Below are 41,152 nucleotides of genomic sequence, written 5' to 3' on the forward strand. Positions count from 1 at the left end.
GGTTCACTCCGCTCGGCGCGCCGTTCCAGGCGATGGCGGGCAAGTGGATCGGGGCGCGGTCGTCCGGTCGTCGTCCGGTCGTCCGGCTCATGAGCCCGGGCCGACCCGGAACCAGTCGAATTCCGCCGCTTCCGTCGGGCCGCCCGTGCCGGAGGTCTCCGGCCGTGTGGCGAAGAGCCCGACCGTCGCCCCGATCCACTTGCCCGCCGTCGCCTGGAACGGCGCGCCGAGCGGAGTGAACCCGTGACCGTCCACGTCGGCCGCGAACTGGCACACCGCCCCGGGGCTCACGCTCACCCGGAGCCGCACCGCCGCGCGCCCTCTGCCCAGCGGCACCGGCGTGGCGGCTTCCGCCTCGGCGGCGTCCTTGGCCGCGGTGCGATACGCCAGCACGATCCGGTCGCCGTCGTGGCGCAGACCCGCCCAGGCGTAGCTCTCGCCCAGCATGACGAGTCCGGCCCGGGCCTCGGCGTTCCTGGCGGACAGCGTCATCGAGGTCGTCGCGACGAAAGATTCGGCGGGCAGCCGCTGGCCCAGCACATTGGGCAGCAGCCGCAGATCATGGGTGACCGGGCTCGGTCGGCAGACCAGGGCGAGCCGGCTGGGGAACCGGCGCAGCGACCACCAGGCCGGATCGGCGTTGGCCTGCCAGCTCCACTGCTTCCCCAGCTCCGCCGAGGTGAACTCGTCGCCGGTGGCCGGTGCGGTGACCCTGGTCCGGGCACAGGCCCGCGGCTTGGTGTGCACCGCCACCGGGGTGCCCCGGCCACTGCCGTCGTCGGCGCCCATCACCGGCCACCCGTCGGCGCGCCACCGCATCGGCTGCAGATGCACCACCCGGCCGTAGGGCCCACGGTCCTGGAAGTGCAGGAACCAGTCCTCGCCGCCCGCGGTACTCACCCAGGCCCCCTGGTGCGGTCCGTTGACGGGGGTGTCGCCCTGGGCCAGCACGATGCGGTCCTCGTAGGGGCCGTCAATGGCGCGGGAGCGGAACGCCGACTGCCAGCCGTTGGTGACCCCGCCGGCCGGGGCGAAGATCCAGTACCAGCCGTCCCGCTTGTAGAGCTTCGGCCCCTCCAGCGTGGTGTAGCCGGGCAGATCGTCGCCGTTGATCACGATCCGGCCCTCGTCGAGCAGGTCCCTCCCGTCCGGGCTCATACGGTGCAGCGTCAGCCGGTTGTTGATGCCACTGCGGCTCTTCGCCCAGGCGTGGATGAGATAGGCCTGCCCGTCGTCGTCCCACAGCGGACATGGATCGATGAACCCTTTGCCCGGCTTGACGGGATGCGGTTTGCTCCACGGCCCCCGCGGATCGGTCGCCGTCACCATGAAGATCCCGAAGTCCGGATCCGGATAGAAGATCCAGAACTTGCCGTCGTGGTGCCGCAGGGCCGGCGCCCACACCCCTTCGCCGTGTCTCGGCCGGCTGAAGTGGTCCTTGGGCTCCAGTTCGGTCAGGGCGTGTCCGATGACGCTCCAGTTGACCAGGTCGGCCGAGCGCAGGATCGGCAGTCCGGGGGCGCGGTTGAAGGTGGAGGCGACCAGATAGAAGTACGCGCCCACCCGGATCGCGTCGGGATCGGACCAGTCGGCGTTGAGCACCGGGTTCTGATAGCGCCCGTCCCCCAGGTCCGCCACCCACGGCAACCGCCCACGCGCTGCCTCACCGCTGGTGGCTTCCGCGCCCGCCTCGACCGGCCCGCCGACCCGCGCCGCCGCCGTGGCCTGGGCAGCACCACCGATGCCGCCGAGCACCGTAGATCCGGCCGCCGCGCCAAGGCCGGCCCGCAACACTTTCCTGCGACTGTGTTCGCTCACCGTTTCTCCGCACCTCGAACTCGACGTTGTCTGTGCCGTCCACTGGAGTAAGCGCTTGCTGCGGAGAGTGTGTCAGCGAGGCAGGCCACCCACAAGAACGCGACCCCGGCCGTGAGGAGTTCAGGCGGGCCGTACCAGCCCCACGTCGTACGCGAAGATCACGGCCTGCACCCGATCCCGGGCACCGAGCTTGGTGAGGATGCGGCTGACATGGGACTTGACGGTGGACTCGGCCAGGCAGAGGCGTTCGGCGATCTCCGTGTTCGTCCATCCGGTGGCCACACCGGTCAGCACCTCGCGTTCGCGCTCGGTGAGGCGGGCGAGCTGACGGTCCTGTTCGGGGGTGTGGCCGGGGCGGCTCTTGGTGAAGGCGTCGATGAGTTTACGGGTGAGGCCGGGTGAGATGACCGAGTCCCCGGCGGCCACGGCGCGGATGCCGACGACCAGTTCCTCGGGCCGGGCGTCCTTGAGGAAGAAGCCGCTGGCTCCGGCGCGCAGGGCCTCGTACGCGTACTCGTCGAGGTTGAAGGTGGTCAGGACCAGGACGCGGGAGCGGCCGCCGGACTCCACGATGTGGCGGGTGGCCTCGATGCCGTCCATACCGGGCATCCGTACGTCCATCAGGACGACGTCGGGGCGCAGTTCGGCGGTCTTGCGGACCGCCTCGCCGCCTTGGGTGGCCTCGCCGACGACGGTCATATCGGGCTGGGCCTCCAGCAGCATACGGAAGCCGAGGCGTTGCAGAGCTTGGTCGTCGACGATCAGGACGGTGGTCATGCCGGGTGCTTCTCCGTGGTGTGTGCCGGATGTGGGGGTGGCACCCCGCCGGAGCGGGGCAGAGGCTATGCGGAGGGCGGATGGGCGAGGAGGCGGGCGCCGGCGGTCCAGCCGCCATGGGAGTTGGGGCCCGCGGTGACCTCGCCCTGGTAGAGGGCGGCCCGTTCGCGCATACCGACCAGGCCCTGGCCGCCGCCGCTCCCGCGGCCCGCCTTCGGCGCGCGTGGCGGGCCGGTGTCCTGGACGGTGACACGGATCTGGTCGGAGTCGGCCGTGACGGAGACGGCGACCGTGGTGTCGGGGGCGGCGTGCTTGAGGGTGTTGGTGAGGGCTTCCTGGACGATGCGGTAGACGGCGAGCTGAAGGCCCTGGGTGAGGCCGCTCAGATCACCCTCGGTGTGCAGGGTGGCGGTGGGGCCGGCGGCCCGGACCCGTTCCAGCAGGGCGTCGAGGTCGGCCAGGCCCGGTTGCGGGGCGAGCGGGGCGTCGTTCCGCGGGTCCCGCGCGTCCTTGGTGTCGCGGTCGTCCTGTGTGTCGCGGTCGTCGCCGACGACGGCCAGCAGTCGGCGCAGTTCGCCCAGGGCGCCGCGGCCGCTGTCGGCGATGATGCGCAGCGTGTCGGCGCCGCTCTGGGCTCTGGTGTCGGCGAGGGCGGCCGCGCCGTCGGCGAGGCCGACGATGACGGCGAGGGTATGGCCGAGGATGTCGTGCATCTCGCGGGAGACACGGGCGCGTTCCTGGGCGGCCGCCAGCCGGGCCTGCTGGTCGCGTTCCTTCTCCAGAGCCGCGATATAGGCGTTCGCCAGCCGGCCGGCCAGGCCGAGCCCGGCGCATGCCGTCACGGCGGCCATCGCCAGAAAGGTCACCGCCTCCGGGCGCGTGGCGTGCTCCAGCTGGCCACCGGTCGAGAAGACGGTGGCCCAGGCGACGAGCTGGGCGATGGTGACACCGATGGCGATGGCCAGCTGGCGGGGGGTGCCGTAGCGGCCCACGTTGAACAGGGCCACGACCCGCGCGGCGTCGGCGCCGTTCAGGGCTCCCAGGGGAAGGGCCACCAGGGACACGGCGGTGGTGAGGGCGAACACCAGCACCGGGCGGCGCTCCCGCCACAGCAGCGGCGCGGTGAAGGCGAGGGTCAGCGCCAGCTCCGCCGAGAGGCCGGCGCTGTTGGCGGGGTTCAGCAGGGAGGGGAGGCCGAGCGCGGCGCAGAAGACGGGCACTCCCCAGCGCCGGACCCGGGGGTGGGCCCGGTCGGCCATCCGCCAGGTCCCCAGCCGGGACATGATCGAGACGATCACACGCTGCTCGGGGTCGCTGGTCAGGCTCTCGGGGAGCTTGGGCGAGCGCCCCATGGCGCGGGCCGCCGGCGCGGGTGCGTTCGGTGCGGTCACGGTGTACGCCCTTCACGGTGCGGGCGGGGCCGCCCGCCCGTCCCGGGGACATGGGACCGGCGGGCGGGGCTCGGAACACGGCCGGCCGGGATCCGCCGCTCAGGTGGGGATCGTACGGCCGGGCGGCCGTCGGTTTCCTGTCGGCCCGGCCGCGCCGACCCCGCCGGCCTCGTCGTTGTCGGTGTCAGCCCTGTCGTATCGGCGTGGACGACGCCGCTTCCTGTTCATCGCGGGGGGAACCGGCGGAGCTACCGGAGTCCGTGGCCTCCTCGCGCCGGGCCTCGAGCACGTGGCGCAGCTTCTCGCCTTCGACGTCCACGTTGGGCATGATCCGGTCGAGCCACCCCGGCAGCGCCCAGGCGCGGCGGCCGACCAGGGCCATCACCGCCGGAACGATGGTCATCCGGACGACGAAGGCGTCGAAGAGGACGGCGGAGGCCAGGCCCAGGCCGATCGACTTGACCAGCGCGACGTCGTCCAGCAGGAACCCGGCGAAGACGGAGATCATGATGATGGCGGCGGCGGTGACCACACGGGCGCCGTGGCGGAAGCCCGCGACGACGGCCTCGGTGGGGTCGGCGCCGTGGACGTACTCCTCCCGCATCCGGGTGACCAGGAAGACCTCGTAGTCCATGGCGAGCCCGAACACCACGCCGATCAGCAGGATGGGCAGCACACTCACGATCGGCGCGGTCTGGTCGACGCCGAAGACGTCCTTCAGCCAGCCCCATTGGAAGACCGCGACCAGGACACCGAGGGTGGCCAGCACGCTGAGCAGGAAGCCGAGCGCGGCCTTGAGCGGCACCAGGATCGAGCGGAAGACCAGGAGCAGCAGGATCAGCGCGAGGCCGACCACGATGGCCAGGTAGGGCACCATGGCGTCGCCCAGCTTGGCGGAGACGTCGATGTTCACGGCGGTGGTGCCGGTGACCATGAGGTCGGCGCCGGTGTCCCGGTGCAGGGCGGCGCTGTGGTCGCGGATGGCGGAGACCAGGTCGATGGTCTCCTGGCTGGTCGGGGAGGACTTCGGGACGGCGCCGAGCAGGGCCACGTCGCCGGACTGGTTGAAGGCGGCGGGGCGGACAGTGACGATGTCGTCCAGCTTGCCCAGCATGGCGTACGCGTCCCGGGCGGCCGCCTTGGGATCGTCGCTGTCGCGGGCGTCGACGACCACGGTCAGCGGGCCGTTGAACCCCGGTCCGAAGCCCTTGCTCAAGGTGTCGTAGGCGATGCGCTGGGTGCTGCCCGGGGAGGCCATGCTGTCGTCGGGCAGGGTCAGGCGCAGCGACATCGCCGGAATGGCGAGCAGCCCGAGGCAGACCACCGACCCGACGAGCATCTTGACCGGGTGGCGGGTGACGAACCGGCCCCAGCGCACCCCCATCGTCTCGCCCTCGCCGCGCTCCTGGGCCCGCATCCGGCGCGTCTTGAGCCGGCCGTTCATGATCTTCGTACCTGCGAAGCCCAGCACCGCGGGCAGCAGCGTCAGCGCGATCACCACCGCGACGACGACCGCGAAGGCGGCGGCCAGGCCCATGGTGGTCAGCATCCCGATGCCGATGACGCTCAGCCCCGCCAGCGCGATGACCACGGTCAGCCCCGCGAACACCACCGCCGATCCGGCGGTGCCCAGGGCGCGTCCGGCGGCTTCCTCCGGTTCGTGGCCGTCCCGGATCTCGCCGCGGTAGCGGGAGACGATGAACAGGGCGTAGTCGATGGCCACCGCCAGGCCCAGCATCAGCGCCAGCGTCGAGGCGGCGGAGGCCATGTCGATGAACTCGGTGGCGATGGTGATGGCGCAGATCGCCGCCCCGACGCCGAAGAGGGCGGTCAGCAGCGGCAGCCCGGCCGCGGTCAGCGAGCCGAAGGTGATCACCAGGGCGAGTGCGGCAACCGCGAGACCGAGCAGCTCGGCCGCCTTGCTGCCGGCCTCGTCCTGGACCGCGTTGCCGCCCAGGCTGACCTTCAACCCGGCCTTCTCGCCCCGGTCGGCTACGTGGTGCAGAGTGTCGGACGCGGCGTCGCCGAGATCGGCCTTGGGCACCTCGTAGGTGACCTGGGCGTAGGCGATGGTGCCCGACTTGCTGACCAGACCGCCGGTGAAGGGGTCGGATACGCTCGCCACCTGCGGCGCCTTCTTGAGGTCGGCCACCAGGGACTCGATCTCGGTCTTGTACGCGCCGGAGGTCAGCTTCCGCCCGTCGGGTGCCTCGAAGACGACCCGGGCCGCGGCTCCGTCGGCGGACGCCTGCGGAAACTCCTTCTCCAGCAGGTCGATCGCCTTCTGGGACTGGGTGCCGGGCAGCGTGAAGTCGTCCGTCGTGGTGCCGGACACCGAGGCGGCGCCGATGCCGACGGTGGCCAGAACGGCGATCCACAGCATCAGGAAGAGCCGCCGTCGTCTGAAGGCGAGCCGGCCCAGCCGGTAGAGGAAGGTGGCCACGGATTACTCCCACCAGGAGAAGAGGCAGTACGAGAGCGAAGGCCTGATCGACCCCGGCCTCAACCTAGGAGCGGTTTTCCGCTCACCCCCGGCACCGCGGGACCCAATCCGGCCCGCGACCGGTACCGCGGTACTGGTGGCTCTCATCCTCCTGGCTCTCGTCGTCGTGACCCTCGTCCTCGAAACGCGGTGGGCCGGGCCGGTCGGGCGTCCCCAGGGGTGTGGGGGGCCGTATCACACCCCCGAACGGCGCGGCCTCCCACTCGGCGCCTCCGGCCCGCAGGCTGGAGGTGACAGCGGCGAGCAAGGAGACAGCGAAATGCAGTACACCCGCCTGGGAACATCGGGCCTGAAGGTCAGCCGCATCGCACTGGGCTGTATGAGCTTCGGCGCGCCCTCCGAGCAGCAGCGGGCGTGGACACTCGACGACGAGGGAGCCGAGCCGATCTTCCGGCAGGCGCTCGACCTCGGCATCACCTTCTGGGACACGGCCAACATCTACGGGATGGGCAGCTCGGAGGACGTCGTCGGGCGCGCCCTGAAGAAGTACACGCGCCGCGACGACATCGTCCTGGCCACCAAGGTGTTCTTCCCGCTGCACCAGGGCCCCGGCGGTTCGGGGCTCTCCCGCAAGGCGATCATGGAGCAGGTCGACGCCTCCCTGAGCCGCCTGGGCACCGACTACATCGACCTCTACCAGATCCACCGCTTCGACCCCGAGACGCCGGTGGCGGAGACGATGGAGGCGCTGCACGACGTGGTGAAGGCGGGCAAGGTCCGCTATATCGGCGCCTCGTCGATGTGGGCGTGGCAGTTCGCCACGATGCAGCACGTGGCGGAGACCAACGGGTGGACCCGGTTCGTGTCCATGCAGGACCAGTACAACCTGGTGCAGCGCGAGGAGGAGCGCGAGATGTTCGGCCTGCTCGCCGACCAGGGCGTCGGCAGCCTGCCGTGGAGCCCGCTGGCCGCGGGGCTGGTGGCCCGCCCGTGGGGCGAGAAGAGCACGAACCGCGCCCACAGCAACCCGACCACCGACCAGCAGGGGCGGCCGCTCTTCCTCGACAGCGACAAGGCGACCGTGAACGAAGTCCAGCGGATCGCCGAGGAGCGCGGCGTGTCGATGGCCACGGTGGCCATGGCCTGGGTGCTGAACAACCCCGTCGTCAGCGCCCCGATCATCGGCGCCACGAAACCGCACCACCTGGCCGACGCCGTGGCGGCACTCGACGTCCAGCTCACGAACGACGAGGTCACGGCGCTCGAAAAGCACTACACCCCTCGTCAGCCCACCTACTTCTGACGGTGGGCCCAGCGGCCATCGCCATACGGGTGCCGCGCCGTGCGGGCGCGGCACCCGTACGTCCGTGCAGGTGTCAGCCCTGGTTGCGCCGCTGTAGCGGTCCCCAGCAGACCAGCGATACATCGGGTGTATAAGCCCAGAACTCCCCAGCTGCCCCCGGATATTCTGCCGGACACCTTGACGCATCCGATGTTTCGGTGATGATTGCCTACGTCGTGTTCCGCATGTGACCTCATCCGGCTGGCTCTCACCTGGAAGGGCAGCACCATATGGTCTCGATCCGGCACGTTCTCTCGGCTCTCGCCGTCGCACTGACCCTCGCCTTGGTGCCGCTGACCGCGGCGGCGCCCGCGTGGGCGGACACCGGACCGGACGCCGGACCGGCCTCCGGACACTCCGGCCGAGGCTGGGTCGGCACCTGGGAGGCCGCCGCGTCGGGCACCGTGCCCGGTCTGCCCGGCAACTCGATCCGCAATGTGGTGCACACCAGCGTCGGGGGCCAGGCGGCCCGGATCCGGGTGTCCAACCGGCTCGGCACGGCGCCGCTCGAACTCGGCGCGGCCACCGTGGCGCTCCAGGAGGCCGGGGCGCCCAAGAGCCCCAACGCCATCGCCGGGACGGCCCGCCCGGCCACCTTCCACGGCCGGACCTCGGTCACCGTGCCCGTCGGCGAGGACGTCGTCAGTGACCCGGTGCCGCTGCGCGTCCGCGCGGACACCAACCTGCTGATCACCCTGTTCACCCCGAACGACTCCGGGCCCGCGACCTATCACCGCTCCGCCCTGCAGACCTCGTTCCTCACCCCCGACGGCGACCACACCGGCGACGAGGACGGCGCCGCGTTCACCGCCACCACGAGCTCCTGGTACTACGTGACCGGTGTGGACGTGTTCAGCCCGCGCATCCCGGGCAGCGTGGTCACGCTCGGCGACTCCATCACCGACGGATCGGGGTCGACGGCGAGCGCCAACCGCCGCTGGCCCGACAGGCTGGCCGCGCGGCTGCGCGAACTGCCCCCGGGCCGACAGCTGGGCGTGCTCAACGCCGGTATCTCGGGCAACCGCGTGCTGCTGGACGGCACCGGACCCAGCGCCATGTCCCGACTCGACGCGGACGTGTTCTCCCGCGGCGACGTGCGCGCCCTGATCGCGATGGAGGGCATCAACGACATCAAGGGCAACCCCAACCAGACCGACCCCGCGGCCTTCGCGGACGCCTACCGCCGCATCGCCGAGCAGGCCCACGCGCGCGGCATCCGTGTCATCGGTGGCACGATCACCCCGTACGGCGGCAACGGCGGCTACACCGAGGCCCGCGAGAGCGTACGGCAGGCCGTGAACGACTTCATCAGGAACAGTGGCACCTTCGACGCGGTGGTGGACTTCGACACCGTGGTCCGCGACCCCGCGGATCCGCACCGCATCCTCCCCGCCTACGACACGGGCGACCATCTGCACTTCAACGACGCGGGGCTCCAGGCGATGGCCGACGCCGTCGACCTGGCCGAACTGCGGGCCGGCGGGCCCAGACCCGCACCGGTGGCGGCGACGAAGGGCTGAGCCCGTCGGGCGACACCCAATGGGTCGGCCGTCCAACGGGCGGCGTAGTGTTCCGAATCATGCTGCGAGGAGTCTCCGTCGAGCGAAAGTACCCCGTCGCACTGACACTGCATCAGCTGTGGATGGTGTCGCTGTGCGCACCCGTGAGCCGGGCGGCCAGAGCCTCCCGGCTCACGCTCTACCCGTACAAGCGCGTCAACGACGGGCGCGCCCGTAAGTGGCTGACCGAGGAGTGGGAGCTCTCCACGCGGCCCGCGCTGCTCGACCGACTCGACGACCTCGCCCGGGTCGGCTACCGGGCCCAGGCCGAGCAGCGCTTCGACGTCTCCCCGCTGGCATGGGACATCGCGCTGTACGTGGACGTGGTCCGCAACGGCTTCGCGGCCGGCCATCTGGAGGAGGCGGACGCCTGGCGACTGCTGCACCAGATCGTTCCGCAGGCCAGGGGGGCGTACGGGTCCTGGGCGCAGTACGCCCAGGGCTATCTGATGGGCCGTCTGGTCTGGATGGACATGCTGCGCGGCACCGAGAGCGAGAGCTTCCCGGCGCCGCAAAGCGTCTCCGACGAACACCTCCGGCGGCTGCTGGACCCCGCGAACACCGAGAGCCCGTGGCACCTGGCCCCCTGGGAGGCGATCGGCCAGCCGGACCGAACACGGTGAGCTGACCCACCCGGCCGCCCAGCAACAGGTCGAGTCGGGGCGACGGCGGACGAAGCCCTCACCGCACCGCGAGCATTAATTATGAATACATCTTGACACCCCTCCGGTGCCCGCCGACCATGGGCCAGACTCCTACCGAAAGGCCGGTTCCCCGTGCCCGTCGCGCCGCCCGACCATCTGCCGGAGAAACTGACCATCTCCCTGTGGGACTTCAGCTGGTACACCCGTACCGGCCCCGGGGAGCCCTTCGCCGACCTCGACCGGGCCTTCGCGGAGACCGTGGCGCGCGGATACAACACCGTGCGCATCTGTGCCATGCCCTATCTGCTCTTCGGCTCCGGACTCGACACCGGCAAACTCCGGCTGGGCCCCCTGGGCGGCGGATACGGGCAGCGCACCCGCTGGTACGACGTGGGCGGCAGCACCGAGATCGACGGCCGCGCCCACTTGCGCGCGCTGTTCGAGGCGGCCCGCCAACACGACTGCTTCATCATCCTCTCCAGTTGGGAATACCAGCAGAGCCCGTCGTTCGGCGGCGACCGCTCCTGGTACGACGCGCTGATGGCCGTCGATCCCGAGCGGCGCGCCGAAGCCCTCGCCGACGCGCTGGCCGACCTGATCGACTTTCTCGCCGCGGACGGTCTTGACGACCGGATCGCCTTCACCGAACTGCACAACGAGGTCCAGGGCGGACGGCTCACCCAGGGGCTGACCGGCCCGGACACCGTGGTCGCCCTGCGGCCGCGCCTGGAGCGCGGCCTCGCCCGGTTCCGCGAGCGCCACCCCGGCCGGCCGGTCACCGTCAACTACGCCAAGGTCCCGGTCGGTTCGCTGCGCGGCGTCCCGCGCGACATCGACGTGGCCGTCTTCCATCCGTATGTGTACGGCGTGCTCGACGACCTCATCGACGCCTTCGCCCTGCGCGACCGCTCCCGCCCCTTCCCGCAGGACTTCGCCCGGCAGCACCTGCTCCGCCCCGACGCCCCGGACTTCGCCGACTGGGCGCCGCCGGCCGACGAGCTGTGGCGGCTCGAGGCCACCCTCGTCGGCCGCGAGATCTACGCACACGACTGGTGCGATCCGGCCAAGTGGGACGCCTGGCTGTACGAGCGCTACGCCATGTACCGGCTCGCGATGGAGCAGCGGCTGGTCACCTGGATCGAGGCCGCCGCCGACTGGGCGGCCGGGGCCGGGGTCCCCCTGGTCTTCGGCGAGGGCTGGATCGGCTACACCCCGCTGCACGGCACCTTCGAGGAGGGCCCGGTCGGGGCCGCGTTCTGCCGCCGCGCGGTGGCAGAGTCCGCGCGGGTCGGCGCTTGGGGGACGGTCGTATGCTCCAACGCGGCGCCGCACCATCCGATGTGGCGGGACGTCACGCTGCAGCGGGAGTGCAACGCCCTGCTGCTCGGCTGAACCGCGCGCCGCGACCGGCCCGGTCCGCCGCCCACGCTCACCACTCGGCGAACGAGCCGTCCGGCGGCGGCCCGGCCCACGACGGCGTCGATGTCACGGACGGTGGTGGCCAGCCGGGTCATCCGCCCCGAGGCGTTCATCTTCACCGCCGCGGGCACGCCCGGGGCCTTGCCCGCGATGTCCCACACGGTTCCTTGCCGATGAGGAGTTCGGACAGCTCACGGACCGCGGTGCGCACCGTGGCGGCGCGCCCCTCGACGACCGGCTCGCCCCAGCCGACGATCCCTTCGTCGGTCTCCACGCGGCACAGCAGCCGGCGCGCGGGGATGGCGGAGTGGCATTCGAATGCATGTTTACCGGTGACGAAGCGCTCACGGCGCTAATCTACGTACGCTGTCGTGCACACAACGGGGGTGTCATGAGCGACAACGATCTGCCGGAGCCCAAGGACGACCAACTCCCGCTGCCGCCGGGCTCGGAGGGCGGGATCATCGCCCCGCCGCCGCTGTCGGCCCAGCTGGGGAAGCCCAACATCTACGACCCCAACGCGCCCGCGCCCAGGCGCCCCCTCGCCCCGGGCGTCCAGGGCCCGGTGCCGCAGAACCTCGCCATCGCCCCCGGTGTGCTGCGCGGAGCGGCGGGCAAGGCGGACGAGGTCTACGACACCCTCCACAGGCAGGCGGCGTCGCTGGAGGAGCCGACCTCCACGGCGGTCAAGGGTGTGCACGGCCTCCAGGTCGAGAGCGCGCTGAGGCGGTCGCACAAGCACTGGGAGGAGCAGGCGGGCACGGTGACCGCCTGGCTCGCCCATATCTCCGAAAGCCTGCGGGCGGCGGCCGATATCCATGTGAAGCAGGACCTGGACACGGGGTACTCATTCGGCCAGAAGGACCAGCCCCCGCTGTACGACGGCAGTCGACCAGGTCTCTTGTATCCGGCCGGCGACCCGTCGTTCTCCTCGATCTCGAGGTACTGATGGCCACCTTCTACCAGGAGTTCCGATCGGCCGACTTCGGTGGGCTCGACACGCTGGCCACGAAGTGGAAGGGCGTCCACGACAAGATCAAGGACCTGGACGACAAGATCCGTGACGAGGTGCTGAGGCCCCTCAAGGACAAGGGGTACTGGGAGGGCATGGCCGCCCCGTACGCCTGGACGCAGATCGACGACATCCAGCGCCAGGTGACCGCCGCGGCCAAAGTGGCCGACGGGGTGCGCAGGGCCGTCGAGGACGGGGCCGGGGAGCTGAGGGCCGCCCAGAAGCGGCTGAACGAGGCGGTGCGGGAGTTCGGCGAGCAGGGGATGTACGTCAACCCCGAGAAGGCCCAGGTGGTCCTGTCCGCGGACTGCACCCCGGAGAATTACGACGCGGACGACGTGAAGAAGGTGAACGCCGCCCAGACCAGGCTCAACGAGATCCTGCGGGTGGCGTTCGAGGCCGACCAGAACCTGTCGATCACGCTGATGGAGAACGTCGGCCTGGAGCTGTGGTTCAACACCGGGCAGGTCCGCACGGACGTCAACCACACCAGCGGCATCGGTACGGACCGCTACGACGCGCTCGGCCGGGACATGGGCGGCCTCGATCCCTTCCCGTCGACCAACCATCTGACGCCGCGCACTCTGCTGACCAACTGGGCGGCCGGGACGGGCGACGACCACTACTCGTTCTCCCAGCACGACCCGTTCGTCCAACAGCTCCGCAAGAGCGAGAGCATGGACGATATCCGCAAGCAGACCCTGGACGGGTGGAAGGCCGGCCAAGGGGAGGGCACGGCCAGGTACAAGATCTCGGGCATGTCGCTCCCCGAGCAGGTGGGCACGTACGCGAAGGATATGGCCGGCCTGTCCGGCCTCGACAATCTGTGGGGCGGCGACACCAACGAGGCGCAGTCCCTGCTCGGTTCCTACGCCGTCAACTACGTCGTCAAGGGCACCGACCCCGACGGCAAACTCATCGTGCAGTACACGCTGAAGAACGACACCGACATGGAGTCGGCCCTGCCCGGCTACCAGAGCTGGCAGGACAAGGCCAACCATGGCACCGGGCCCGGTGCGGGGATCGGGGAAACCATGGTCTGGACCGAGCGCATCAACCCGGACGACGACTGACGGACGTTGAACGTCACACCGCGTCGAGCTCTCCGAGCAGGGCGAAGGTCAGGGCGTCGACCGGCCGGGGGTCGGTCGCGGTCTGCTCGCTGTAGGTGTTCACCATCATCACGGCCGCACAGACGCTCTCCCGGTTGAACGCCGCACAGGTGCTGAATCCGCCGGTGCCGCCGTTGTGCCAGGTCAGGGTCCGGCCGCTGGACAGCCGGCTGAGGTGCCAGCCGAGGCCCAGCCGCAGATTGTCATCGGCCGTGAAGTGGGGCCGCTGGGTCAGCTCGATGGCGGCTCGCAGCGGGGAGCGCTCCGGGCGCAGCTGGGCGCCGAGGAAGCGCACCATGTCGTCGGCGGTGCTGTACATCGAGGTGCCGGCCGCGCTGAGGACATGGTCGTGCCAGTCGGGGACGGGCTGTCCGGCCATATGTCCGACGACCTTGCGGGGTGCCATGTCCGGCCGCAGCGTCGTGGTGGTGTCCGTCAGCCGGAGCGGGTCGGTCACCCGGCGTCGCAGCATCGAATCCACGGCGTCGAAGGCCAGTGCCTGACCCAGGAGGCCGAATCCGAGGTTCGAGTACGCGTAGGTGCTGCCCGGCTCGGTGGCGAGTGTGGTCTCACCGAGGCCGCTCGCCAGGTCGTCCAGCGTGTAGTGGGCGTACGGGTCGTCAGGGTCGGCGCCGGCGAGCAGATTCGGCGGCAGCGAGGGCAGGCCGGAGCTGTGGGTGGCCAGATCGGCCAGGGTGATCCGCCGCGGCCCCCGGTGCGGTACGGGGAACCCGGCGGGCAGGGCCGGCGGCGCGTCCAGGCGGGTGGTGCCCGCGCATACGGCGCGGGCCAGAGCCGTGGCGGTGAGCGTCTTGGTGATCGAGCCGAGTTGGAAGACGGTCCTGCCGTCCGGCGCCGAGGCGCCGGGGCCCTCTCCCCCGCCCGCGACATAGGTGCGGGTGCCGTGGATGACCCCGCAGACCACGCTCGGGCTGCCGGCGTCCAGCGCACGGCTCACATACCGGCGCACCAGGGCGGGCAGGTCGTCGGCCGCCGCGGCGTTGCCGGGCAGTAGTGACGCCCCCGCCGCCGTCGTCGCCACGGTGAGAAACTTCCTCCGCTGCACGGGCTACTCCCCTGTCGTTCGGTTGCTTGTCGGTACCACCGCGGACAGCACGACGAGCAGCGGCACCACCTTGCCCGCGGGGACCTGGTAGTGGCCGCGCCCCTCGGCCTGAAGCCAGCCGGTGGCGGTGAGTTGTTTGAGGTGGTGGTACAGCTGGCCGGTGGTGTGCAGGCCCGCGGCCTCCTGGAGCTCCGCCGCGGACCGGGTGCCGCACAGCACGGCGCGCAGCAGGGTCAGCCGGACGGGATGGCCCAGCGCGGCCAGCGGCGCGGCCCCCTCCGGCCAGTCCGCCTCCAACAGCCGGTCCGTCTCCGCGCCTTGCTGCCATTCGTATCGCTCGCCCGTCGGCAGGTTCAGCGCGCCGGTGAACAGCACCTGGCCGGGCCCGGTGAGGCGGCGGCGCAGCCCTTCGAGGGCCCAGAACATTTCGTCCCGCTGCGTCTGCGGCTCGGCTTCCAGCCGCGACACCCGCTCTTCGAGTGCGGCGAGCCGTCGCTCCAGGGACTCATCAGCCATAGGACGGAGATTACGGTATTCCGTAATAACAGAGCAAGTTGAGGGCCGGACCCCAGCTCAGTGGTTTTGCTCGGCCGAAGAGCACAAGGGACCCTCAGTAAAGGTCGGATGAAAGAGCGTTCGGAGCCTTGACGGGCCTATTGGTCCAGTCCATGGTGGGAGGCGTTCCGGCGTGCCCCGGGGGCGGGAGCGAGCCGCACCCCGCCGCATGCCACGCACCTTCACGTAGGACCGCCCTGGCCCCTTCATCGCGGTCCGTCCGCACCGCGTGTGTCATCGGTTGACATCCTCAGAAGGAAACCAACGAACATGACCGAACACGCTCCACGCCATTTCAGCCGTCGGGCGGTACTCGGCTCCATGACCGCGGCCGCCGTCGGCTCTTCGCTCGCCATCGGCCAGACGGCCTCGGCGGTGCCCGGAGCGCTGGCGACGCCCCGCGCGCCGCAGTTGCTCTGGCACCCGGACCCGGCCGGCGATGGGCTCAAGGCATTCGAGGGCATCGAGGCCGACCGCGGGAACGCCCACCCCGACCGGGACTATGTCGTCATCGAGGACGGTGACCACTACCGCTTCAACATCTGGAAGGACGACCGGGACACCACCGGCGACGGGGACCGTCAGCGCACCGAGTCCAAGGGCATGGTGCAGGGCGGCACCAAGCTGAAGATGCGTGACGGCGAGACCTGGAGCATCAGCTACGAGATGTTCATGCCGACCTCGCTGCACGGCACCAGCAAGTTCACGCATATCTTCCAGACCAAGACGCCGGTGGACAACGGGGGCCCGTACGTCGTCCTGGATCTGGGCCGCAGCGGCAGCACGGAAACCCTGCGGGCCCGCGCCTACGCCAACTCCGGGTCGCCGGATATCGCCTCGACCAATCTGTCGCCGCTGCGCAACAAGTGGATCACCATCGAATGGACCTTCACCATCGGGTCGAGCGGCAAGGCGGGATTCGTGGCCCGCAATGGCACCGGCTCCAGCGCTCCGGTGGCGGTCCAGGGCAGTATGTCCAATGTGAAGATCCCGGATCAGGACGACTATGTCCGACCCAAGTGGGGCATCTATCGGTCGGTCGAAAGCGCGTCGTCGGACATCATCGACACCTACTTGCTCTTCCGTAACTTCAAGGCGTCGAAGGGTGCCTGAGTCCCCGGCAGCAGTGTGAAACCAGTGAATGTGGGGTCGGCGGCAGCCGGCCCCACATTCTCATGTTCACGACAGTCGGTCAACGGCAAGTCAAGCGTGAAGGGCCGGATGCCCTCTTGTGATCCTGCGTGCGCTCGGGAATGCTCGTCAGGGTGTTAAGCAGGAAAGCGGAGTAGAGGGTTTTTCTGCTCCCTGTTCACTTGAGCGAGGTGAAGGGTTCATCATGCTCACCATCACCAAAGAGTTTCGCTTCTCCGCAAGCCATCAGCTGGATCATTTACGGTCCGGCCATCCATGTGGCCGACTGCACGGCCATAACTATGTGGTCGTCCTGGAACTGTCCGCGGCACCGGAGGATCTGACACTTCCGGGTTTCGTACGGGACTACGGCGACCTCTCCGCCTTCGGGAAGTGGGTGGACGAGACGCTGGACCACCGGCATCTCAACGATGTGCTGGACGGGGTGAATCCCTCGGCCGAGAACATCGCCATGTGGCTCCACGAGAGGTGGGTCAAGGAGTTCCCCGAACTCACCGCCGTACGCGTGTCGGAGACCCCCAAGACCTGGGCGACATACCGCCCTTCCCTGGGCGGAGAGAACACGCCCGGGTGACCGCGGACCGGGGTCCGGTCCTTGATGGAGGACATGAGAGGGGGTGGTGAACATGACGGCACCGAAGCTCGTGGTCAACGAGATCTTCGGGCCCACCTAGGGCCGTACAGGGAGAAGGACCCTCAACGGGCACGTCCTGCGCCTTTCTGCGGCTGGGCGGCTGCAATCTGGACTGCCGCTGGTGCGACACTCCGTACACCTGGGACTGGAAGGGCGTCTCGGACACCGGGATCGCCTACCGTCCGGCCGAGGAACTGCACGCGATGGACCCGGCCGAAGTGGCCCGGCGGCTGCTCGCCTTCGGCGTCGGGCTGATCGTCATATCCGGCGGGGAACCGCTCAACCAGCAGTCCAGGCTGGAGCCCGTGATCCGCGCGCTGCGCGAGGCGGGGATCGCGGTGGAGATCGAGACCAATGGGACGGTGGCCCCGCAGGCCGCGCTGGCCGCGGCGGGAATCCGGTTCAATGTGTCGCCGAAGCTCGCTCACTCGGGGATCGCCGAGAAGCGCCGGATCGTCCCGGCGGTGCTCGGTGAGTTCACCCGGCTTCCCGGCACGGCCTTCAAGTTCGTCTGTGCGACCGCGTCCGACCTGGAAGAGGTGGACGCGCTGGTGGCGCGACACTCGCTGAAGAACATTTGGATCATGCCGCGCGGACAGTCCCCCGAGGAGATCGACGAGGGCATCCGCACACTCGCGGACGAGGTCGTCGGCCGGAAGTGGAATCTGTCCGGGCGACTGCACGTGACCATATGGGGCAGCAAACGAGGTGTTTGATGAGCAGTGGAATTGATGAATTGCCGGAGGACGAGCAGATCGCACCGGGCGTGGCGCCACAGGATCCCCTGGAAATACTCGCCCGGCAGCTCCTTGTGGAGATCGGTGAGGATCCCGAACGGGAAGGGCTGCGCGACACTCCGGCACGCTACGCGCGTTGGTGGCGCGAGTTCACCCAGTACGCTCCCGGCTCGACCGACACCGTCTTCGAGTCCAGCTGCAGCGGTGATCTGGTGGCCGTCTCGGGCATCCATGTGTGGTCGCTGTGCGAACACCACCTCTTACCGTTCTCATGCCGGGTGACCATCGGCTACCTCCCCCGCGGGCAGGTGCTCGGCCTCAGCAAGTTCGCCCGGATCGCCCATCAGCACGCCCACCGGCTGCAGTCGCAGGAGCAGTTCTCGCAGGACGTCGCGGACGACATCGAAAAGCTCACGGGATCGCCGGACGTCGCCGTGATCGGCAAGGGCGAGCATCTGTGCATGGCCATGCGCGGCATCCGCACCCCCGCCACCATGACCACGGCGGTATGGCGCGGCGCGCTCCAGGACAGCGCCCTGCGCACCGAGTTGCTCACCCTCACCAGCGAATCGTTCCGCGGCGCCGGCTTCTGAGCCTCGCCACCCTTTGAGAGGAGCAGATATCTCGATGCGCGTAAGTGAATCCCCGCGGACCGGGCTGAGCTTCGACGATGTGCTGCTGGTGCCCCAGCGCACCCCGCTGACCAGCCGTCGCCAGGCCGACACCGCCTCGGAGCTGCTGCCGGGCGTCGTCCTGCGCACGCCCGTCATCTCGGCGAACACCCAGTGGTGCACGGGCGACCGGATGGCCGTGGCCATGGCGTTGAACGGTGGCCTGGGCGTGCTCCACCGTATGCAGACGGTGGAGCAGCAGCTGGAGCACCTGGACGCGGTCAAGGCGCAGCGGCCGGAGGAGGGTTCGGCCGACCGGTCGACCCTCGCCGCCGACGGCCGGCTGCTGGTCGGCGCCGCGGTGGGCGTCTCGGGCGACTGGCGGGAACGCGCCGAGCGCCTGGTCGGACACGCGGTGGACATCCTCTTCGTGGACGTCGCCCACGGCCACAGCGACCAGGTGATCGACGCGGTGGCGAAGCTGCGGGCCGCCTACCCGCGGCTGCCGCTGGCCGCGGGAAACGTGGCGACGGCCGCAGGGGTCACGGACCTCGCGGAGGCCGGCGCCGATGTGGTGAAGGTGGGCATCGGCCCCGGCGGGGTGTGTACGACGCGGCTGGTGGCCGGGACCGGGGTCCCCCAGCTCACCGCGGTCATGGACTGCGCCGCCGCGGCGGCCGAGCGCGGGGTGCGGGTGATCGCGGACGGCGGCATCCGGCAGTCGGGCGATATCGCCAAGTCGCTGGCGGCCGGGGCACACGCGGTCATGCTGGGCTCCGCGCTGGCGGGGGCCGATGAGAGCGCGGCCAGTCCGGTGACCCGGGACGGACGCTCGTACAAGGTCAGCAACGGGTTCGTCTCCCTGGGCATGAAGCTGACGCTGCGCCATGCGGCCGGCGAGAAGATCACCCAGGAGGAGGTCGACGACTATGTGCCGGAGGGCACCGAGGCGACCTTCCCCGCCACCGGCCCGCTGGCCAGAACGCTGCGCCAGCTCATGGGCGGGGTGCAGTCGGCGATGAGCTATTCGGGGGCGCGGGACGTCACCGGTTTCCGGGAGCGCGCCGAGTTCATCCGGGTCACCTCCGCCGGCCGGGCGGAGAACCGTCCGCACGCACGCGAGCGCTCGGAGCAGATCGATATCGACCATGTCACCCGGGCGGTGGGCAATGGCTGACCCCGGCGCCACGCCGCGCCCCACGGTGGCCGGTGAGCGGCCGGGTATGTGGTCCCGGCAGGGGCCCTACCTCCTGGACTGGGTCTCCTTCGGGGAGCTGGTCGGGGACATCGCCGCGCAGCTCCGGGGCGAGGACTTCCGGCCGGACGCGGTGCTGGCGGTGGCCCGTGGCGGGCTCACCCCGGCCGGCTTTCTCACCTGCGCCCTCGATGTGCCCGTCCAGCACACCATCCGCGTGCGCAGGACCGCGGACGACACCCGTTACGCCGCGAAACAGGCGCCGGTCATCGACATGGGCACACCGCCCGCGCTGGGCCCGGGAGACCGGGTGCTGGTGGTGGACGACATCGTCGGCACCGGCTCCACGGCCGAAGTGGTGCTGGCCTACCTGGCGGACGCCGGGGTGGCCCGGTCCGATGTGCGCTTCGTCTCGGTGGTCCGCAACCACCAGTCGGGCTATGTGCCCGACTACTGTCCCGCGGTGATCGACGACTGGATCGTCTTCCCATGGGAGACCGACCGGGAGTCCACCACGGACTGCCGGCCGTTCCCCGCCACCGCACGGGAGGCGCGCCCATGACGGCCGGCGGGCCGCGGGGACTGCCCGGCCGCGGTCTCGTCCCGGTGGACAGCGCGGCCGAGCTGTCCCTCCCCGCCTGTTACGACGCGGTGGACCTGTACACCTGTGACGCCCCGCTCAGCAGCCGGGTGGAGGTGGCGCGCACCCTGGCCGACTTCGAGCAGGCGCTGGGGACGCGTCCGACGACGGTGTTCACAGGCGTCGCGGAGCGCCCGGGCGGCCGGGTGCTCGGCCACCCGTATCCGCGGGCGGTGCTGCTCGCCGCGCTCAACACCACCGAGGAGAAGCGCCTGGCGGAGATGTCCGACCGGCTGGCGGGCCCCGCGCACCCCCTGTACGGGGACCAAGGGGGCGGGCTGCGCGAGGAGTTGGGCGATCTGCTGTACGCCCTGCCGATCCTCCAGCACCGCCCCGGCGACGCCGGCCCGTACATCACCGCGGGCGTGGGGGTGACCACCCGGCCCGACGGCAGCGGCGTCAACCTCGGCTTCTACCGCATCCAGGTGGTGGCGCCCGACGAGGTCCGGATCTTCCTGGACCCGCGCACCGACGGCCACCGCAATCTGCTGGCCTGGCTGGAGACCGGGCGTCCGATGCCCATCTCCGTGTTCCTGGGTGCGGATCCGGCCATCTGTGTGGTGGCGGCCTCGCGGCTGCCCGCCGAGGGCGACGACTACGAGATCGCCTCCCGTCTGCTGGGGCGCCCGCTCGGGCTCGGCGGCAGCCCTCCGGTGCCGGACGACGCCACCCATGTCATCGAGGGACACGTCCTGGCCAGGGACGAAGTCGAGGGCCCGTTCGGCGAGTTCAAGGGCTATTACGCGGAGGCCCGGCGCAGCAATGTGATGACCGTCGGCAAGGTCACCGCCGTGCCCGGGGCGCCGTTTCCCACCATCGTGGCGGGGGCCACCTCGGGTCTGACCCTGATGAGCTTCCAGAACGAGTATCTGATGTACGCGCATCTGCGTGGTCAAGGTCACCATGTGCGGTCGGTACGCTACTCGCTCAAGGCCAGGGGGGAGTTCGTGGCGTACATCGAGTCCGACGAGCCCAGCCAGGAGCTCGTCATGGAAGCGATGGCGTTCGATGTGCGCTCAAAGGTGATCATCTGCGGCCCGGACCTGTCGAACCCCGGCCAGGCGCTGGCCACCTACGGTTTCACCACGCGGACGGAGCCGTATCGCCGCAAGGGGAAGGTGGAGGGCGAGCGCGTGGGCCTGGCCTTGGTCATTCCGCCCGAAGGGCGGCCCACCGAGTACTGAATGAGGACATCAGCATGAGCCGTTTCGACCGTGTGCTGCCCGCCGCCCTGTTGGTGGTGCCGGGACCCGGCCGTACCGTGACCTTCGTCCACCAGCTCAAGGGGCCGTACGCCGGGAGCTGGCTGCTGCCGGGCGGGGGCATCGAGCCGGGTGAGGCGGCGGAGGAAGCGGCGCGGCGGGAGGCCCACGAGGAGACCGGCATCCTCGTGGACTCCTGCTCGCTGTTCGCCGTCTATGAGTTCACCGGCAAGTGGGATCAGGGCAACTACCACTTGCTGATGTTCGCCTGCCTCGCCGACCGCGCGTACGAGCTGCCCGAGGGCTTCTCGGGGCACAACGTGGGCGAGGTCCGGCAGGGCAGCGTCGACGACTTCCCGATGCACTCCACGGATCTGAAGATCCTCACCGACGCCGGGCTCGCGTCGTACGACCACGAGGTCATCGCGCGCGCCCTCGCCGAGGACGGCATCACCATGCGTGCGCACCGGGTGGAGTCCACCGTCACGTCCGGGTGACGCTCGCCGCGCGGACGAGAGCCGACGACAGAGCATGACAGGTGCTCTGCGGGCATGCGATGGTCACCCGGGCAGCGCGCAGTCCATGGGCCAGGGCGTCCCGCGGGGTCCGGCCGGCCACCAGGGCGGCGACGAAGGCCGAGGCCAGCGCGTCGCCTGCGCCCGTATCGTCGGTGCAGACGCCCGGCTCTGCCGGGAGGTGCACCGGCCCGGGGGCGGTCGCGGCCGCCAGGGCCGCCCCGCGGGCTGCGTCGGTGACCACGACCACCCCGGGGCCGCGGCGCATCAGCAGCTCGGCCTGCTCGGCGGGCCCGGTCGGCGCGCCGGGGTCCTGTCCCAGCAGCGCGCCCGCCTCCGCGGTGTTGAGGACCAGCACGTCGTAACGGGGCAGCAGATGGGCGCGCGGCCCGAAGTCGGCCTGCCGGGTGGGCAGGCAGCACACCGGGACCGCGTGCCGCCTGGCCTGCTGCGACACCCACATCAGCAGCTCCTCGTCGAGCCCGCCCTCCATCACCACCGCCCCCGCCGTGGCGATGCGCGCGGCCAGCTCAGGACCGCACAGCGCCTTTCCCAGGGCCGGATCGGGGAGGGCGATACGCGAGGAGATCTGCGATCCGTGGGCGTCCAGCGTGACGTCGAACCGCCCGACGCCGTCGGCCACGCGCCGTACGTGGAGGGCGACGCCCAGCCGGGTCAGGGCGCCCTCCAGCTCCGCCGCGTCCGCGCCGAAACCGGACAGGCCGGTGAAGGTGACCGGGTGGCCGAGCCGCGCCGCGTTCGTGGCGACATTGCGGCCGACGCCGCCGTGGTGCCGCTCCATGGACCACACCGTTTCGCCGCGGCCCGCTCCGCGTTCGAGCAGCCCCGCGGCGAAAAACTTACGGTCCATCACCAGGGAACCGAGCACAAGAATGCCGGAGCGCGGCACGGACCCGTCTTCTGCTGCCACCATGTCGAGCGATACCCCCCTGAGCTTCCACACGATGGGAAAGGTTTTTGACCCATGGACAGGAAGAGCGACACCACTGATACCGCAGAAGCAGGGATTCCGGAATCCGATGAGCAAATGAGCCACGCATATTGGTGGTATTTCGCTTTAATTTACCTGTCGGGCGTCATGGCTGCCACCAGCATCGGCAGAATCACGCCCGTATCCGTTGACCTCGAGGACGACTTGGGGCTCTCTCTGGGACAAGTCGGCCTGGTCGCCTCCTCGGTCACCGCGGTGGCCGCCGTGCTGGGGCTGGCGGTGAGCGTCGCGCTGCGCCCCCTGGACCCGAGACGGACGCTGATCGGCGGCCTGGTGGTGATGGGGCTCGCCGGGCTGCTGGTCTCCCGGGCCGACGGGTTTCCGGTGCTGCTCGGCGGGCGGCTGGTGGAGAGCATGGGCTATGTGGTCGTCGTGATCGCGGCCCCGGTGCTGATCCTGGGGCTCGGCGACGACGAGCGCCGCACGGTGGCGCTGGCGGTCTGGGGCACCTTCATGCCGGTGGGGCTCGCGCTGGGCGCGTTCGGCGGCGGGCTGCTGTCCGCGGGGTTCGGCTGGCGGACCTCGCTGGTGGTCGCCGCGGCGGCAACCCTCGCGGTGGCCGGTGCGGCGCTGTACCTCCCCGGGGTCGGCGCCCGGCAGGCCGGACCGGAGCCGGAAGGGCCGGCCGACGGGGCGGTGGCAACGGAATCCCCGGCTGGGGACGGGGACGGCTCCGGTGATCGCTGGGCGCGCGCCCGCAGGCTGGCCCGCCCGGTCGCGCTCGGCGCCGGCTTCGCCACCATCAGCGCCACGATCGTCACCTTCGTCGCGCTGTACCCCACGTATCTGCACGACGAGTTCGACGTGCCCACCGCGGCGGCCGGAACGCTCACCGGAAGCGTGTCCTTCGCCGGGGTGGCGGGGGGCTTCGCGGCGAGTGTGCTGCTGCGCCGCGGGGCGCGTATGAAGTACCTTTTCACGGCTGCCCTGTTGATGCCGGTCGGCGCCTTCGCGGCGTTCGGTTCGACGGGCGGTCTTGGCATCTCGATGACCAGCGCGGTGCTGATCGCGATCACCAACGAGTTGGTCGTCGCCACCGTCTTCGCGGCCCTCCCCCTCGTGGTGAGGACCAGCGCCGACGTCGGCATGGCCAACGGCGTGGTGGCCCAGCTCGGCAGCGTCGGATCGCTCGCGGGACCACCACTGGTGGGTCTGGTCGTCACGGCGGCGGACGGATGGTGGGCGGTGGGCCCGACGCTGCTGGTGGGGTGCGCGGTCGGGGTCGTGCTGCTGCGCACCGCGGTGGGCAGGGGACAGCAGGCGTGACCGGTTCGGGCGGGAAGGGCGAGGAGCAGCATGACCATCAAGTACGTCGTCTTCGACTGGGCGGGGACACTCACTCCCTGGCACACGGTGGACGTGGCGGGCATCTGGCTGGAGACCGCGCGCGAGATCGACCCGGACGGCGCGCCGGACCTCGCCGAGCGGCTGTTCCAGGCCGAGCGGGAGCTGATGACCCGCTGCCGGAACACGCAGGGCTCGGCCACCCTCGACGAGGTGTTCCGCGCCGTGGACGTGGTCCCGGACGGCACGGCGATCGCGACCTACCGACGGGCCTGGGAGGAGCACACCTACCTCGACCCGGAGGGCGCGGAGCTGCTGCGCACCCTGCGCGAGCGGGATCTGGGGGTCGGTGTGCTCTCCAACACGCTGTGGTCGGCCGACTGGCACCACGAGATCTTCGAGCGGGACGGCGTCCACGACCTCATCGACGCCGCGGTCTACTCCAGCGAAGTGCCCTGGACGAAGCCCAATCCGCTCATCTTCGAGCTGATCGCCGAGCGGCTGGGCGCCGAGGAGCCCGGCGCGTGCGCGTTCGTCGGCGACCGGCTCTTCGAGGACATCTACGGTGCGCGGCAGGCCCGTATGCGCACCATCTGGGTGCCTCACAGCGCCATCCCCGAGGAGGAGCGCGGATCGGACTCGGCGGAGCCGGATGCCACCGCGCACACCCTCAAGGACGTGCTGACGGTGCTCGACTCCTGGGCGGCGCAGCGGCCCACCGGCTGACCGTACGACCCGACAGGTCACATCGGTGTGATGCCCGGGCTCATGGGTGTGTGCGAAAGGCACACTCGATGAGGAGGACATGATGCGGTTTGTGTTGGTGATCCACCAGGGCACGTATCCGTTGCCGGGCACTCCGCAGGCGGAGTTGGTGTCGGAGGAGGACAGGAAGGCGGCGTACGCCGACTGGGCGGCGATCGGCACGATGGAGAACGTGACCGGTGCGCCGCCGATGGGTCTGCCCAAGGACGCGACGACCGTCCGTGTGGAGGACGGTTCGGCCGTCACCACCGAGGGTCCGTTCGACAACACCTCGGTGGGCGGGTTCCTGGTGGTCGAGGCCGAGGATCTGGATACCGCGATCGCGATCGCATCCCGCGTACCGCAAGCACGACTGGGTGGCGCGGTCGAAGTACGACCGTCCGCCACGTACTGGTGAGTTCCCGGCCCGGTGCGCGCCGCGCACCGGGCCGGACCGCTCACTCGGCCTGGCCGAGGACGCTGGACGCGAGGCTGCGGACGCGGTCGGCGTTGCGGATGACGTCGATCCTGGCGATCTTGTCGCCGGTGACCGTGAAGGCGATGACGGAGTACGGTTGTCCGTCCCGGGTGACCAGCGCGCCGACCGTGCCGTTGACCAGGACGGAGCGCAGTTCGCCACCGCGGGGCGCACGGGCTTGTTCGGCCACCGCCGCCGCACCGCGGACGACGCTCGGCGGCCGGGTGGCACCGAACTCGGTACGCTGCACGACATCGGGGGCGAGGACCTGGATGAGGGCGTCGAGATCCGCCGTCCGCGCCGCCGCGTAGAACGCGTTGACCACCTTCCGCTGGCGCGCGAGATCCCGATCTGGCCGTGGGATCTCCGCGCCGCTGACCCGGCGCCGCGCTCGGCTGGCGAGCTTCCGTGCGGCCGTGGGGTTTCGGTCGATGATGTGGGCGATCTCGTCGAAGGGCAGGCCGAACATGTCGTGCAGCACGAACGCCAACCGTTCTGCCGGGGTGAGCCGTTCGAGTACGACAAGCAGCGCCAGGCCCACCGCGTCGGCCAGCAGTGCCTCCTGCTCGGGGTCGGGGTCTCCGGCCCCGACGACCGGGTCGGGCAGGTGCTCGACCAGCGGGTCTTCCCGGCGGCGCCGTCGGGACCGCAACTGGTGCAGGCACTCCCGCGCGACGACGGTGGTCAGCCATCCGCTGAGGTTGTCAATTTGCTCCTCGTCGGACCGGCTCAGCCGAAGCCAGGCGTCCTGCACCGCGTCGTCGGCCTCCGCCACCGAACCCAGCATCCGATATGCCACCGCACGCAGCCGCGGGCGCTCCCGCTCGAAGCGCTCGGCCAGCAACTCGCTCTCGTTCACCAGTCACACCATCCCATCATCAAGGCTCACCGGGATGAGCCTCCAGAGGCCGCCGATGTGACGGCGGTGACGGTGGTGGGTTTGGGCTGGGGACCTCAGTGCCGTTCCGGATCGAACTCCAGCACCTGCGTGAGCCGGATGTTCTTGGCCGACGGGTCCCGGAACGACGCGCGGTCACCGGGACCCGCCGCCAGATCCAGCACGTCGTAGATCCAGCACAGGGACCTGGACGACCTCTGAGCGCCTTCGACGTACGGCCGGGTTTGGGCACCGGGTCATTCAGACCTCGTCCGCAGGTCTCTCCGGCTCGCCGCCGTCGTGCCGCGGCCACGGTGCGGGGCGCCGCTGTCGGCCACGGCGTGGCCGGCGCCGCGGCCGTCCGCGTGTGCCACGATCAGCCCGTCGCGCACCCGGATCGCGACCTCGGTGAGGTCGTCGACCGAGGTCCTGCCGAAGGCCGCGGGAACCGTGCCACCGTCGTCGAAGACGATGCGCGGCCGCGGTAGATCCTCGGCTGCGAACACCCGGCGCAGGCAGGCGACGAGATCGACGATACGGAGGCGGGCCAGTCGACCGGTCTCGGCCGGGTCGCTCGTGGCGACGACGATCGTCACCGCGTCGCCCGGCCGGGCCGAGCGGACCGCCTCCTCGGCCGCGGACAGACGGCTCACGCCCAGCACGACGACCACGCCGTCGTCGGCGAGGTCGACCGCGCGGCCGCTGATCTCGTCGGCGAGGCCCCGGGGCGCCGCCCACGGGTCTTCCACCGGCCGTGCCCGGGCGATGAAGGGCAGGTGTGGTGGCTCCGCGTCGTCGTTGAGGGCGATGTCGGCCAGGTGCTCGGCGGCGCGGGCCAGGTCGAACGGGTCACCGACCCCGGGGGCGTTCTCCGCGAGACCGGCCGCTCCGTGGAGGAGGGTCAGCGCCAGCTGGGCCGGTCGCACCATCCGGCCGCGCGCCGCGGGGCGCGATTCGAGTGCCAGGGCGAGCAGCAGGGCTTCGAACCGGACGAGTTCGGCCAGCGCGGTCCTGGCCGGCTCGGTGTCGAGCACTCCGGACAGCGAACGCAACTGGAGATGCCCGCTTCCGGGTGTGTCGCCGGCGAGGGGCAGCCGTTCGAGCCAGACCCTGGCGAAGGTGCCGAGCGCTCGCCCGACGGAGTCGGGCGATTCCACCGGCGGTTCGGCGCGGACCCTGGCCCGTTCGGCGGCGTCGGCGAGCACCGCGAGGTAGAGCGCGCGCTTGCCGGTGAAGTTGGAGTAGACCGCGCCCCTGGTCAGTTCGGCTCGCTCAGCGATCCGGTCGACCTTGGCCTCGGCGTAGCCGTGCTCGGCGAACTCCTCCCGGGCCGCGACCAGCACCGCCGCGCGGGTCCGCTCCTGCTGCTGGGCGCGCGTCAGTCTCGCCATCGTGTCCCCTTCCGCTCCCGTGTCATGATACAAACAGCATCCAGATGACGACGTTATCCAGAAACCATGAACATCGGAGATTGAGTGTGGGTGGCAAGGGTTCGAGGCCGACGGACGGCACCCGGCCAGGGCGCAGCAACACCGCGAACCGTCGACATCCCGACCGCCGGGGCCGGGCGACGGCCGGAAGACCACTCAACTCGCGCCGCGAGGCACCGACAGCCTTTCCATGAACCGAACCGCACATCCAGGGGACACGACATGACCCGGCCCGAAACTCACGCGACGAACGCCAACCTGTTGGTGCTGCATGCCCTGCGCTGTGCCGGGGCCGTCAGCCCCACCCGCCTCCATGGGGTTACGGGACTCGACGAGTCCGACATCGAGTCCGAGCTCATCGATCTCGGGGTCGAGGGCCTCGTCACACGGATATCCGGTGACATGCCCTGCTGGCTGCTCACGGACGCCGGCCGCGCCGCCGACGCCGAGCGCATCACCGACGAGCTCACCTCGGCCAACGCCCGCGGAGCGGTTGAGGCGGCATTCGGCCGGTTTCTCGTACTCAACCCGGAGCTGCTCGACCTCTGCGCGGCATGGCAACTCCGCACCGTCGACGGCATCGTGAACGTCAACGACCACAGCGACCCCGCCTACGACTCCCGGGTCCTCGGCCGATTCGCCGATCTCGACCGTCGCGCCGCCCCCGTCTGTGCCGAGCTCTCCGCGGCACTGCCGCGATTCGGTCGTTACCGCGACCGTCTCGCCGCAGCCCTCGATCGCGCCGCCTCCGGCGCGCTGGAGTACGTGACCGACAGCACCGCCTCGTACCACACCGTATGGGCGGAGCTGCACGAAGACCTGCTGGCCACCCTCGGGATGCGGCGATGAGATGGATACGCACGATCTCCGCCCAGGTCGAGGAGGCGGCGGAGACACTGGGTGGCAAGGCACTCGGCCTGGTCCTCCTGCACCGCCTCGGGTTGCCGGTGCCGGCCGGGTTCGTCATCACCGCACAGGCATGCCGTGTCTTCCTACGGGAAGGACGTCTGCCCGACGGACTCGGCGACGAACTCGCGACGGCCATCGCCGACCTCGAACTCACCACCGGGCGCGGCTTCGGCGGACCCGGGAGGCCGCTGGCGGTCTCCGTGCGCTCCGGGGCCGGTGTGTCGATGCCCGGCATGATGAGCACGATCCTCAACCTCGGCCTCACGACCGAAGCCACCGCGGGCCTTGCCGTCGAGACGGGCGACCGGCCGTTCGCACTGAACTCGCGGCTGCGCTTCCTGTCGAGCTTCGCCTCCGCGGTCACGAACACGGAGGCGGGCGACGCGGGCGACGTAGGAACCGGCCACGGAGAAGATCCCGGGCGAGGGACCAAGGACGAGGAAACACGCCTCGCCGACGCGATGAAGGCAGTCGAGGAATTCGTTCGGAAACGGTGTGGACAGCCGGTCCCCGACGACGCGGCCCGCCAGCTGACGTCGGCGGTCGAGGCCGTGTTCTCGTCCTGGGACACACCACGCGCACGAACCTATCGCGCGTTGCACGACATCCCGCACGACCTCGGAACGGCCGTGATCGTCCAGACGATGGTGTTCGGGAACCGCGACGACCACAGCGGCACCGGAGTCGCGTTCAGCCGCGATCCCAACACCGGTAAGAACATCCCCTTCGGCGAAGTCCTGTTCGGGCGCCAAGGAGAAGACGTCGTCTCCGGCAGATCGACGACCCGGCCGCTGCGCGAACTCGCCGGGCGGGAGCCGGCGGTGTGGGCGGAGCTGCTCGACGCCCTGAGCCGGATCGAAGGACACTACCGCGACGCCTGCTATGTCGAATTCACCTTCCAGGTCGGCGAGTTGTGGATTCTGCAGGTCCGGCCCGGCCGGTTCGCCGGAGGTGCCGCGGTGCGCGTGGCCACCGAACTCGCCGACGAGCGGGTCATCGAACGGCACGAAGCGCTGCTCAGGATCTCACCGAGCAATCTCCGTCATGTCCGCACGCCACGCATCGCGTCATCCGAGGAGGCCGACGTCTTCGCCCGGGGCCTCGGCGCCTGCCCCGGTGTCGCGGTCGGCCACGTGGCGACCACGGCGGAGCGAGCGGTACGCATGGCCCAAGGCGCCCCGGTCATCCTGGTGCGCCCGGAGACCTCGCCCCATGACATGCACGGCCTCGCCGCCGCCGCGGGGATCGTCACCGCTCGCGGCGGGCCGGCCAGCCACGCCGCGGTCGTCGCACGAGCCATGGAAAGGCCCGCGGTCGTGGGCGTCGCCGACCTGACCGTCGATGCCGGCAACGGCACCGTCACGGCCGGCGGGCGCACCATCGGCGACGGCGCCCTCATCACCATCGACGGGTCGAGTGGCGAGGTCGCCCTCGGCCGCCCCCGCGTCGTCGCGAACGCGGCCGACAAACACCTCCACCGACTGCTGGCATGGGCCGACGACACCTCGGGGGACCACTCCCCACGCGACGAATCCCAGCGGCTCGAAGCGGCCCATGCCGCACTGCGGTCCTCAACCACCCGATGACAAGGCAACTCTGAAAGGAGATCGGCGATGCCGACTCGGCACGTATATCTGGTACGGCACGGAGCGGCGGACCCGTTCGGCGAGCTGACCGACATCGGCCAGCGGCAGTCGGAACTGCTCGGGCAGCGCCTGGCCGGGCTTCCGATCGACGCGGTGTGGCATTCCCCCCTGCCCAGGGCGGTGCGGTGCGCGCAGATCGTCGGCAGGCACCTCCCGAACGCCGGCGTGCGGGAAGCGGCCGAGCTGATCGATCACGTACCGCACGTACCGGACGACGCGCCACCGGCGTGGGCGGCGTTCTTCGACGGGTACGACGCCGAGGAGGCCGCGGCGGGAGCACGCCTCGCCGATGCCCTCACCGACAGGTTCGCGCGCCCCGCCGCAACCGAGACTCACGAGGTCCTCATCACCCATGCCTATCAGGTGGCCTGGCTCGTCCGGCACGCACTCGACGCGCCACCGGTGCGCTGGCTGGGGCTGAACTGTGGGAACACGGCACTGACCGCGATCGAATACCGCGACGGAACCACGCCGACGGTGCTGCTGTACAACGACATGGGCCACCTGCCGGCCGAACTGCGGTGGACGGGGTTCGGGAACGGCACCCGGCCATGAGAGGCGGCGTGACCGCTGCGTTCGGCGGCCGGGCCACGCCAAAACCGTACGCCCGGGGGCCACTTCGGGCGGCTGATGTTCGTCAGTATCCTCGGGTGCCGTGACCGATTCGACACCGCCGCCGTGGGCTGACGACCTCTTTCCGTTCCCCACTCCGCCCGCGCTCCGCACACTGATCGACATCGCCTGGCAGAACGCGTACGACTTCTACCAAGAAAACGAAAGTTACGATTACACCCTGCTGGAAACCCACTACGACTTCATGTTCGACCTGGCCACGATTCCCCGCCCGCCCGATGGCTGCGACGGCTACCCGGAATTCGACGACCAGCGTCGGCAGCCGTCGCTGCCCCACTACGCCACGCCCGAGTTCGTGTCCTTCGGCTCCCTCGGCGACGGCGGCAACGTCGGCTGGCTGGTACCCGCGCCGGAACTCAGGAGGCTGGACCATCCGGTCGCTCTGGCCGACGGCCATGAACCCGGCGTGACCCTGATCGGTGCGGACACCCGTACCGGCTTGGATTTCATGCTGTCGTGGGCCCTACGACGGTGGCGCGAGAACCCGGACCCGGAGCCCCCGGCGGGCCGCGACCCAGATGTGTGGCTTGCCCAAAACCAGTGGCGCATCAACGCCCGCGCCAAAGACCGGAGACTTGTTGACCGGCTGGCCGCCGAACTCCGCGTACACCCGGACCCGGACCGGACCTTTCCCGGTTCACGGTGGAACGGCACGGCCGTCATGGAGGACACCGAGTTCGACATCGTGTTTGACGTACCGGAGGGGTGGCGGCACGAGCCCGGCGCGGACGGCATCGGCGTGCTCGCCCCGGCTGACGCCTACAACGATCGGGAGCCGGTGGTCTACGTCAGCTCGTGGGAGTCGTCGCTCGAACCGGCGCTGGCCGACGCTGAGCGCCTGCTCGACGCCGGACACCCGGCGACCGCGTTGCTCGGGCTCAAGGACATCTTCGTCAACGAACCGAACGGCCACTTCGCCGATCTCAAGCCGTTGTGGGCGCGAGCATACCGAGACCTCGGCCGGTCCGAATACGCGGAGCGCCTTGACCTGATGACGTCGATGTACCAGTGAAGTGCACGGAGGATCAAGAACTTTGCGCTTGAAGTCAATGACACCTGGAGGTGCGGGCCCGAAAATCCTGAGTGGGTCCACATAGGGGGAGTGACCGATGCCGCCCGAGTTCGACTATCAGGCCGCCGATCGGTTGAGCTGGGTGCTGAAACAGTTCATCGAGAAGATCGACTGGTTTCTGTGGCTGCGCAACGGGCAGCGCAAGGCACTCCTGTCCACCCCGACCAGCGCCAACTGGCAGGGCGCGAAACGCACGCGCTACGAGCATGACCTCGCCCGCCAGCGAGCGGCCCTGATCCACCTCAGGGAAGAAGCCACACGGCTCAAGGCGCACGTGGACCATGCCACCACACAGGCCCACGCCCAGCATGCGCAGCAAAAGCCCAGGAACTAGGAGGTTGGGCTGACCATGGCCAAGGTGTCGGCGATTCCGGAGAAACTGTTCGCGTATTCCGCGGCCTGTACGCGGGGTGCGGAGCAGTTTCAGCAGTGGGTGAGCGCGTACCTGTCGTCCGCGCTGCGGGACGTCGAGACGAGCGGCGTCGCACCACCCTCGTCGCTGGACTCGTCCGTGGCGAAGTGGATCGCCGCCGCCTTCTACACGGACCGGGATGTGAGCACGGTCGGCCGGGCGTTCCAGGAAGCGGGCGGCCCCACGGCGGGTACGCCCGCGAAGTTGGTCTCCGCCTCCGACCAGGACGTCAACGCCGCCTTTCAGCGACTGCAGACCCAGTACGCGCAAGCGTCGCGCTCGACGGAGGCCGGGGCCGCGCTGGCGAGGCGCATGGAGCAGACCGACGGCCTCGGGCCGATTCTGGCGGAGCTCGGCAAACACGCCAACGATCCCTATTTCAACGCCGGTTTCTACAACGGGCTGAACAGCGAGCAGATCAGGCGGCTGATGTCCGACCCGACCGGAATCAAGGCGTTGGTGAGCGCGTTCGCCAGCGGTGCGGTCTCCAAGGAGACCGCTGACAAGGTCGCCCGGCAGCTCGGCTGGGACCAGCCCGGAATGATCCCCGAGCTGCCGCTTCCGTGGAAACTGCCGTTCCCGTGGGAAAAACACGACGACGAAGTCCCGCCGGACGACCAGAGCGCGTTTTTGAAGGCGCTGCTGGCCAACCGGGCGGCAGCCGCCCAGTTCGCGTACAACTTGGACGACAGCGAGTTGTTGCGGATCAAGGAGACCTATGGGGCGCGGGCCTCCGGCCTCGGATTGCTGCTGGACAAGGTCTACGCAACGCATCCGTCGTGGCCACGCGGCGCCGAGGCGCCTACGAGCGCGGATCTTTCGTGGGAGCTCAGGGGCGCGGACACCCTGCCCTACCCGTCCGTGGCCCCTCAGGGTGTGGACCGCAACGGCAAGCCGTACTCCCGCGACGAACTCGCCGTGCTGAGCTGGATCGAGCTGCACAAGGACACCATTCTCCAAGAGGCGCGCAGGTGGAACGTCGACCCGAGGGCCATCGTCGGCGCCATCGCATGGGAAGCGATGAAGAACAAGGACCGCTGGTGGCAGGACGTCAGGGACGGGCTTCCCGCTCGGCCGCCGCTCGACTATCACCTGTCGGCCGGACCCGGAAAGGTGCACATCCAGTCCGAGATCGTCAAACAGATCGAGGCCGAGGGATACCTTCCCCGCCAAGGAGAAGACGGCCGTCGGGAGATTCTGCGCACCTCGGACGGTTCGATCAGGTACGTAGCCGCGATCCTCGGGGCCTACTCCAAGGTGACCGAGGAGAACCCGGACCGCGAGCCCATCCGGAACAACGTCCCGGTGCTCCTCAACCTGTACCAGGGAAGCAATCTGGACAGATGGCGGACGTGGCTGAACGAACACCCGGGCGAGCCGTACCAGCCCGGGAACCGGATGTGGAAATGGTCCGTATCACCCGAGGGCCAGCGCTTCCTGAACGACTCCCTGCGGCTGTGGGATCAGGAATAGCCCACGTCGTCGGCGTAGGCGGGTCAGTGGTGGTGGCTGTGCCGGCCGAGGCTCTCCACGGGGGTCGCGCCGGGGCGGGTCCACTGGGGCACGGGGCGGCTGGTCGGGCCCCAGGTCGCGTTCCCGTCCGCGTCCGAGCGCCAGGACCAGCACGGGCTGCCGCCTTCGGGCCGGCCCTGGGGGTTGTCCTCCCATGCCTCGCCGCGGCCGTAGGGCGTCATGTCGAGGAGGCCCAGGGACCCGTTGACCCGCTCGTTGCCGCGGCCCGTCGTGGAGTAGGTGAGGAACACGCGGTCGCCGTCGCGCAGGAAGCAGGTGAGGTAACCCATGTCGCCGCCGACCGGCCCCGCCACGCCGCGCACCGAGTACCAGGGCTGGGTGTAGCCCATGAACGCGACGTAGGAGGCCACCTCGTCCCACCGGCCCGTGGTCAGGACGGCGAACGAGACGCCGCGGGCGTTGAGGTAAGCGGCGTCTTTCAGGTGCCAGGCCGTGGTCGTGCAGCCCTCGCACTGCCCCTGGTGCGGCGCGCCGTCGTACCACATGTGCTTGTAGACCACGAGCTCGTCGCGGCCCTGGAACAGGTCCAGGAACGGGACCGGGCCGTCGGGTCCGACGACCTCGACGGTCCCGTCGAGCTCCACCATCGGCAGTCGGCGGCGGGCCGCGGCGAGGGTGTCGCCCTCGCGGGTGTGGGCCTTCTCGCGGACCAGAAGCTCGTCTCGTGCGGCCTGCCAGGTGGCCAGGTCGACGACGGGCGGGCGGCCGGGCAGCGCGGCGGTCGAATCGTTCGGCGTGGTCGTCATGGTGTCCTCCGTGGTGTCTCATGCTGGGCAGCGTCGTACGACGCCCCGCAACGGTCACCAGGACAGACTCCCGCCCCGGCGGAAACTCATCGCGACACGGGGCATCCGGGATACCCGGGGCACTCGGGGTGCTCTCGGCCGAGCGCCTCGTCCGGCTTCAGCGGCGTGCTCTGGCGGTCTTGCGGCGGCGGATGACCACGGTCGTCATGACAGCGGCCTTGACCGCGACAATGCCAAGGATGGTGACGAGCCCCCAGCTTGACCACGAGGAGTCCACCAAGGCGCGGCCGGCTCCGAGGTGCACAGCCAGGACCAGCAGGGCGACGGCGGGCAAGCCGATCGTCTTGCCGTGGGCACGGAGCGGTGACCGTGCGGCGGGTGGCCCGCCCGCCACGCCGGGGACGTCGTCGGGTGCTGTCACCGGAGCCTGGGAACGATGCCAGGTCACACGCAGGTTGTCGCGTCTGCCGATCTTCTCGATACGTGAGGCGATGCCGTCCTGGATGCGCCGCAGGTGTTCCTCATCGTCGGCCCGGGCGCGGAGTGTCAGCCCTTCGGGACCGGCTTCCAGAGTGCACTGTCCGAAGCCGAAGTCGAGGACGCCGCAGGTGTCGGACCATTCCACGTGCCGGATCCGCGGAGGAGCCCCGCCGGCTGTGTGGGCGCGCGGCCGGTGGCCGGGGATTCCGGTCATCTGGCTGCCGTGTCGGCAGAGTTGGACGAGGTACCGGCTCGCCCGGTCGGTTGGGATGTGGGCTTGTGCGGTCAGCATGTCGCTGCCCACGTCGGGGGCCGCTTCCTCGGTCGGTGCAGCAGGGTGGGCATCGTCGACCTCGGAGGACCCGGTCGTGGTGGCGGAGACCAACCAGCCCTGGAGGCCGTCGGGGTGGCGGGTCGAGGCGATGGTGGCCGGTTCGATGGAGTCGATGCACCATCCCTCGGCGAAAGCAAGACGGATCTCCTGTGCCGTGAGCTTGTGCGGGCGTCCCAGCTCGCCCGGCTGCCGGTCGCTGAAGCCGAGCATGAAATAGCGGCCGCCCGGCCTCAGTACGGTGCGCAGGCCGCGGAGGTAGGCGGCACGGTCCTCGCTGGTGAAGCTGTGGAAGACCAGGGAGTCGAGCACGGTGTCGAAGGCACCTGAAAGGTCTGCCAGCTTTCGGGCGTCGTGGCGCAGGAAGCGGGCGGTCAGCCCGCGCGACCTTGCCTTGCCCTGCGCGGTGTGCAGCGCGTTTGTGGCGAGGTCGATGCCGGTGGCGTCAAGCCCCTGAGCAGCCGCGAGCAGGGTGTGCTCGCCAGTGCCACAGCCGACGTCCAGCACCCGGCCCCGGATGGCCCCCGCGTCAGCGAGTGCCTGAAGCGCCGGCTGGGGCCGGCCGATGTCCCACGGCGGCCTGCTGCTGTACAGCTCCTCCAGTGCCCCCGAGGCCCCGGCAGAAGCCCCGGCATGGGAATGCGGCTGTGTCATGGCGACGCCCTTTCTGTCCCGTCTTGGCTGCCCGGCAACGCTCATGACGCGATTGCACGTCCGGCAATCGGGGCCGGTGCCGACAGTCACAACTTTTGCGATACAAAGTGTCGCTGTCAAGTCGGATCGTCGCACCAGTGGCGCGGCGTACAATGGCACGGTGCCGAAGCTGTGGAACGAGACGATCGAGGAGCATCGCAACGCGGTGCGCGAAGCGATCCTGCGCACCACCTGGTCACTGGCCTCCGAGCAGGGACCCATGTCGGTGACCATGTCGCAGATCGCCGAGCAGGTCGGCATCGGCCGGGCCACGCTCTACAAGTACTTCCCCGACGTCGAGTCGATCCTGAGCGCATTCCACGAACGCCATATCGCGAGCCACATCGAACAGCTTCACCAACTCCGCGAAAACCTCCCCGACCCCGGCGATCGGGTTCGCGCGGTCCTCGAGCACTATGCGCTCATCTCCTACCGCCGACGCGGCCAGGGCACAGAGGAACTTTCGGCGCTGCTCCACCGCGGCGAAGCGGTCGTCCAGGCACAGCGCCACCTCAGCCGACTCTTCGAAGATGTGATTGCGCAAGCCGCCGCCGCCCAGGCACTCCGGGACGACATCGCCCCCCGAGAACTCGCCGCCTACTGCCTTCACTCACTCACAGCCGCCGCCGATCTGCCCTCGGAAGCCGCGGTCCACCGGCTCGTCAGCGTCACCCTCGCAGGGATGCAAACCCCGGCGTGACGGTCGATATCGACATCTCCGGATTCAGCTGCTCATCCCGCCCGATCGCGGACGGGTCGCGGGGGGTTGAGCGCAGCTGTGACAGTCACTCCCACACGCGGATCCCCGAACGGGACGATGTGGTCACTTTCTCCTGGAACGGCTCGGAGAGTTCCGCAGGCGCGCCAGCGTCCACACCGTCGCGTAGATGATGAATGCGCTCATCGCGATGGCCCAGACCCACACCGCTTCGCCACCTCGACGGATCATGATGATCCCTGAAGCGACGGTGGCGGCCACGACGACCAGCCATCGGTATCCCATATCCACGTCATGCCTCCTGACCAGCAAGCCGCACCGACCGACAGCCTATGCTTCCGCCGTGACCGACACCACGCATGGCATACGGATCAGACCAGGCAGCCTTGCCGACGCACCCGCCATTCTGGACATGCTCGACTCCGCGGTGGCATGGATGAACGAGCGCGGAAACACCGAGCAGTGGGGCACGACACCGTATTCGCAGAAACCCGGCGGGGTGGCACGCGTCGAGCGATACACCACCGAGAACGCCCCTTACATCGCGGAGTTGAACGGAGCACCTGTCGGAGCCCTGGTGCTGGGCTCGGGTCCCAACCCGAAGGTGCCGATCGCGTCGGTCGGGGAACCCGAGCGGTACGTCCGGCTGCTGGTGTCCGACCGGCGGCACGCCGGTCTGGGCATCGGGGCGGCGCTGTTGGCCCATGCCGCCGACGAGACCCGGCGGGCGGGTGTGGAACTGCTGCGGGTCGACTGCTGGGCCGGCGGCGGGGGCGAACTGGTCGCGTTCTACGAACGCAACGGCTTCACCCCTACCGACCGTTTCCTGTCCGGGAACTGGCCCGGACAGGTACTGGCCCGGCGGGTCGGCTGACAGCGCGGGCAGGTCAGCCGGCGACAGGCCCGGCCGTCCGACACCCACCGAGGTGCTCGAGCAGCTCTCCCAGAACGACTCCCCCACCGAAGACTGGCTGCCGCTTCCCGTACGCACGATGGTCGACCTGCACAACGCCCCTACCGGCACAGCACCTTGAGCCGATCATGCGAGTGATTTCCGCCGGTCCAGAGAGCGGAGCCCGGCCGCTGAGCGGACGAGTGATGCAACCTCCTGGGAACGACTGCGCTGCGGCCATGCGATCACCGTGGTGACTTCCGGCGCGTCGGCGACGGGCACCGCGACGTGTTCGGGCCACTGCCAGGCACGGCTGGAGGCAGGGATGACGAGCAGCGTTTTGCCGAGCGCCACGAGCTGAGCGAGCTGCGACCGGGTGTGCACCTCCGGTCCGGGCCCGTCCGGGTAGGACCCGTCGAGCCGGGGCCATCGAGCGATCGGCAGGTCCGGCACATTGCTGACATCCGCCAGCGTGAGCTGATCGCGCGACGCGAGCGGATGCCCCGCGGGAAGGATCGCGACCTGGCCTTCGGCGCAGAGGTCTTCGGCGTCGAACCCGGCGAGGTCGTCGAACGGGCGATGCATGAGTGCCACGTCGGCCTGCCCGTCGCGGAGCAGCCGTGCCTGCTCGCCGACCTCGCACAGAAGGACCTCAACCGGTGCCGCCCCGGGTTCGCTCGCAAGCGTGTCGAGGAGCCGTCGCAGCAGCTCGTGGGACGCCCCGGCCTTCGTCGCGAGCACCAGCGGCCGCTTCGGATCCCCGGCACGCCGCGTGCGACACAAGGGCTGGACGCCGAGCCGCTGCTCCAGCCGGCGGATCGCGCGCGAGAGCGGCGGTTGTGCGATCCCGAGCCGACCGGCGGCGCGTCCAAAGTGCAATTCCTCGGCGACGGCGACGAAGTACCGGAGCTCGCGGGTCTCGAGATCGTCGATCGAGTGAACAACACGAAGACCGCGCTGGCCACCGGCACGAACAAGGGAATCGGTTTCGCCATCGCAAAGGGTCTCGGTGCGAGCGGCTTCACGGTCGCGGTGGGGGCTCGCGACGATGCCAGGCGCGAGGAGGCCGTCAAGCACCTGCGTGCCGCAGGCGTCGACGCGTTCGGGGTCGCCCTCGACGTCACCTCCGACGACAGCGTCGCAGCCGCGGCGGCGACGATCGGGCAGACGGCAGGTCGGCTCGACGTGCTAATCAACAACGCGGGCATCTCCGGCCGGACCGACGGTGGCGCGCAGGATCCGACGACGCCCGTACCTCGACGTCGTCCGCACCGTCCTTGACACAAACGTGCTCGGGGTCGTTCGGGTGACGAACGCGATGCTCCCGCTGCTCAGCCGCGCGAGCTCGCGTACGCACCGTCGAAGTCCATGCTCAACAGCGTCACGGCCCAGTACGCCCGCCGACTCGCCGATACGAATGTCATCGTGAACGCCTGCTGCCCCGGCTACGTGGCGACCGACTTCACCGGCTTCAACGCGCCGCGAACACCCGAGCAAGGCGCCGCGATCGCAATCCGGCTCGCCACCCTGCCGAGCGCGGGCTCTGCGGCGAACGCCACCGCCACCAACCTCGCTGCTAACCTCTGCGGAGTCAAAGCGACTCAGGGGGAAAGTCCGTGTTCACGTCGCCTGCCACGGAATGGCCGTGGCTCCTGGCTGTCATAGCCCTCGTAATCCACTGCTCCGCCATGGCCAAATGGGTACCAATTCAGAAATTCTGGACGGTGTACCCCTTCATTTGGGTGGTGTGTGGTGTCGGAGCAGTGGCGATCGGTTCGTCGCAGGGCTTCGCCCTGACCGACATGCTCGTCCTGTGTTCATTCGCCCTCATCGGGCTGACAATCGGCCTGTTCCCGACTCGCAAGCTGTTTGTGATGTGGGCCCAGGAGATCAACAAGGGCGAGACGCAGGAAACTTACCCCTATCCGCGCTCGCACCTCGCGTTCTGCTGCGTCTCCGTGATTGTCGCGGTGTTCGCCGCGTTTCTGCTGGTGCAGTGAGACGCCGCGGTCGGCGTCGGGTCACCACCGGGCGCTCGCGCCCAGTAGACGTTCGGGTACGAGACCGATCGCATGGTGCGATCGACGACGATCCGACCGTTTTCGGTGACCTCCAGCCCGCCGGCGGCGGCGATGGGGCTGACCGCGAACCCGGCCGTCCACACGGTTGCCTCGGACACCAGGGCGGTGCCGTCGGCGCACAGCACCCGCGTCGCTTCGACGGCTTCGACGCTGGTGTGCTCCAGGACGGTGATGCCCAGCCGGTCGCAGGCCTGGCGCAGGTGGCTGCGGGCTCCGGCGGAGAGCCGGGAGCCCAGCTCGCCGCGGGCGACCAGCGTCACCGACCGGCCGGGCCGGGATTCGGCGATCTCGGTGGCGGCCTCGATGCCGGTCAACCCGTCACCGACGACCACCACGTTCCCGGCTTCGCCCCGGCTGCCCCGGCCGCCCCGGCTGCCCCGGCTGCCCCGGCGCTCGCGCAGGCGCAGCGCCGAGGGCCGGGCGGCGATGTCGAAGGCGTGCTCGGCCGCGCCGGGGACGCCGTGGTCGTCGCCGTGGCTGCCGAGCGCGTGGACAAGCGTGTCGTAGCCGAGTTCGCCACGTCGGCAAGCTTGGGAGCCTTGATCTGCTGGCCGGTCGCGAGCTGGTGCAACCTCATTCGCTGGACGAAGTCCGGCTCGGAGTTGACCACGGTGATGTCGGTGTCCGCCGGGGACAGCCGGCGGGCCAGGTTCCCGGCCACATAGGCCCCGGCATAGCCGGCGCCGAGGACGACGATGCGGTGCTTCATGTGTCGCTCCTGTCGGTTCGCTTGCTGTTGCGTGAGTTGAGCGGAACGGCGTCCCGATTCCTGACAGGAACTGCGTGTGGCACGGGTCACAGAGGGGCAGGAGCGTCACCCGACGAAGCTCGCGACACCTCCAGTCCGCCAACACGACTTCACCCAGGGCAGAACGCCGCTCCCTTCCCCCGGCGCCCCGGATCCCTAGGCTGAGGGGGTGAGCACTCATGCGCCGAACGAAGCCCGCGTCATCCCCTTGCGCCCACAGACCTCGCCGCCCGACTCCGGCGGGGCGACCCGCGCCCCGCAGCGGCCGGCGGGAGCCCCACAGACTCCCGCCCCGAGGGAACCCCTGTGGCGCGACCTCGTCGGCGATGTGCTGCGGCGCGAGCGGCTCGCCCAGGAGCGCACGCTGAAGGACGTCGCGGAGTCGGCCCGGATCTCGATGCCGTACCTGTCGGAGCTGGAGCGCGGACGCAAGGAGGCCTCCTCCGAGGTGCTCGCGGCCGCCGCCCAGGCCCTCGGGCTCGGCCTCGCCGACCTGCTCTCGCTCGCCCAGGACGAGTTGGCCCGGTACGCCCCGAGCCGGGCGGACCCGGGCCGCACAACGCCACCCGCGCAGTAAGAAGCCCACAGACACGGCGCCAGTACGAAACA

The 41,152-nt window shown here is 70.1% G+C and carries 40 protein-coding genes and 3 pseudogenes; 28 read left to right on the forward strand and 15 right to left on the reverse strand.

From position 1 onward, the window contains the following. Positions 1-87 precede the first annotated feature (87 nt). The 4 genes from ACWDSL_RS28555 to ACWDSL_RS28570 form a co-directional block, all read right to left on the reverse strand. Positions 88-1,818 carry a glycoside hydrolase family 43 protein gene (locus tag ACWDSL_RS28555; protein WP_450490155.1) on the reverse strand — a complete coding sequence of 577 codons (1,731 nt, stop codon included), beginning with the start codon at positions 1,816-1,818 and terminating at the stop codon, positions 88-90. A gap of 120 nt (positions 1,819-1,938) precedes the next feature. After that, positions 1,939-2,595: a response regulator gene (locus tag ACWDSL_RS28560; RefSeq protein ID WP_450490157.1), complete on the reverse strand. Its 657-nt coding sequence runs from the start codon at positions 2,593-2,595 to the stop codon at positions 1,939-1,941. A 65-nt stretch (positions 2,596-2,660) separates the two neighbouring features. Beyond that, positions 2,661-3,986 (reverse strand): sensor histidine kinase, encoded by a 1,326-nt coding sequence (locus tag ACWDSL_RS28565; protein WP_450490159.1) that lies wholly within the window; start codon positions 3,984-3,986, stop codon positions 2,661-2,663. 184 nt (positions 3,987-4,170) lie between these two features. Next, positions 4,171-6,429, reverse strand: coding sequence for an MMPL family transporter (locus tag ACWDSL_RS28570; RefSeq protein WP_450490161.1), 2,259 nt, complete (start codon positions 6,427-6,429; stop codon positions 4,171-4,173). A 319-nt stretch (positions 6,430-6,748) separates the two neighbouring features. On the opposite strand from ACWDSL_RS28570, the gene ACWDSL_RS28575 reads away from it, so the two are divergent. The 4 genes from ACWDSL_RS28575 to ACWDSL_RS28590 all read left to right on the forward strand — a co-directional run bounded on the left by ACWDSL_RS28575 (position 6,749) and on the right by ACWDSL_RS28590 (position 11,366). Continuing rightward, the gene (locus ACWDSL_RS28575; RefSeq protein ID WP_450490163.1) at positions 6,749-7,732 is read left to right on the forward strand and encodes an aldo/keto reductase; all 984 of its coding nucleotides are present in this window, start codon (positions 6,749-6,751) and stop codon (positions 7,730-7,732) included. Positions 7,733-8,001: 269 nt separating this feature from the next. Beyond that, positions 8,002-9,291: an SGNH/GDSL hydrolase family protein gene (locus ACWDSL_RS28580; RefSeq protein ID WP_450490165.1), complete on the forward strand. Its 1,290-nt coding sequence runs from the start codon at positions 8,002-8,004 to the stop codon at positions 9,289-9,291. Between the two features lie 59 nt (positions 9,292-9,350). Continuing rightward, positions 9,351-9,953 carry a DUF1266 domain-containing protein gene (locus ACWDSL_RS28585; protein ID WP_450490167.1) on the forward strand — a complete coding sequence of 201 codons (603 nt, stop codon included), beginning with the start codon at positions 9,351-9,353 and terminating at the stop codon, positions 9,951-9,953. 153 nt (positions 9,954-10,106) lie between these two features. Further along, positions 10,107-11,366, forward strand: a complete 1,260-nt coding sequence (locus ACWDSL_RS28590; protein WP_450490169.1) for a cellulase-like family protein — start codon at positions 10,107-10,109, stop codon at positions 11,364-11,366. A 56-nt stretch (positions 11,367-11,422) separates the two neighbouring features. Here ACWDSL_RS28590 and ACWDSL_RS28595 read toward each other — a convergent pair. Next, positions 11,423-11,694 (reverse strand): annotated as a pseudogene (locus tag ACWDSL_RS28595) (galactonate dehydratase); the annotation flags it as partial. Between the two features lie 90 nt (positions 11,695-11,784). Between ACWDSL_RS28595 and ACWDSL_RS28600 the strand changes: the two are divergent. Both ACWDSL_RS28600 and ACWDSL_RS28605 read left to right on the forward strand, forming a co-directional pair. Continuing rightward, complete coding sequence (locus ACWDSL_RS28600; protein ID WP_450490171.1) at positions 11,785-12,342, forward strand: hypothetical protein; 558 nt, start codon at positions 11,785-11,787, stop codon at positions 12,340-12,342. Beyond that, entirely contained in the window at positions 12,342-13,478 is a 1,137-nt protein-coding gene (locus ACWDSL_RS28605; RefSeq protein WP_450490173.1) for a hypothetical protein, read from the forward strand. Before ACWDSL_RS28600 ends, ACWDSL_RS28605 begins: the two co-directional genes overlap by 1 nt. Positions 13,479-13,491: 13 nt before the next feature. Here ACWDSL_RS28605 and ACWDSL_RS28610 read toward each other — a convergent pair whose 3' ends face one another. Together ACWDSL_RS28610 and ACWDSL_RS28615 are read right to left on the reverse strand one after the other, a co-directional pair. Next, a complete protein-coding gene (locus ACWDSL_RS28610; protein ID WP_450490175.1) occupies positions 13,492-14,583 on the reverse strand; it encodes a serine hydrolase domain-containing protein in 1,092 nt (363 codons plus the stop codon). A gap of 3 nt (positions 14,584-14,586) precedes the next feature. Continuing rightward, positions 14,587-15,099, reverse strand: coding sequence for an ArsR/SmtB family transcription factor (locus tag ACWDSL_RS28615; RefSeq protein ID WP_450490177.1), 513 nt, complete (start codon positions 15,097-15,099; stop codon positions 14,587-14,589). A 309-nt stretch (positions 15,100-15,408) separates the two neighbouring features. On the opposite strand from ACWDSL_RS28615, the gene ACWDSL_RS28620 reads away from it, so the two are divergent. From ACWDSL_RS28620 to ACWDSL_RS28655, 8 genes are all read left to right on the forward strand, one after another. Then, positions 15,409-16,251 (forward strand): hypothetical protein, encoded by an 843-nt coding sequence (locus ACWDSL_RS28620; protein ID WP_450490179.1) that lies wholly within the window; start codon positions 15,409-15,411, stop codon positions 16,249-16,251. A gap of 223 nt (positions 16,252-16,474) precedes the next feature. Continuing rightward, positions 16,475-16,864 (forward strand): 6-pyruvoyl trahydropterin synthase family protein, encoded by a 390-nt coding sequence (locus ACWDSL_RS28625; RefSeq protein WP_089513937.1) that lies wholly within the window; start codon positions 16,475-16,477, stop codon positions 16,862-16,864. 167 nt (positions 16,865-17,031) lie between these two features. Beyond that, positions 17,032-17,640 carry a radical SAM protein gene (locus ACWDSL_RS28630; RefSeq protein ID WP_450490225.1) on the forward strand — a complete coding sequence of 203 codons (609 nt, stop codon included), beginning with the start codon at positions 17,032-17,034 and terminating at the stop codon, positions 17,638-17,640. Then, positions 17,640-18,254: a GTP cyclohydrolase I gene (gene folE / locus ACWDSL_RS28635; RefSeq protein ID WP_450490181.1), complete on the forward strand. Its 615-nt coding sequence runs from the start codon at positions 17,640-17,642 to the stop codon at positions 18,252-18,254. Before ACWDSL_RS28630 ends, folE begins: the two co-directional genes overlap by 1 nt. A gap of 34 nt (positions 18,255-18,288) precedes the next feature. After that, complete coding sequence (guaB, locus tag ACWDSL_RS28640) at positions 18,289-19,449, forward strand: IMP dehydrogenase (protein ID WP_450490183.1); 1,161 nt, start codon at positions 18,289-18,291, stop codon at positions 19,447-19,449. After that, positions 19,442-20,029: a phosphoribosyltransferase gene (locus ACWDSL_RS28645; protein WP_450490185.1), complete on the forward strand. Its 588-nt coding sequence runs from the start codon at positions 19,442-19,444 to the stop codon at positions 20,027-20,029. The genes guaB and ACWDSL_RS28645 overlap by 8 nt, the downstream gene beginning before the upstream one ends. Further along, positions 20,026-21,291: a UbiD family decarboxylase gene (locus ACWDSL_RS28650; RefSeq protein WP_450490187.1), complete on the forward strand. Its 1,266-nt coding sequence runs from the start codon at positions 20,026-20,028 to the stop codon at positions 21,289-21,291. Before ACWDSL_RS28645 ends, ACWDSL_RS28650 begins: the two co-directional genes overlap by 4 nt. Positions 21,292-21,305: 14 nt before the next feature. Beyond that, complete coding sequence (locus ACWDSL_RS28655) at positions 21,306-21,806, forward strand: NUDIX hydrolase (RefSeq protein ID WP_450490189.1); 501 nt, start codon at positions 21,306-21,308, stop codon at positions 21,804-21,806. Here the strand turns inward: ACWDSL_RS28655 and ACWDSL_RS28660 are convergent. Then, positions 21,793-22,758, reverse strand: coding sequence for a carbohydrate kinase family protein (locus tag ACWDSL_RS28660; RefSeq protein ID WP_450490191.1), 966 nt, complete (start codon positions 22,756-22,758; stop codon positions 21,793-21,795). The two genes, ACWDSL_RS28655 and ACWDSL_RS28660, sit on opposite strands and share 14 nt — an antisense overlap. A 114-nt stretch (positions 22,759-22,872) precedes the next feature. On the opposite strand from ACWDSL_RS28660, the gene ACWDSL_RS28665 reads away from it, so the two are divergent. The 3 genes from ACWDSL_RS28665 to ACWDSL_RS28675 all read left to right on the forward strand — a co-directional run bounded on the left by ACWDSL_RS28665 (position 22,873) and on the right by ACWDSL_RS28675 (position 25,282). Continuing rightward, a complete protein-coding gene (locus ACWDSL_RS28665; RefSeq protein ID WP_450490227.1) occupies positions 22,873-24,102 on the forward strand; it encodes an MFS transporter in 1,230 nt (409 codons plus the stop codon). A gap of 30 nt (positions 24,103-24,132) precedes the next feature. Next, positions 24,133-24,846, forward strand: a complete 714-nt coding sequence (locus tag ACWDSL_RS28670; protein WP_450490193.1) for an HAD family hydrolase — start codon at positions 24,133-24,135, stop codon at positions 24,844-24,846. 82 nt (positions 24,847-24,928) lie between these two features. Beyond that, the gene (locus ACWDSL_RS28675) at positions 24,929-25,282 is read left to right on the forward strand and encodes a YciI family protein (RefSeq protein WP_450490195.1); all 354 of its coding nucleotides are present in this window, start codon (positions 24,929-24,931) and stop codon (positions 25,280-25,282) included. Positions 25,283-25,322: 40 nt separating this feature from the next. Here ACWDSL_RS28675 and ACWDSL_RS28680 read toward each other — a convergent pair whose 3' ends face one another. Next, positions 25,323-26,201 (reverse strand): sigma-70 family RNA polymerase sigma factor, encoded by an 879-nt coding sequence (locus ACWDSL_RS28680; RefSeq protein WP_450490197.1) that lies wholly within the window; start codon positions 26,199-26,201, stop codon positions 25,323-25,325. A 275-nt stretch (positions 26,202-26,476) separates the two neighbouring features. Beyond that, positions 26,477-27,610 carry a TetR family transcriptional regulator gene (locus ACWDSL_RS28685; RefSeq protein ID WP_450490199.1) on the reverse strand — a complete coding sequence of 378 codons (1,134 nt, stop codon included), beginning with the start codon at positions 27,608-27,610 and terminating at the stop codon, positions 26,477-26,479. 261 nt (positions 27,611-27,871) lie between these two features. Between ACWDSL_RS28685 and ACWDSL_RS28690 the strand changes: the two genes are divergently transcribed. From ACWDSL_RS28690 to ACWDSL_RS28715, 6 genes are all read left to right on the forward strand, one after another. Then, on the forward strand, positions 27,872-28,498 hold the full coding sequence (locus ACWDSL_RS28690; RefSeq protein WP_450490201.1) for a transcriptional regulator: 627 nt from the start codon (positions 27,872-27,874) through the stop codon (positions 28,496-28,498). After that, positions 28,495-30,144: a pyruvate, phosphate dikinase gene (locus ACWDSL_RS28695; RefSeq protein ID WP_450490202.1), complete on the forward strand. Its 1,650-nt coding sequence runs from the start codon at positions 28,495-28,497 to the stop codon at positions 30,142-30,144. Before ACWDSL_RS28690 ends, ACWDSL_RS28695 begins: the two co-directional genes overlap by 4 nt. Before the next feature lie 27 nt (positions 30,145-30,171). Beyond that, positions 30,172-30,759 carry a histidine phosphatase family protein gene (locus ACWDSL_RS28700; RefSeq protein WP_450490204.1) on the forward strand — a complete coding sequence of 196 codons (588 nt, stop codon included), beginning with the start codon at positions 30,172-30,174 and terminating at the stop codon, positions 30,757-30,759. 100 nt (positions 30,760-30,859) lie between these two features. Next, entirely contained in the window at positions 30,860-31,849 is a 990-nt protein-coding gene (locus ACWDSL_RS28705; RefSeq protein ID WP_450490206.1) for a hypothetical protein, read from the forward strand. A gap of 97 nt (positions 31,850-31,946) precedes the next feature. Next, positions 31,947-32,243, forward strand: coding sequence for a hypothetical protein (locus tag ACWDSL_RS28710; RefSeq protein ID WP_450490208.1), 297 nt, complete (start codon positions 31,947-31,949; stop codon positions 32,241-32,243). 15 nt (positions 32,244-32,258) lie between these two features. Next, positions 32,259-33,794: a hypothetical protein gene (locus tag ACWDSL_RS28715; protein ID WP_450490210.1), complete on the forward strand. Its 1,536-nt coding sequence runs from the start codon at positions 32,259-32,261 to the stop codon at positions 33,792-33,794. A 23-nt stretch (positions 33,795-33,817) separates the two neighbouring features. Here ACWDSL_RS28715 and ACWDSL_RS28720 read toward each other — a convergent pair whose 3' ends face one another. After that, positions 33,818-34,600 (reverse strand): DUF899 domain-containing protein, encoded by a 783-nt coding sequence (locus ACWDSL_RS28720; protein WP_450490212.1) that lies wholly within the window; start codon positions 34,598-34,600, stop codon positions 33,818-33,820. A gap of 157 nt (positions 34,601-34,757) precedes the next feature. Beyond that, positions 34,758-36,065: a DUF2218 domain-containing protein gene (locus ACWDSL_RS28725; RefSeq protein ID WP_450490214.1), complete on the reverse strand. Its 1,308-nt coding sequence runs from the start codon at positions 36,063-36,065 to the stop codon at positions 34,758-34,760. On the opposite strand from ACWDSL_RS28725, the gene ACWDSL_RS28730 reads away from it, so the two are divergent. Then, the gene (locus tag ACWDSL_RS28730) at positions 36,064-36,804 is read left to right on the forward strand and encodes a TetR/AcrR family transcriptional regulator (RefSeq protein ID WP_450490216.1); all 741 of its coding nucleotides are present in this window, start codon (positions 36,064-36,066) and stop codon (positions 36,802-36,804) included. The genes ACWDSL_RS28725 and ACWDSL_RS28730 overlap by 2 nt on opposite strands. 123 nt (positions 36,805-36,927) lie before the next feature. Here the strand turns inward: ACWDSL_RS28730 and ACWDSL_RS28735 are convergent, their stop codons facing one another. Beyond that, positions 36,928-37,113 carry a hypothetical protein gene (locus tag ACWDSL_RS28735; RefSeq protein WP_450490218.1) on the reverse strand — a complete coding sequence of 62 codons (186 nt, stop codon included), beginning with the start codon at positions 37,111-37,113 and terminating at the stop codon, positions 36,928-36,930. Positions 37,114-37,165: 52 nt separating this feature from the next. On the opposite strand from ACWDSL_RS28735, the gene ACWDSL_RS28740 reads away from it, so the two are divergent. Next, the gene (locus ACWDSL_RS28740) at positions 37,166-37,696 is read left to right on the forward strand and encodes a GNAT family N-acetyltransferase (protein WP_450490220.1); all 531 of its coding nucleotides are present in this window, start codon (positions 37,166-37,168) and stop codon (positions 37,694-37,696) included. Between the two features lie 165 nt (positions 37,697-37,861). Here ACWDSL_RS28740 and ACWDSL_RS28745 read toward each other — a convergent pair whose 3' ends face one another. Beyond that, positions 37,862-38,647 (reverse strand): LysR family transcriptional regulator, encoded by a 786-nt coding sequence (locus ACWDSL_RS28745; RefSeq protein ID WP_450490229.1) that lies wholly within the window; start codon positions 38,645-38,647, stop codon positions 37,862-37,864. A 3-nt stretch (positions 38,648-38,650) separates the two neighbouring features. Between ACWDSL_RS28745 and ACWDSL_RS28750 the strand changes: the two are divergent. Continuing rightward, positions 38,651-39,379 (forward strand): annotated as a pseudogene (locus ACWDSL_RS28750) (SDR family NAD(P)-dependent oxidoreductase). 23 nt (positions 39,380-39,402) lie between these two features. Further along, the gene (locus tag ACWDSL_RS28755; protein ID WP_450490222.1) at positions 39,403-39,714 is read left to right on the forward strand and encodes a hypothetical protein; all 312 of its coding nucleotides are present in this window, start codon (positions 39,403-39,405) and stop codon (positions 39,712-39,714) included. On the opposite strand, the pseudogene ACWDSL_RS28760 reads toward ACWDSL_RS28755, so the two are convergent. After that, positions 39,675-40,504: pseudogene (locus ACWDSL_RS28760) on the reverse strand (NAD(P)/FAD-dependent oxidoreductase); the annotation flags it as partial. The gene ACWDSL_RS28755 and the pseudogene ACWDSL_RS28760 overlap by 40 nt on opposite strands. Positions 40,505-40,712: 208 nt before the next feature. Between ACWDSL_RS28760 and ACWDSL_RS28765 the strand changes: the two are divergent. Continuing rightward, a complete protein-coding gene (locus ACWDSL_RS28765) occupies positions 40,713-41,120 on the forward strand; it encodes a helix-turn-helix domain-containing protein (protein ID WP_450490224.1) in 408 nt (135 codons plus the stop codon). Positions 41,121-41,152 lie beyond the last annotated feature (32 nt).

Source organism: Streptomyces sp. NPDC000941 (genome assembly GCF_053599555.1).

Excerpts from the sequence above, each read along its gene's own strand:
- ACWDSL_RS28560 (WP_450490157.1), bottom strand. The coding sequence starts at position 2,595 with ATGACCACCGTCCTGATCGTCGACGACCAAGCTCTGCAACGCCTCGGC.
- ACWDSL_RS28575 (WP_450490163.1), top strand. The coding sequence starts at position 6,749 with ATGCAGTACACCCGCCTGGGAACATCGGGCCTGAAGGTCAGCCGCATC.
- ACWDSL_RS28580 (WP_450490165.1), top strand. The coding sequence starts at position 8,002 with ATGGTCTCGATCCGGCACGTTCTCTCGGCTCTCGCCGTCGCACTGACC.
- ACWDSL_RS28585 (WP_450490167.1), top strand. The coding sequence starts at position 9,351 with ATGCTGCGAGGAGTCTCCGTCGAGCGAAAGTACCCCGTCGCACTGACA.
- ACWDSL_RS28600 (WP_450490171.1), top strand. The coding sequence starts at position 11,785 with ATGAGCGACAACGATCTGCCGGAGCCCAAGGACGACCAACTCCCGCTG.
- ACWDSL_RS28605 (WP_450490173.1), top strand. The coding sequence starts at position 12,342 with ATGGCCACCTTCTACCAGGAGTTCCGATCGGCCGACTTCGGTGGGCTC.
- ACWDSL_RS28615 (WP_450490177.1), bottom strand. The coding sequence starts at position 15,099 with ATGGCTGATGAGTCCCTGGAGCGACGGCTCGCCGCACTCGAAGAGCGG.
- ACWDSL_RS28620 (WP_450490179.1), top strand. The coding sequence starts at position 15,409 with ATGACCGAACACGCTCCACGCCATTTCAGCCGTCGGGCGGTACTCGGC.
- ACWDSL_RS28625 (WP_089513937.1), top strand. The coding sequence starts at position 16,475 with ATGCTCACCATCACCAAAGAGTTTCGCTTCTCCGCAAGCCATCAGCTG.
- folE (WP_450490181.1), top strand. The coding sequence starts at position 17,640 with ATGAGCAGTGGAATTGATGAATTGCCGGAGGACGAGCAGATCGCACCG.
- guaB (WP_450490183.1), top strand. The coding sequence starts at position 18,289 with ATGCGCGTAAGTGAATCCCCGCGGACCGGGCTGAGCTTCGACGATGTG.
- ACWDSL_RS28645 (WP_450490185.1), top strand. The coding sequence starts at position 19,442 with ATGGCTGACCCCGGCGCCACGCCGCGCCCCACGGTGGCCGGTGAGCGG.
- ACWDSL_RS28650 (WP_450490187.1), top strand. The coding sequence starts at position 20,026 with ATGACGGCCGGCGGGCCGCGGGGACTGCCCGGCCGCGGTCTCGTCCCG.
- ACWDSL_RS28655 (WP_450490189.1), top strand. The coding sequence starts at position 21,306 with ATGAGCCGTTTCGACCGTGTGCTGCCCGCCGCCCTGTTGGTGGTGCCG.
- ACWDSL_RS28660 (WP_450490191.1), bottom strand. The coding sequence starts at position 22,758 with ATGGTGGCAGCAGAAGACGGGTCCGTGCCGCGCTCCGGCATTCTTGTG.
- ACWDSL_RS28665 (WP_450490227.1), top strand. The coding sequence starts at position 22,873 with ATGAGCCACGCATATTGGTGGTATTTCGCTTTAATTTACCTGTCGGGC.
- ACWDSL_RS28670 (WP_450490193.1), top strand. The coding sequence starts at position 24,133 with ATGACCATCAAGTACGTCGTCTTCGACTGGGCGGGGACACTCACTCCC.
- ACWDSL_RS28675 (WP_450490195.1), top strand. The coding sequence starts at position 24,929 with ATGCGGTTTGTGTTGGTGATCCACCAGGGCACGTATCCGTTGCCGGGC.
- ACWDSL_RS28685 (WP_450490199.1), bottom strand. The coding sequence starts at position 27,610 with ATGGCGAGACTGACGCGCGCCCAGCAGCAGGAGCGGACCCGCGCGGCG.
- ACWDSL_RS28690 (WP_450490201.1), top strand. The coding sequence starts at position 27,872 with ATGACCCGGCCCGAAACTCACGCGACGAACGCCAACCTGTTGGTGCTG.
- ACWDSL_RS28695 (WP_450490202.1), top strand. The coding sequence starts at position 28,495 with ATGAGATGGATACGCACGATCTCCGCCCAGGTCGAGGAGGCGGCGGAG.
- ACWDSL_RS28700 (WP_450490204.1), top strand. The coding sequence starts at position 30,172 with ATGCCGACTCGGCACGTATATCTGGTACGGCACGGAGCGGCGGACCCG.
- ACWDSL_RS28710 (WP_450490208.1), top strand. The coding sequence starts at position 31,947 with ATGCCGCCCGAGTTCGACTATCAGGCCGCCGATCGGTTGAGCTGGGTG.
- ACWDSL_RS28715 (WP_450490210.1), top strand. The coding sequence starts at position 32,259 with ATGGCCAAGGTGTCGGCGATTCCGGAGAAACTGTTCGCGTATTCCGCG.
- ACWDSL_RS28720 (WP_450490212.1), bottom strand. The coding sequence starts at position 34,600 with ATGACGACCACGCCGAACGATTCGACCGCCGCGCTGCCCGGCCGCCCG.
- ACWDSL_RS28730 (WP_450490216.1), top strand. The coding sequence starts at position 36,064 with ATGGCGACGCCCTTTCTGTCCCGTCTTGGCTGCCCGGCAACGCTCATG.
- ACWDSL_RS28725 (WP_450490214.1), bottom strand. The coding sequence starts at position 36,065 with ATGACACAGCCGCATTCCCATGCCGGGGCTTCTGCCGGGGCCTCGGGG.
- ACWDSL_RS28755 (WP_450490222.1), top strand. The coding sequence starts at position 39,403 with ATGGCCAAATGGGTACCAATTCAGAAATTCTGGACGGTGTACCCCTTC.